Below are 57,671 nucleotides of genomic sequence, written 5' to 3' on the forward strand. Positions count from 1 at the left end.
CTCAATGGCCGGGTGACACTGCATCATCGCCGGATCATTCAGCGTTCCCTGGAGCACCTGAAGTTCCTTGAGCAATCCATCGCTGACCTGGAGGCGGACATGGAGCAATACTTTGCCCCCTATCAGCAACAGGAAGAACTGCTCCAAACGATTCCAGGCGTGGGGCCGAACGTAGCCAAAGTGATCTTGGCAGAAATCGGCACCGATATGTCCGTATTTCCTTCGGCATCCCATCTTTCATCGTGGGCGGGGCTCAGCCCCGGAAATCACGAAAGTGCGGGTAAAAAAAACGGGCAAGAACGACGCAGGGCAACCAAGCGCTGAAATCTGCCCTCCTGGAAGCTGCTTGGGCGGCAGGAAAAACCCGAACTTTCCTCGGATCAAAATTTGGGTCAGTAGCCGGCCGCAAGGGAAAGAAACGGGCGACGGTCGTGATTGCACACAAGATCCTGGTGATCGCTTACTTTGTACTCAAAACTGGGGAACCTTACAACGAACTCGGCGCTGATTACTTGGAGAAGCGAAAGAGCATCTCGACCGAAGAATTGATGATTCGCCGCCTTCAGAAGAAAGGCTATGTGGTGACAAAATCGACTGAAATCACAGCCTAATCAACTTAATTAATCCCCTTAATATGGAAGACGAATGGGCGTCCCGGGCATCCTATTGCCCAAAAACCGAGGCAGCCGATCCCCTACTGCCTCAACGATACTCTATTTTCTCATCAAAACTTCAAAGTATGTCGAGGTTGTATCGAAGAACAACAGATCAACTTCCAGGTTCAGCAAATCCGCTACCGAATGGAACACTTTCTCGCTGGATGCTTTCTTCTGACTCCAGCAGGAAATCCATCGCCCGGTAGCCATGCTGCACGTCAAACGCTGGGAGATCGGGAATCACCACTTCTCGCGCCACCCAATCCTCTATCACCAGCTTACTGCTTGGCGCAAGCGCTCGATTGGCCACCATGGCAAAGATGGCACGTTCAACCGGCATGCGATAGTCTCGATTGGTCAGTCGTCTTATGATCGCTTCATCGATGCCAAGCTTCTTCCAAAGTTGATCGAGAAGCCATACGCCACCAAGCGAACGACTGCTAAGGAGCGTAACCGAAGCGGGTTTCGCTGAAGATGGAGAAGGCGCCTGCGGCTCTTGTATAGCGATTTTTTCCCCGGGCAACAATGTGTTGGTAGGGGGGGATCGCATGAATCCGGATGTGTCCAATTTGCTGACGATGCTCGTACTGGCGATTTTGTTCGCCACCGACTGGGGTACGCGATATGTGCGGGGCTCCCGGTTGCAGGTTGCCCATTGGGTGGTGCTGTTCGTCTGCATCGGTATTTTCGGCTTTTTCGAGGTGCGGATACACCGCGTGCCGATTCATCTCGGCTCCGTCTTGGTACTGCTGGCCGTTTTTGCATATGCCGCGACGATTGGAAAAATGGGCCGCAAGCTGCATTTTCTCTGTGCTGCTGTGACAGCGGCCGCCTGCTGTTTTGTGCTGATGACTTTATTCCCGTATGATCCCGCGTTTTATCTGCTGGATGAGCGGTATTTGCATCCGGCTGTGGCGGTGGCATCCGCCTATCTGTTTTCGCGGGAACCGCTGTTTTCCCTGAACGCCTCGGCAGCCGGAATTTTATTGGCGGGGATCGCGCATGACAGCCGGTTGGCGGCCGTTACCGGTGTCATCCGGGTGGGCGGATCGGATTTGCTGGATCTGGTCTGCACAACAGTGATTCTGTCGTTTCTGGTTGACCTACTGGTTGTGCTGGCGGAGTTTCTGTTGGCCAAGATGAACCGGCGGTCGGCGGGGAGGCTGGAAGGAGACGCGACATGAATCTGTATACGAAAATGATTCTGGTCGGCACGATCCTGGGGGTGATCGCCCGCCTGTACATGCTGCGGACCGATTACCGTCAGTATCCCACCTATCCGCACGGCAGGGTGATTCACATCGCGCTGGGCGTGATTGCGTCCGGGTTGGGGGCGGTTGCGGTGCCGGCCCTGATTCAGAAAAATTACACGGCCGTTACGTTTTTGGCGATGGCCGCCCAACAGTTTCGTGATGTTCGCAACATGGAACGGCAAATGCTGTCGAATGTCGACCAGAACGAACTGGTGCCGCGGGGCGTAACCTACATCGAAGGAATCGCGATGGTGTTCGAGGGCCGCAATTATCTCGCCATCTTTACCGCGTTTGTCACTTCGCTGGCCACCTATTTTTTCAATTGGTACGGCGGCATTGCTGCCGGGTTGGCGGGGATCGCGATCAGCGTCCGCTTTATGTCGGGCAATGTGGTAGGGGACATCGCCGACATCCGGGAGGGACGCTTGCATTTTGACGGTCCCAACCTGTACGTCGATGACATCCACATCATGAACATCGGGCTGGAAGATTCGAAACAGCACATTTTGCAACAGGGAATCGGCATCATTCTCACACCGAAAAATGCAAACGCGAAAACGACGCTCGCCCATCTCGGCCAGCGGCAGGCGATCATCCACGATGTATCGACCATCCTCGGCATCTACCGCGACAGCGGCACCCCGTCGTTCGTTCCCTTGTCCAAACGGGATCTGGCGACGGGTCGGCTGGCGTTTTTTCTGCTGCCGCTGGAGCGGGATATGGAAACGGCCAAATTTATCATTTCCCGCTCGCCGGTTCTGGAAAATTCGATCCGCAAACCGCTCAAATCGGAAGCGATGAAACGATTGAGGTGAATTTCGTGGGAACGACTCTGGAGAACATGATTTTGGCGATCATCACCACATCGCCTGACACGGTCGGCGGCGGCAGCCCGATTTTTTATGCGAAAGACCGGCAAGAGCTGCAGGCGACCGCGTTTACGCTGGAGAAAATTTTGGACGGGATGGCGCACGAGGTCAATCCGCAGATCATGATCATTGTCCGGCATTGAGGAAGGAACGGTTGACGACAGGCCTATTTTTATACGATAATGTTCATTCGAGGGTTAACAAACCGGCTTCCGGCGAATGGAGAAAGCAGGTGAGAAGATGCCGAAGATTCAATCGGTTCGCCCCGGTTCGCTGGCGGAAGAATTGGAACTGGAACCGGGTGACGAGATCCGGACGATTAACGGACAGCCGATCAAGGATATTATAGATTACCAGTTTGCGATTACAGATGAGGCCATCGAGCTGGAAGTGATCAAGGCAAACGGCGAAGAATGGCTACTCGAAGTGGAAAAAGAGTACGACGAGTCGCTCGGGGTGGAATGGGAACACCCGACGGTCGACCGGATCAAGCTCTGCCACAACAAGTGCGTCTTTTGCTTTGTCGACCAGATCCCCGGCAATATGCGGCAAACGCTGAACATGCGGGACGATGATTATCGCCTGTCGTTCCTGCATGGAAATTTTGTGACGCTGACAAACTTAAAGCAATCCGATCTGGAACGGATCGCCAAGCTGAAAATGTCGCCGCTCAACATTTCGGTGCACACGACCAACCCGGAACTTCGCAATTTTATGGTGGGGCACAAAAAAGCGGGCGAGATTCTCAACCAGATTGCGTATCTGGCCGAGCACGAAATCGAGATGAACACGCAGGTGGTGCTGTGCCCCGGTATGAATGACGGGGCGGAGCTGGATCGCACGATCCGGGAACTCGCTGTGTTCTGGCCGCATGTTCGCACGCTGTCGGTGGTGCCTGTGGGATTGACGAAGCATCGCCGCGGGCTTGCCGAGCTGCGGAGCGTGACTCCGGAGGAAGCGGCTGCCGTGATCGATCAGGTGGAAGCCTGGCAGGACAAGTTTCTGCGGGAAAAAGGAGCTACTTTCGTGCATGCGGCCGATGAGTTCTATGTACTGGCGGGGCGCGAGGTGCCGCCGGCCGAACGGTATGACGAGTTTGCCCAGACGGAAAACGGTGTCGGCTTGATTCGCAACTTCCTCGACGAGTTGGAGGATCTGAAGGGAGACATTCCGTCCTCGCTCAGCGAGCGGCGGCATGTGGCGGTGGTGACCGGCGTGTCGGCCGCCGACACGATCCGGCGGGGGATTCGTCTGCTGCAGGACGTGCAAAATCTGCGGGTCGATCTGCATGTGATTCAAAATGATTTTTACGGCCATATGGTGACGGTCGCCGGTTTGATCACCGGATCGGACATCGTCGCCCAGTTGAAAGACTCTTGCCGGGCGGATCTCGTGATGATTCCGGATATCATGCTAAAAGACGATGCCGATGTGTTCCTCGATGATTACACGCTGGAACAGGTGTCGCAGGAGTTAGGCAAGCCGGTGCTCGTGCTGCCGGCCAACGCGACGGGCCTGGTGAAAGGTTCGCTCGGTATGACGGAGAAGCTCCCGCCGCGCCGGCGTTATGAAGCCACATTGGCGAACGGGGGCATGTTCGGCTGTGCAGGCATCAGGTGACGCCTGCAAGCCATTTTTTTCGGCTTCTCAGTCGATCATCCTGATCTGAAAGGCGGTATTCATAACATGCCAAAACCGGTTGTGGCAATCGTTGGACGTCCGAATGTGGGAAAATCTACACTTTTCAACCGTTTGGCAGGAGAACGGATCGCGATTGTCGAAGACAAGCCTGGGATCACCCGCGACCGCATTTATGCCAGCGCTGAGTGGCTCGATCGCAAGTTTCACATCATCGACACGGGCGGCATTGAAATCGGCAGCGAAGATGAAATCATGCTGCGCATCCGGGAGCAGGCGGAACTGGCGATCAACGAAGCGAACGTGATCATTTTTCTGGTCGATGGGCAGACCGGCTTGACGACGACTGACCGCGATGTTGCGGAAATCCTCTTCCGTTCCAAAAAACCGGTCGTCCTTGCGGTCAACAAACTGGACAATCCGAAAATGCTGGACAACCGGTATGAATTTTATGAATTGGGGCTTGGCGAACCGATCCCGATAGCAGCCGGCCACGGGATCGGTATCGGCGATTTGCTGGATGAGGTGGTCAAGCATTTTCCTGCTGAGGAGGAAGAGGAGTACAGCCCCGAGACGATCAAGTTTGCGATGATCGGGCGGCCGAATGTCGGAAAATCATCGCTGGTCAACGCGATCCTCGGGGAAGAACGGGTGCTCGTGTCGGAAGTGGCAGGCACCACCCGCGACGCAATTGACACGCCGTTTTCCAGAGAAGGGCAGGATTTTGTCATCATTGACACGGCGGGCATGCGCAAACGCGGGAAGATTTACGAAACGACGGAAAAATATTCGGTGATGCGGGCGCTGCGGGCGATCGAACGGTGTGACGTGGCGGTGCTCGTGATTGACGGTGAAGAGGGGATTATCGAACAGGACAAGCGGATCGCCGGCTACGCGCTGGAAGAGGGCCGGGCCATGATTATCGTCGTCAACAAATGGGATCTCGTAGAGAAAGATGACAAAACCGCCCACCGGTTCGAACAGGAAATCCGCAAAGAGTTTCCGTTCATGCCGTGGGCGCCGGTGTTGTTCGTGTCGGCCAAAACGAAGCAGCGGGTCACCAAGATTCTCGATGCGGTTGTCAAAGCGGCGGAAAATCATGCCATGCGGATCCAAACCTCGACGGTCAATGCGGTGATCGAAGATGCCGTGGCGATGACCGCTCCCCCCACCGACAAAGGGCGGAAACTGCGGATATACTATGCGACCCAAGTGGCGGTCAAACCGCCTTCATTTGCGCTGTTTGTAAACGATCCGGAACTGGTGCATTTTTCCTATGAACGGTTTTTGGAGAACAAACTGCGGGACGCGTTCGGCTTTGAAGGGACCCCGATCCGCTTGCTAATTCGGCAAAAATCGTAAAGGGATCGTTTGGCTTAAATGATTTTTCGGGTCCCCGCCAAATCAATCGGAAAATTCTACAGAGCTTTGCGTCACTTTGGCGGGTGATGTTCTGGAGGAGATATGGGTGCAACTATTCTTCTCGGCCTTGATAGGCTACTTGCTCGGATCGATTTCGTTCAGTTACCTGGTCGGACGGTACAAGGCGGGGATCGACATCCGGGAGCACGGTTCGGGCAACGCCGGTGCGACCAACACGCTGCGGGTGCTTGGCAAACAGGCTGCCTTGATCGTGTTTGTGGCTGATGCGTTAAAAGGGGTCTTCTCTGTCTTCATCGGGTATCTTGTTACGAAATCGGACGCTGGTATGGCGGTCGGCGGATTGGCGGCGATCGTCGGTCACAACTGGCCTGTTTTCTTCGGCTTTCGCGGCGGAAAAGGAGTCGCCACGACGATTGGAGTGGTGATCAGCGTCGTCTTTCTGCCCGGTCTGTATGCCGGCGCCATCGCCATCCTGCTGCTGCTTGCCACGCGCATCGTTTCGCTGGCGTCACTTGTCTTTTTGACCATCTTGCCGGTGACGGTGCTCCTGTCCGGTCGGCCCGCCGTCTATTTCTGGATGTCGATCGTGATGGCGGCGATGTCCTATTGGCGGCACCGCTCCAACATCGTGCGGCTTGTCCAAGGCAAGGAAAATCGGCTGGGACGTTAAGCGAGTCGGGACAGGAGGGACATTATGAGCAATTCTGTAGCAGTGATCGGGGCAGGCAGTTGGGGGACCGCCCTGGCGATGGTGCTCGCCGACAACGGCTGCAACGTGTCGCTCTGGGCGAGAAGGCAGGAATTGGTCGAAGAAATTCGTGCGCAGCGAACCAACTCCCGCTATTTGCCCGGCGTAACGTTACCGGAGTCGATTGCTCCGACTGCCGATCTGGAACAGGCGGTTGCGGGGAAAAAGCATGTATTGGTGGTTGTGCCGTCGCTGGCTTTTCGCGATACCATGAAGCAGCTGGCCCATGTGCTCGGGCCGAATACAAAACTGGTTCATGCAACGAAAGGGTTTGACACGGAAAATTTGGCCCGCATGAGCGAAGTGATTTTGCAAGAAGTTACGGCGTTGGATCCGTCCAATCTGGCCGTGCTGTCGGGCCCCAGCCACGCGGAAGAGGTATCGCGCAGGTGCCCGACCACCGTCGTAATCGCCAGTAAAAAACGGAGCACGGCGGAGTGTTTTCAGGATCTGTTGATGAATTCCTATTTTCGCGTCTATACCAATCCGGATGTGGTGGGAACGGAACTCGGCGGAGCGCTGAAAAATATCATCGCGCTGGGAGTTGGTTTGTCGGATGGGCTCGGGTTTGGCGACAATGCGAAAGCGGCGCTGATGACCCGCGGCCTGACGGAGATTTCCCGGCTGGGGGTGGAACTGGGGGCAGCGCAAATGACCTTTGCCGGACTGGCGGGAATCGGCGATTTGATCGTCACCTGCACGTCCAAACACAGCCGCAACTGGCGGGCCGGATACCAGTTGGGACAGGGGCGCAAGCTGGATGAGGTGCTGTCTTCCATGAACATGGTGGTGGAAGGAGTCCGGGCGACGCAAGCAGCATTTCGCCTGGCGGAGAAACACCGGGTGGAGATGCCGATTACGTCCGAAATCTATCAGGTCCTGTTCCAGGGCAAAAGCCCACGCACCGCTGTCGAAGATCTGATGGGACGCGGAAAAACACATGAAATGGAAGAGGTGGCCCGCATCTCGATGACGTGGGATTCGTAGCGCTAAGAGGAAATATCTGCTACAATGAATCTGGATCAATCGAACAAGGAGGTACCAGCATGAGCAATCTGCCGCAAGAGTTAAAGTATTCGAAAGAACATGAATGGGTTCGCGTGGAAGGCGACAAAGCGTACATAGGAATTACCGATTTTGCCCAGTCGGAACTGGGTGACATCGTGTTTGTCGAGCTGCCGGAGGTCGGCGACGAAGTGGTGCAAAACTCCACGTTCGGAACCGTCGAGTCCGTTAAAACCGTGTCAGACCTGTATGCCCCCGTCAGCGGCAAAATCATCGAGGTCAACACGGCGCTGGCCGATTCGCCGGAAAAAGTGAACGAATCTCCTTACGGTGATGGCTGGATGCTGGTCGTCGAGATGAAAGATCCCGGAGAACTCGATCATCTGCTGACCGCGGAGCAATACGCGGAGATTATCAAGGGGTAAGCGGATTGCGTTGGAAACGTGGCGGTTGTTGCCGACAGGCCGATTTTCGCCGGCGGAAAATATGGCGCTTGACGAAGCGATCCTGATTGCCCACAGCCAGGGGCTGGTTCCTCCGACGGTCCGGTTTTACGGCTGGGATCCGCCCACTTTGTCGATCGGCTATTTTCAACGGATCGCGGAGGTCGACCGGGCGGCGCTCCAGGCGAATGGGCTGGGATTGGTGCGCCGTCCCACCGGCGGACGGGCCGTGCTGCATGACCGGGAAGTCACCTATTCGATCGTCGTGTCCGAATCGCATCCGATGATGCCGCGATCGGTCAATGAGTCCTACCGCGTCTTGTCGATGGGGCTGGTGGAAGGGTTCCGCAATTTGGGACTGGAAGCCCGGATGGTATCGCTGGCGTCGGCAGAGGAACGGCAAAAACATGAGTCGCCCGGATCGGCCGCCTGTTTTGATTCGCCCTCCTGGTATGAACTGGTCGTGGAGGGCAGAAAGGTGACGGGCAGCGCCCAGACCCGGCAGCGCGGCGTGATTTTGCAGCACGGTTCGATTTTATTGGATCTGGATGCGGATTTGCTGTTCTCCGTTCTCTATTTTTCATCCGACCGGCTGCGGGAACGGCTGAAAGCCCAATTTTTGCAAAAGGCCGTGTCGATCAAACAGGTGAGCGGGCGGGACGTCTCATTCGAGGAAGCGGAAGCCGCGTTTCGTTCCGGTTTTGCGAAAGGGTTGGGTGTTGAGTTGGTCGACGGCCGGTTGACGCCGCAAGAAAACCGCATCATGCGGGAACTGGTCGCAACGAAGTACGGGAACCCGGAATGGAATGAAAAGCGGTAACCAACATATACATAGCACTCGGAAGCGTTTTCCGGGTGCTCTTTTGTTTGGGCTTGTTCTAAACCGGCGGCTTTCGCATATCCATAGAGAAGGAAACCTGAATGTGCCCCTGAAAAGCCACCTTGGAATAAAACTCCTGGCGTCTCATATACATGTACAAACATCCAGGAGCTTCCGAGGGAGGGGTGCCTTTCGGGGGAGCGGTAACTTTCTACGCCGAACATTATGCAGGGAGGGAACAGCGTGGAGAAGGTGGATATTTTCAAAGACATTGCCGAACGGACAGGGGGGGATATTTATCTCGGCGTAGTAGGCCCTGTTCGGACCGGTAAATCGACTTTTATCAAAAAATTTATGGAACTGATCGTGCTTCCGAACATTACGGATGAAGCGGACCGGGTACGGGCGACCGATGAATTGCCGCAAAGCGCGGCCGGGCGGACGATCATGACGACCGAACCGAAGTTTATCCCCAACCAGGCTGTTGAGATTCATGTGGCGGAAGGATTGAACATCAATGTAAGGGTCGTCGATTGTGTCGGATATGCGGTGCAGGGCGCCCGTGGGTATGAAGACGAAAATGGGCCGCGTATGGTAACCACCCCCTGGTTTGATGACCCGATTCCGTTCCAGGAAGCGGCCGAGATCGGGACCCGGAAAGTGATTACCGACCACTCCACCATCGGCTTGGTGATCACGACCGACGGAACGATCGCGGAAATCCCGCGAGAATCGTACCTGGAAGCGGAAGAGCGCGTGGTCACCGAGTTGAAAGAGCTTGGCAAACCGTTTGTCATGGTGATCAATTCGACCCATCCGCAGCATCCGGAGACGGAAGCGTTACGCGCCGAACTGGCGGAAAAATATGATATCCCGGTTGTTGCATTGTCTGTCGCCACGATGCGGCAGGACGACATCATGGTGGTGCTGCGGGAAGCCCTCTACGAATTCCCGGTGCACGAAGTGAATGTCAACCTGCCCTCCTGGGTGATGGTGCTCGATCAGGATCATTGGCTGCGCTCCAATTTCGAGGAATGCGTGCGCAACACCGTACAGGATATCCGCAGGCTGCGCGATATCGATCGCGTGGTCGGCGTTTTCAACGAGTACGAGTTCATCTCCCGTGCCGCTTTGGCTCGGATGGACATGGGGCAGGGGATTGCCGACATTGATCTGGCGGCTCCCGACGAGCTGTATGATCGGGTATTGACCGAGATCGTCGGGGTGGAAATCCGCGGCAAAGACCATTTGTTGCAATTGATGAAAGATTTTACCACCGCCAAGCGGGAATATGACAAAGTGGCGGAAGCGCTGCGCATGGTGAAGTTGACCGGTTACGGAATCGCGCCGCCGGTGTTGGAAGAGATGACGCTGGACGAACCGGAGTTGATCCGGCAAGGTTCCCGTTTCGGAGTTCGCTTGCGAGCAACCGCACCTTCGATTCACATGATCCGCGTCGATGTGGAATCGGAATTCGCGCCGATCGTCGGAACCGAGAAGCAAAGCGAAGAATTGGTCCGCTACCTGATGCAGGATTTTGAAGAAGATCCGCTGAAAATCTGGGATTCCGACATTTTCGGCAAATCGCTGTCGGCGATCGTGCGGGAAGGAATCTCAGCGAAACTGGCGATGATGCCGGAGAACGCCCAGTACAAATTGAAAGAAACGCTGGAGCGGATTATCAACGAAGGCAGCGGCGGATTGATTGCGATCATCCTGTAATGCGGACATGCAACAGATCGGATTGATTGAGAAAGGCTGAACAGGCCTTTCTTTTGTTTTTTCCAGGGGGGCATGTATATTTGGATGAATTCTGGATACAAAGGTAATACTGCGGAAAAATAAATAGAGAGCTCCGGAGAGGGGGTGTCAATCGTGAACAAAGCTGACCTTGTCAACTCGGTCGCGGAACGATCCGAACTGACAAAAAAGGATGCTGCCAGAGCGGTGGACGCGGTGTTCGAAAGCATAACGGAAGCGCTGGCGAACGGAGATAAAGTGCAGTTGATCGGTTTCGGCAATTTTGAAACCAGAGAGCGCGCAGCCCGCAAGGGCCGCAATCCTCAGACCGGACAGGAAATCGAGATTCCCGCCACCAAGGTGCCGACATTCAGGCCGGGAAAGGCGCTGAAAGAGGCAATCAAATAGGATTTGCAGAAAGGGTCCCGGAAGGCGCAGGATGACTGCCGTTCGTCGGGCTCTTTTCGTTTTTTTTTTACCAGAATTTCATCTTCTCCTGAATTCGTGATCGTCCATTGGGCCCAAAGCACTAGCGTTGCAAAAAACGTCAACGTTATATTAACTGAATATTCTGAACATATCTTGTGACGGATTTTCCGAAACGAGAGAACAATCAACAAAAGGTAGGTCTCTATCCATTTGGTAAATATATCCTGTTAACAAGCAATCCACATCCTGACTGGCAAATACAATGCGCAGATGCATTTTGATGCCTGCTTTGGTTTCCCGGAAGACCGCCTACTTGTATTTCTGCAAGCACAGACTGATGGTTGAGGAATCCACGATGTTGAAGCGACGACACAGGCCGAAAGGGTACGACCGAGCATGTACCAACGCTGTCAGATCATAGAAAATTCCAGCTAGCAGTCCAGGATCCACTTGCCTGTGTTTCCGGGAGAGTTGGGCGGCGCTCCTTCCCGTTTTTGCAGCACCGCATGCAGAAACAACAGGATGTAGGCATTGGTTGTCAATTTCTTCACGTACTTGTCTTGCTTGGCTGCATCAATTTTTTCTTGCAGTTTGATTCGATTAAGAGGTTCGACTCATTTAGAGGTTCGACCCATTTACCAAATGCCGAAAATAAGGTATCCTTGGCCATATTCGAATCCTTTTAATTTGGACAGGATCTACCTGTACACTCCATTGTAAAGGATTTTTTGGTTCGATCGACGAAAAGAATAGCTATCGAAATAGACCGTCAAAATTTATGCAACGCTAGTGATTGACGATAAAATTTTTTTCATTTAGTGAACCAAGCGACCGAAAAATTCGATAAAAATAATATAGAGAGACGGTTCAACCAATCCAGGATCTTCGAGGGGAATGTAGCGATGAATAAAGAACCTGTTATCGATTCTTTGGCCGATGCCGCGGATTATATTTTGAATGTGCTCAGCCGCTTCATAGGGGCGAACACCGTATTCGTCGCCCGTAACGACAGCGTGACGAATACGATTTTGAAAGTGTTTAACCGCTCGGAAGTGCTGATTGAAGAAGGTGCCGAGCTTCCGCTGTACGAGACGTACTGCTACCTGGTGTGCCAGAATACGGACCAGCCGGTGGTCATCCGCAACACGGAGGAGGATCCGCTTACCTCGCACCTTAAGGTAACGAGACAGATGGGCGCCTGTTCCTTTATCGGCGTGCCAATAATGAGCAATGACAATCATTCGGTTGGTACGATTTGCGCGATGGATCGCAAGCCTTATATTTTCGACCAGAACGAAATTTCGCTGCTGAAGGCGATGGCGAAGTTTCTGTCGTATACGGTGCAACTCGAGGAGGCGCTGTTCATCGACAGTCTGACTGGCGTCTATAACCGCAATTACCTCAAACGGTATATGTCAGCCATGGCCGAAGGTGAAAAAGGCATTGTCATGTTTCTCGATCTGGACGACTTTAAGCACGTTAACGATAAGTACGGGCACAATACGGGAGATATGTTGCTTCAGAAGTTGGCTGACCGGCTGAAACAAAACATGAGCCGACATGATGCGCTCATTCGCTTGGGTGGCGATGAGTTTATTTTACTGCTACGCGCAGATGGCGCAATCGGCATGGACGGCGATATTGATCGTTTCACCACAGACGTATTAAGCTGTATTAGACGTCCTTTTCAGATCGGGGATCGTTCCATCTGCGTTACTGCTAGCGTAGGAGTGAGTCGTTTTGTCGGCGGCGCCGATTGGGAAGAGCTGATTCAAAGCGCGGATCGGGCCATGTATAAAGTTAAGCAGAGCGGTAAGGACAATTACCTCACTGCGTCGAACTAAAACCCGCGCTTTCACTCAAGGAAGGAGGGACGTCATTTGGAAATCTATCGAAAGTTCCTGAAGCATTTGCTGCGCAATTATTTCGTAGGCTCGACGATTGCCGTTCTGGGAGTGGGTAGTATTTTTATTTTTACGACGCTGCAATTATCACCGGCGGAATGCGTATACGTGTCCGTCATTCTCATCATCTCGTTGCTTGTCATGTTCGGAGCGGAGTTTCTCGCATTCTCACGTCATATTCGCCCTATTCGGGTTTTGTACCGGCAGAGGCGGCCTTCTCCGGAGACGCTTCGTAAAGGCTATTTGCAGACGCACAAGTTTCCGATGTTTGCCACGCAACGAATACTGGGCCCCCATCTGTTCGGTCTTGCTTTGCCGGCAATTAGTCTGGTCATCTACTCGATTCGGAGCGGGCTCATTGCGATACCATACTACTACGTCGGACTGGCCGCCATTGGCATGCTGCTGGTCGCAGGCATGCACGCCCTGATCGAGTTTTTCCTGACAAATCACGCTATCCGTCCCGTGCTCATACACATCCGCCAGCAATCGATCGCCCTCTATGAGAGCGATCTGACGCTGGACGGCCAGGTGCTTGTGTCGATTCAACGAAAGTTCCAATGGAGTGCCTTTCTCATCGGAACGTTCCCGCTCTTTTTGTTCAGCCTGGCTACGCAAATCCGCCTCGGCGAAATGGCGCTGCAGCAGTCGACGCAATACTGGAAATGGGCCGGTATTATTTTAATGATCGGGACGATGTTCTCGTCGCTTGGCGCATGGTTGCTGTCGCGCGATATTGTGCATCCGATCCGCAATTTGTTTGCGTCCATTAACGAAGTGAGGAATGGCAATTTCGACGTGAAGGCGGAGGACATTTATGCCGACGAATTCTCGAAGCTGGTGTCCGGCTTCAACCATATGGTGGAAGGGCTGAAGACCCGCGAGAATCGAAACAATCAGCTTGTTCAGAGCTATTTTACGACGCTGGCCGCCGCCCTGGACGCGAGAGACCCTTATACAGCGGGGCATTCCTTGCGCGTAGCCGATTATTCGCTGCGGATCGGACGGCTTGCCTGCCTGTCTAAGGCGGAGCTATCCGTTTTGGAGAAGGCGGCGCTGCTACACGACATAGGCAAAATCGGCATCAGGGATGCCGTGCTGCTGAAGGAAGGGCGACTGACGGACGAGGAGTTTGCCGCCATCAAATTGCATCCGGTATTGGGCGAAAACATTTTGCGGCAAATTGAGCCGGCCGATGCGCTGGCGGACATTTTGCCAGGGGTCCGATCGCATCACGAGCACTATAACGGCACGGGCTATCCGGATGGACTGGCCGGAAAGCGCATCCCACTTCTGGGACGGATTATCGCGATCGCCGATGCGTTTGACGCGATGACGAGCGACCGCCCGTACCGGAAAGGGATGCCTGTGGCCAAAGCGCTGTCCATTCTGGAGGAGGGGAGCGGCGTTCAATGGGATCCCGATCTTACTCCGCTTTTCGTTCGCGCCATGAGGGAGGAGCATCTTCAGGCGCAGCAGGAGCGGGAGAGAGACGCGCAGGCCCATATCGCTGCCACGTGCAACATATGAACATCTTGCAGGACGCCTCTCGGATACAATTCGGGCGAATTTTTTGTCAAATTCGGTATTTAACCGGCCATTCGCCCCGTTTTTCTATCCCGAAAATATTAGCTCTTGAAAAGACAAAAAAAAGGCCACAACTCATCTATCGTCCAAATGGTAATTTCTGGACGTACCTGTTGCTTACGCAGTCTGTTTACCGGCGCTGTCATGGTTACCTGGAGCCTGCTCCGCCCACGAACACAGATGGGCGGCGTAGGGAAATCGGTTCATGACGATGCCCGATTTTCATCATCTGATGGTGCCGCCGTAGCGGCATGGGATCTAGCAGGAATTTTTGTAATCCAAACAGAATATGTAACGTTGGAGACACCAACACACAGGGATGAGGTGACGGGTATGGGAAGCGAAGAGAAGCAATCGGAGAAAGCGTTTTCATTTGAGATGCCGGAATATTACAATTTTGCGGGGGAGGTCAGCGCCTACGCGGAACGGAATCCGGACAAACCGGCGATCATCGCGGTGAGCGAAACGGGTGACACAAAGCGGGTCACCTATCGGGAACTGATTTCCTATACGAACCGGATCGGCAACAGCCTGCTGTCACTTGGCATTCAGCGGGGAGACAAGGTGATCGTGCTGGTGCCGAGAGGGGTGGACGCGTACGCGATCTACCTGGCGTTGAACAAAATCGGGGCGGTGATTATGCCCTGCTCCGAAATGCTTCGCGGCAAGGATATCGAATACCGGGCGAACCATGCGGGAGCGAAAGCAGTCATCTCCTTCGCGGGCGGTGTGGATGAGGTCAATCAGATCCGGGACAATTGTCCGACGATTGCGCATTACATTCAGCTTGGCGAGCCGCAAACCGGCTGGCTCTCATTGGAAGATCTGGCGAATCATTCAAACGACCGGTTGGAAGCGGTCGACAGCAGGTCGGACGAACTGGCGTTTCTGTCCTACACATCCGGCACCACCGGCGGACCGAAAGGCGTCATGCATGTGCACGGGTGGCCCTGTGCCCATCTCGCCGTTGCCGCCACCTATTGGCTGGATGTACGGGAGGACGATCTCGTATGGGCAACGGCCGGCCCCGGTTGGGCGAAATGGGTGTGGAGCCCGTTTGTCTCCACACTGGGAAAAGGAGCCACCGCGTTTGTCTACCAGGGCAGATTTTCTCCGGAAAAGTACCTGCAGCTGCTGGAACAGCACCCGATTTCCGTGCTTTGCGCGACGCCGACCGAATACCGCCTGATGGCGAAAGTATCCGGCATCGAAAACTTCTCTTTGCAGTCGCTTCGCTCCGCTTGCTCGGCGGGTGAGCCGCTCAACCGGGAAGTGATTGATACGTTCCGGCGCGTATTCAACATCACCGTCAGGGACGGTTATGGACAGACGGAAAATACGCTGCTGGTGGGAACGTTTGTCGGCATGGAACCACGGCCCGGTTCGATGGGACGCCCGTCGCCTGTTGTGAAAGTGGCGATCATCGACGAGTCGGGCGAGGAGTTGCCGGTTGGAGAAGTCGGAGATATTGCTGTGGATCGCAATATGGTGGCGCTGTTCAAAGGCTACCTGAACGACCCGGAACGGACCGCCCGGGCGTTTCGCGGCAACTGGTATGTAACGGGCGATCAGGGCCGCATGGATGAAGACGGGTACATCTGGTTTGAAGGGCGGGCGGATGATATCATTATCTCGGCAGGGTATACGATCGGTCCGTTTGAAGTGGAAGACGCGCTGGTCAAACATCCTGCTGTGGCGGAGTGTGCCGCGGTAGCCAGCCCCGATCCGGATCGCGGCCATGTGGTGAAAGCGTTTGTCGTGTTGAAGAAAGGATATGAAGGTACGGAAGAGTTGATCAGGGAGTTGCAGGAGCATACAAAGAATTTGACCGCTCCTTACAAATACCCGCGCAAGATCGAATTTGTGGAGGACTTGCCGAAGACGACATCTGGCAAAATTCGTCGGGTGGAGCTCCGGATGCGGGAACGACAATTGGCATCGCAACAGGGGTGAAGGGGTGTCGAAAGACATCCCTTTGATTTTCGTCCATCCGCCTTACAGGCTTCGGTTCGGTGTTCGATATCGGCCGAATTCTGTTGATTTTGGTATGAGGTGAAGTATGAAGATTCCATTGGTCGAAAAATTATTGGCCGGATTGGGAATGGTCGTCGCAGCCGGTTGGGTTGGGACGCAACCAGCGGCCGCCGCGACCGTCTACGCGTCGCCGGAGGGCATTCGCATTGTAAGCGAATCGGCCGCCTGGGATTCCGAAGACAAACTGCGTCAATTGTATCAAGAGCTGAAAAACAACACGCACGGGGAAGAGTTCAAGCTGTTGTCAGAGGTGAAAGTGCAGGACGGGTACCCGAAAGGGAAAGGGATTGCAGGAGAGTACCGGCTGCGGACTTCGGTCGACTTGCTTGGCCGGAGCAAGATGCTCCCCGGCAGAATTGACCTGTACGGCGGGGGCGAACACAGGACGGTCGAATCGTTCGCCAGGACGTTGGCGCATGAGTATGGTCATCATGTGACCCATTATTATTCGATTCAACAGGACGGATTTCCGCTTACCGATAACGAGCATTGGCGGCAATCGACCTATGCGAAAATCCGCGGGCTGTCGGGCGATCCCCGCGTCAACCGATCGCAGGAGCACCGCTGGCTACTGGCGGAAATTGCGGCAGAAGATTACGTGCAGCTGTTTGGTTCGCCAAACGCCAAAAAGCCGCATCCATTCCTGTCGCGCTTCGATCTGCTGCAAACGGGCAAAGAGATCGGGACATTGCGCTGGGATGCGTCGATGTTTAACGTCGTCCCGCAAGAAAATCCGGAGCTGCCATTGGCCAGCAAAGTGCCGGGGTTGTACGACTGGTTGGCGCAGCGTTTGGGCTTGCAGGCGCCGCCCGCTTTTCCGGGCGAACCGGAGCTGCACATCAAAGAAGTGAGCCAGTTGTGACGAGAACTGGAAAAGAGCCTTTGGAAGCCAGGTATGGCACGTTGGTGATGAAAACCAACACTGCGATCCTCACCTACAAGGACCCCAATGCGACAGGGCGGCGCCATTTCCGGGTATACACGCAAAACGCGGTAGGATTTGTCGCTTCTTCCGCGATCCTGACAGTCGATATGAACAAACCGGATCAAGTGACCGTTACGACCCTGACAGTGAACCAGGCCCAATCGGTGAACAGCAAGAACGTCCAGGTGAACGAAAATCGCACCTACGCGGCCAATTTCCTGTCGGAAATCGAATCCCTGTTTCGTCGGCTCAAAACCTTGATCGAAGCGATTTTACGTATGGGGGAGCAAGTCATCAAACTGGTCAGCTAACTTCCGTTTTTGTCAACTTTATACCGCGAATTCCCTTGCATCATCCGGAAAGAATCGTGTATAATCAACTTCGTCATTGCTAATTGATGTTCGGAATGTGGCGCAGCTTGGTAGCGCGCACCCTTGGGGTGGGTGAGGTCCCGGGTTCAAATCCCGGCATTCCGACCATTTTAATCGGAATTAAGAAAGGAGCCCGGGATGGCTCCTTTTTGCTTTCAGAAATACAGTGTGCCTCCGATGTTTCGCACCGCTTGCATAAATTCCTGGGCTCCAAACGGAAATACCGACATTTCGCAATCGGTAGTTCACGATCCGGGAGCAGAATCAAACAACAATTACAGACTTTAGCGGCAAATGTTTTATTCACCCTTCATACGCGGGTTATTTCTGAACGGTCTCCAATATCCGCAGAACCTTTTCTTTGATTTCTGTTCGCTTTTCTGCATACTCCATAAACGCTTCTTCGAGTAATTCAGCCTGTGCTTTTTCAGTTACAAAGGCCCATGTCTGGAGGAGTTCCAAGAACTCATCAGAAAACCGAAAGGACGTTGGCTTTGCCACATCTGTCACCTCCGGAGCGCCCGGCTCAGTGCAACAAGGGAAAGAACCAAGGCAGCAATACTAATAACCAGCGTGAGTGTTTGCATATGGCTGCCTCCTTTGACAGTACAGTATAAAGAGGGTATGATATACATAAGATGGAGTTGTAGGGGAGGGCTTTTGCCCTCGCGCCTACTGTGAGGTGAGACTCTGACCGTGGCACCGGTTCAGGGTCTCTTGCTTTTCCGGAAGTTGATCTTTCGGACAAGATCCGATGCAGTGACTTTGGAATCCGATCGGGGAAATTCTTCCCTCCCCTGTAGCACCGTCTACTTGCGAAAACCAAGTTTATATTGACACCCCGTTTGTTGGTTTTTTATTATTTTAACATACTCATTGGTACGAGTATAAAGTTCCTTTTGGTATACGTTGGGGTGGTGAGATGAGTATTCGTGAGAAAATCTTTCAGGCGGCTTTGGAACTGGCTGCCGAACGACCGGTCGATCAGATCACTTTTACTGATATTGCGCAAGCTGCCGGCGTGCATTGGACTACGGTTCGGAGACATTTGGGAAGCAAACAGGATATGAGGGCATTCTTGGCTGAAAAGCAAGCGGAGCTTGGACAGTCCAATGCGGACACCCGGACGCGTCTATTGGATGCTGCGACCCGTGTGTTTGCAAAATATGGATATGCTGAAGCCACATTGGACCAAGTAGCGGCTGAAGCAGGGATGACAAAAGGTGCGGTGTATTGGCATTTTTCCGGTAAGAGTGATTTGTTTTTGGCGCTTTGCGAAAGAAGCCTTGTCCAACAGTTGCAGGTGTTGCCAAATCAAGCGGAAAGCGTCGTGAGTTCGTCAAATCGGGTAGATGCTTTGTCATCCTGGCTGCTTTCACAGTTTGAGCAGTGTCTGGAGAAGCCAGAGAAACCGATGCTATTCTTCGAGTTCCTTACTTGCAGCCGCGATCCGGCCATCCGGGAAAAGCTCAGCCAGACTTACAACAAAATGTTTGATGTGACAGGGGCTATTTTGCAAGGACTGCAAGCGAGAGGTCTGGTGGCAGATGATGTTGACCCAAGAGCGCTGGCTATTATTTTCCATTCTCTTGTAAATGGCATGATCCAGACGTGGCTGGTTGATCCGGCAAGTGTGCAGTTTGACAAACTGGTGCATGACGTGTCACGTGTTTTGTGGTTTGGTCTGGAACCAAACAGGAAATGATCGTCTGCCAGCGGCAAATTGGGGGATCCGTCAGATCATGAAGCCGGGCGACAGATTGCGATTGCGGTTCAGCCAAGAACAAAGGGAGCTACATTGGTTTGCAAAACGGGAGGGGTAAGCGATGACGAAGTGGATTCGATTTTCAATGAAAAATGCGGGTGTGATTTTCCTTGCGATGATCATGATTGTCGCAGGCGGCCTGTACTCCATTTTTTCCATGAAGCTGGAACAGTTCCCGAATGTGGACGTTCCCTATTTGAATGTTGTGGTGGTGTATCCGGGCGCCACACCGGAACAAGCGCTCGACGGCATCGGGAAACCGCTCGAACAGGCGTTGTCCGGATTAAAGAAATTGAAGAATCTGTATGTAGAAGCGGGCACCAACTATGTGTCAGCCACGATGGAGTTTGAATTGAGCCATTCGATGGATGAAGCGACCAAAGATGTAAACAGTGTACTGGCGAACCTCAAGCTGCCGGAAGGGGCGGAGAAACCGCGAATCAGACAGGAAGGGCCAACAGCTGCCCCGATCTATTCGTTTGGTGTGACGGCCAACCAAGATCCGGCCACGATCAAGCAATATGTCAACGAGCATATCCAGCCTCTATTGGCTTCCATTCAGGGGATCTCTTCCCTGGATGTGCAAGGCGTCCCGGAAAAGAAGCTGTACATACGAGTGGATCCGGAAAAATTGAGAAAAGAGAATCTGTCGATCGACAAGGTCAAACAGGCGCTACTTGCCAACAATGTGTCGTTTCCAGCCGGCGAGGTGACGATTGACGGAAAAAGTCTGAATGTGGAAGCCGGCAAAAAAATCCGCTCGGCAGAGGAACTGAAAAATGTCAATCTGATCGTTATCGACCAGGACACCAGCCAACTCACAAACGCGTTTCAGACGCTGGGGGAAGGAGTGGGGACGGTCGGCTCTTCGGTCGGCCAACTAGGGAAGGGAGTCGGCGACTTAACCAAAGGGCAGATGCTTCTGCAGGCGGAAATTCAGGTCATGCAGGCGATCAACGGACTGTCCGCCAGCCTGTTTGACGATCAGGCAAATTTGGCCGCCTTGAAACAGCAGTTGCAAGCCCGCCCGGAACAAAAACCGCAATTGGAACCGCAGATCAACCAACTGCAACAGAAGATCCAGGCGGAGCAGGCGCAGATTGCGTCGTTGCAAAACAAGCTGGCCGATCTGCAGGCTCAGGTGAACGCATCCAACACGGACGTCGCCAATTCGCTCAAAAGCATGTCGGGCAAATCGGCGCCTGCAAACCGCAACCAGGAGGTTTCCGCCAAGCCGTCTCTCAGTCTGCGCACGATCAAGCTGTCTGACATCGCGGATGTGACCTACGCGTCGGACAAAGACAGGATTTTGTCCCGCTTAAACGGCATACCGGCGGTCCTTGTGGATATCAAGACGGAACCCGGTTCAAACACGGTTGACATTGTCAAGCAGATCAATCAAAAACTGGATAAGTTATCGTTGCCGGATGGCTACCGGTTGACCAAACTTCGCGACAATTCCGTCCAGATTCAAAAATCGGTGAACGGGATGCTGCGGGAAGTTGTGCTTGGGTCTTTGCTTGCTGTGGTGGTGACGCTTCTTTTCCTGCGGAATGTACGCGCCACGCTGGTGGCGATCATTTCCATCCCGCTGTCGATCCTCGCGTCGATGATCGTTCTGTACTGGATGGATTACAGCTTCAATATCATGACACTAGCCGGAATCGCAGTGGCGGTGGGCAGAGTGGTGGACGATTCGATCGTGGTGATCGAGAACATCTACCGGCGCGTGGGAGCCAGCGCCCTTCGCAGTTGGGAACTGGTGCTGGAAGCTACCAAAGAAGTGGGGCAGGCGATCACATCTTCCACGTTTACCACGATTGCCGTGTTTGGACCTCTGTCGTTTGTGCCGGGAATCGTCGGAAGGTTTTTTGCTCCGTTCGGAATCACGGTGGTGATTGCGCTTGCTTTCTCTTTGCTCGTGGCGATCACGGTGGTTCCGCTGGCCGCCAGACTCTTTTTGCTGAATATCAAGCATCAGGAGCATCGGGAAAACGCCCTGCAGAGAATGTATCGCAGCGTCTTGGGCTGGTCGCTGCAGCACAAATTGGTGGTGGTGCTTGTCGCGGTGCTCCTGTTCGGCGGATCGTTGGCCCTTTTGCCGCGGATCCCGAAAAACTTTCTGCCATCCGAAAAAACGGTCTCCTACGGATTGCGCGTTACGCTGCCCGTCGGCACTTCGCTGCAGACGGCCGACCAGGTGGCGAACCGGATTGAATCGTTTCTTAGCGGCCGTTCGGACATTAAGAGCTACCAGACGACCCTCAACGGGGAAACCATTCGGATGCAGATCGAACTGAAGGACGACGTTTCGCCAGAGGACACGAAAAAATTCGAGCAAGCGGTGAGGGAACATACGACCGACCTCGGCCCCGGTATCCGGGCGGCACTGACGCCACAGGGAATCACGGGCGGCGGCGGGCTGTTCATCGTGGTGAACGGAACCGATCTGACCGCGCTTAAGCAGGCGGGAGAGATGATGGCAAACGCGATTCGGGATGTGCCTGGCCTGGCCAATGTGGAGACCAATTTATCGGCTGTCAGACCGCAACTGTTTGTCGATATCCACACGGACGAAGCGGCGCGCAAAGGGCTGAATCCGGCGATGATCGCCTCCGCCATCCGGCAGATGATCAACGGTGACAGTGTGATGAATGTGACGCTGGACGGCCGCACAACCGAAGTGAACCTCGGACTGAAAGTGGATGACCTAAAAACAATCGATGCGATTCGGAATCAGGTGATCCTCAATATGACGGGGGAACAGGTGAAATTGGGCGATGTTGTCAACATCAGTGAAAAACCCGGTCCCACCGCCATACAACGGTTGAACCAGCAGGAGTATGTGTCTGTTCGGGGAAGTTTTACTTCCGATAATTCCTCGGGCATCCAAACCGAAGTGGAGAACCGGATCAAAAAGCTGAACCTGCCAAAAGGTGTCACGTACTATTTTGAGGGGGAGTCCAAAGCGATGAGCGACGGCTTCCGCAACATGGCGATCGCGATGGCGGCCGGTGTTTTGCTTGTCTATATGGTGATGATGATCGCGTTTGGCGAAACAGTGGCGCCGTTTTCGATCCTGTTCTCGCTGCCGTTTATTTTCACAGGGGGATTGCTGGGGTTGTATGCATTCAACGAGTCCCTGGGAATGCCCGCTTTGGTTGGATTTCTGATGCTGATCGGGATCGTTGTGACGAACGCGATCGTTCTGGTGGACCGGGTTCAGCAGAACCGTCTGGCTGGAATGGACATCGGGCAAGCGCTGATCGAAGCAGGTGTGACCCGGATCCGGCCGATTTTGATGACGGCGGTGGCGACGATTGGCGCGCTGCTGCCACTGGCCATTTCCGATGAAGGCGGCCTGATCTCGAAATCGCTCGCGATTGTGGTGATCTCGGGTCTTACCACTTCGACCCTTATGACCCTTGTCATCGTTCCGGTGGCCTATCAGGCGTTGAATTCAATCCGCAATCGCATTTGGCAAAAAAAGAGGAGCGAACACAACCGGTATGCCATCACCCCGCTGGAAGAAGCATAAAACCAGAACATGAAATCCAAGGCCTGTTATGAAAGTGTGCTGGAAACCTTTTTTTCAAATGTAACGGATTCGAAAAGAAAGTGACCCCGGGATCCACTCCCGGGGAAAAATGGGCGAAAAAGCCGCCCGCGAAAGGGCTACTTTTTGTAATGAGGAGCTGGAAGATAATCTCGTTGGGTTGGCTGTCTTCCTGCTTCCTTACGCATATGAATCTTCGCCAAAAAAAGTGCGGTTAAGCTTTCCGCTGTTGCTGATCGATGCAAGCAATCCAGCAAAAATAGACGGGTTTCCGATGATACTTGTCCGTTGCACCTTCGCTTTGGGAAGAATTAACTATAGTAGCCAAAGAGGAAGGAGGGAAGCGCAATGGATGGGGTATTCGGCGGCTTCACACGATGGGCGGTGGTGTTTTTGATCATCTTCGTGCTGTTCATTCTTTTGATTCCCACTACAACCACGGTTTGCACCACAGTTCCGGTGTATTAATGGCGGAAACTTAGAATTGCTTGGAAAGGAGGAAGAACCGATGCCAGATGGATGTTTCGGCATCTTCACCCGTTGGGCGGTCGTGTTTCTGATCATCTTCGTGTTGTTTATTTTGCTGGTACCTCCGATTTCACCTACAGTCACGGCGGCACCTCGTCCTGTGTACTGAATTGGTGTTTTCCCTGAATGGGGATCCATATGGAGGCAGTCCTTTTAGAAAGGGGGGGACATAATGTACGGAGTATTTGGTGGCTTCACCCGTTGGGCTGTGGTGTTTCTGATCATTTTCGTGCTGTTTATCCTGCTCATTCCCGGAACCTATTAAGCTGATCAGCACACAAGCCGTCGCCGCGCCCTCGGGCGCGGCTGTTCGTTATCTGCGTATTTCGCCGTCATCATTCGTATGCCGTTCAAATTCAAATGTGGCACAACGGGTTCCTTTTGTCGTCCCGACGATTTCGTTGCCGTTTGACAGGACTTCGATCGATTCCGCAGTGCAATTCCGGTTGAGATCATTGTAGATGCATTCCTCCACGCCGCATTTCACGCCATTTGGCATACGGATCACCTCCTGATTCATACTGTTCCCGCATCGGACGGCAAATATTTTGCCTGATCCTGCCTTTGAATGGTATAATCAATTGCGTCACATCACTGACCAAGGGAGGGTCGACAATGGACATCGGACAGGAATATTTTTTGGTGAAAGCGAAAGAAAACGGGGTTCACGTGATCGGTTTGACCCGCGGTGCCGATACCCGGTTTCATCATACGGAAAAATTGGACAAAGGGGAGATCATGATCGCCCAGTTTACGGAACATACGTCTGCCATTAAGGTGCGGGGAAAAGCGGTCGTTTGGACCAAGTTCGGGCGAGTCGATACATATTCGGAAGACGACTAAGACGGCGGCGTTCCGTCGCATTGGCGAAAATCGCTGAGCGGGTCTACTAGGCTTTGCCTGCAGGTCGGGAGAAAGCGAGAGATTCTCGCTTTTTTGTTTTTGCCGATATTTTTTATAGTCCGCAACGGTTCTTGTTATGCTATACTGAAATATAGCTTGTTGGATTGTACGATGTGGCTTGCACGAAGGGAGTTGGAGGCACTGATTATCGAACAAACGGAACGGGAATACGCGTCCCTTCGTATGCGCGGACAAGTTCTGGCGGAAATGAATCACGCCTTTCTGACCGACCGGATCGGGCTGCCCGAACTGGAACGGTTCCAACTGACAACAGCCGCGGCGATCCTGCAAACGGCAGGCTGCTCGCAGGACGAAACCGAACTTGTCTCAACCGTTTTGTTGTTGGTCTATCACGGGCTGTCGGTACACGAACAGATCGATCAACCGCACTCGGATGTCCAATCCCGCCAACTGAAAGTGTTGGCCGGCGATTACTACTCCAGCAAGTTTTTTTATTTGCTGGCAGCAGACGGAAAGATCGAACTGATCGGACTGTTTGCGGAAGCGATCGCCCGGGTGAACGAAGCGAAAGCAGAGAAGCTGTCACTGTTCAAGCAACCGGTCAGTACAGACAAATATTTAAGCCTGAGCGAACGGATCGAAGGCGAACTGTTGTATGTCCTGTGTTCGCACTATCTGCACAGCCGGCCGGAGATCAACGATATCGTTCGCCTGCTTGTGCGCACACATGTACTGGGCATCGAATATAACCGGTTTTTGTCGGGCCATTATGCTGGCAATCTGTCCGAGGTGTACATTCGTAACCAGGCAACGGAAGACGAACTGCGTTTGCTTTCCTCGAACCCTTCCTATCTGCAGGATGCCAAAATCATGCCAATTCATGTGAAATATGGAACATCCGCTTTCCTTTATGAGCGGTTGGAGGTCGGCCTGATGACGGCCAGGTCGTTGTTGAAGCTGCAAGATTCGCAAACCGTGGCCGAACGATTTTTCGGCATCTGTGATGATCTCGGCCAATTGTACCTGCAACCGCGGCGGATCGTGGAAGAAAGGTGAGAGGAAATGTCTCGCTTTGAAACAAAAGAAGCGAAAGTCCATTATATTTTTTCAAGAATTGCGAAGCGTTATGACCTGATGAACACTGTTCTCAGTTTTCGTCAGCACAAAATTTGGCGTACCGCCGTGATGAAGCGAATGAACGTGCAGCCGGGAACTAGCGCGATCGATGTATGCACCGGGACGGGCGATTGGGCGATCGCGTTGGCGAAGGCGGTGGGCGAGGACGGACGGGTTGTCGGACTTGATTTTTGCGAGCCGATGCTAGAAGAGGCGGAGCGAAAGGTCGTCCGGCAAGGGGTGGCGAAACAGGTGCAGATGGTTCACGGCAATGCGATGGCGCTGCCGTTTGACGATAACACGTTCGATTATGCAACGATCGGCTTTGCGCTGCGCAACGTGCCGGATGTGGAGTATGTGATCGGCGAGATGGCCCGCGTGGTGAAACCGGGCGGCATGGTGGTGTCATTGGAGTTGTCCAAGCCCGAATGGCCTCTGTTTCGGGCGTTGTACTATTTTTATTTTGAGAACATCTTGCCGAGGATCGGGAATTTGGCGGCCAAAGACGGTGTCTCCTACAGCTGGTTGCCGGAATCGCTCCGATCGTTTCCGGATCGGCGCGGACTGGAGGAGATTTTCCAGCGAGCGGGTCTCGTCCGCGTCGAGTCAAAGCCGTTTACCGGCGGCATTGCGGCGATGCATCTTGGTTACAAGCCACAACCGTAATTCTGCGGCTGGTGGGTGAAGGAGTTATTTATGGGATACAGAGATTTGCGGCATTTCATCGAGGTGCTGGAAGCGAAAGGCATGCTGGTTCGGGTGCAGGAAGAAGTCGACCCGCATCTGGAGATCACCGAGATCACCGATCGCGTTTGCAAGGCGGGAGGACCCGCCCTGCTGTTTGAGAATGTGAAAGGCTCCGAGGTTCCGGTGCTGATCAATGCGTTCGGTTCGTTTGACCGGACAAAACTGGCGTTTGAAGTGAACGATTTGGACGACATTGCGAAAGAAATCATGCGTTTTGTGGAAATGCCGAGTGGATCGTCATCCCTGCTCGGCAAGTTGAAGCAGTTGCCGAAACTGGCAGAACTCGGCTCGTTCCTGCCGAAAATGGTGACGAAAGCGCCCTGTCAGGAAGTGGTGCTGACCGGTGATCAGGTGGATTTGGACAAATTCCCGATTCTGACCTGTTGGCCGCAGGACGGCGGCCGCTTTATCACGCTCCCGCTCGTTTTCACGAAAGACCCGGTTACTGGTAGGCGCAACTGCGGCATGTACCGGATGCAAGTGTTTGACAAGCGGACGACCGGCATGCACTGGCAACTGCATAAAGTCGGGGCCGAACACCATCGCCGCTCACAGGAACTGAGGCGGGAGAAGCTGGAAGTGGCGGTCGCCATCGGTTCCGATCCGGCGGTGATGTATTCGGCGATCGCACCGGTCCCGCCCGATATCGATGAAATGATCCTGGCCGGGTTTTTGCGCAAGGAAGGCGTCGAAATGGTCAAGTGCAAGACGGTCGATCTGGAAGTTCCGGCCAACGCGGAGATCGTGCTGGAAGGGTATGTGCTCCCCGGCGAATTGCGGGAGGAAGGACCGTTTGGCGATCACAACGGGTATTATACCCCGGTGGAACCGTATCCCGTGTTTCACATCACGGCGATTACGCATCGCAGGAACCCGATTTATGCGACGACGATTGTCGGTAAGCCACCGATGGAAGACTGTTATTTGGGCAAACTGACGGAGCGGATTTTTTTGGCTCCGTTAAAAATGATGCTGCCCGAGATTGTAGACATCAGCCTGCCGTGGGAAGGGGTGTTCCACAACTGCGCGATCGTGTCAATCCGCAAACGGTTTCCCGGTCACGCAAAAAAGGTGATGAGTGCACTCTGGGGGCTCGGGCAGATGACCTGGACGAAATGCATCATCGTCGTCGATGAGGATGTCGATGTGCAGGATCATTCCTACGTGGCATGGCGCGTGTTCGGCAACGTGGACGCCAAGCGGGACATCATGATCGTTGAGGGGCCGGTCGACTCGCTTGACCATGCGTCGCCGCTGCCGAACCTTGGCTCGAAGATCGGGATTGACGGCACAAGAAAATGGAAGGAAGAAGGCTACACCCGAGTATGGCCGGATGAGATCTGGATGAGCGAGGAAACGAAGCAGTTGGTTGATCGCAAGTGGAGCCGGTACGGCATCAAGCTCTAATCGAGTGACAGGCAAGGGGATTCCGGGTATGGCGAAAGAATTTGTGGTGGGCATGACGGGTGCCAGTGGGGCCGTCTACGGCGTGCGGTTGGTGCAGGAATTGATCCGCGGCGGGCACTTGGTGCATCTGCTGTTGACCAACGCTTGCTGGCAGGTGTTTCAGGAAGAGCTGGGGTGGAACATCGAGACGGGGGATCGCGCCTCGATTCCTGGGCGATTCGCGGTGCTGCCGGAGCGCCTGCAAGTGCACGATCTGCACGATTATCGGGCACCGGTTGCCAGCGGGTCGCATCCGATCGACGGGATGATCATCATTCCCTGTTCAATGGGCACCTTAGCGGCGATTGCCCACGGCGCTTCCGACAATCTGCTGGAACGGGCGGCTGACACTGTGTTGAAGGAGGGTCGGCCATTGGTGATCGTACCACGGGAAACGCCGTTAAACGTGATCCACTTGCGAAATATGCTCGCTTTGGCGGAAGCGGGAGCCCGCATCCTGCCGGCCATGCCGGGATTTTACCACCTGCCGCGGACGATCGACGATCTGGTCGATTTTGTTGTGGGGAAAGCGCTGGACGCTCTACGGGTGGAACATCATCTGTTCCGGCGTTGGGGCGAATAAACGAGCTGACAGGGAGGAGAACCCGATGGAAGTGATTGGGAAAACCCATCCACTGGCCGACATTTGGGAGAAGGTGCAGGCCGGCGTTCGTTTGAGCAAAGAAGACGGGCTGCGCCTGATGCGGTCGAATGACCTGATCGCGCTCGGTCGCATGGCGAATTACGTGCGGGAGAAAAAGCATGGCGACTACGTATTTTTCAATACGAACCGGCATATCAATCCGACCAATATTTGCCAGACGCTGTGCGCTTTTTGCGCGTTTGGGGTGCGGATGAAGGATCCGAAAGCGTACACGATGTCGATGGAAGAGATCGAGCACCGGGCCGACATGGTGCCGTCGGGCGTCACCGAAATTCACATCGTCGGCGGCAACAATCCGGCGCTGAAACTGGATTATTACGAAGAGTTGCTGCGCCGCTTGAAAAAGAAGCTGCCGCACGTGCATCTGAAAGCGTTCACGGCGGTCGAACTGGACCACTTTTCGCGCATCAACAAAATGCCGGTGGAAGAAGTGCTGCGCCGGCTGATCGCGGCTGGTCTTGACTCGCTGCCGGGAGGGGGGGCGGAAATCTTTGCGGAAAAACCACGCTCAATCATTGCCGATCACAAAACGTCCGGCGAGCGGTGGCTGGAAATCCACGAAATCGCCCATAAACTGGGGCTTCGCTCGAACTGCACGATGCTCTACAACCACATCGAAACGGAAGAAGACCGGATCGATCACCTGATCGCCTTGCGGGACCTGCAGGACAAAACGGGCGGTTTCCAGACGTTTATTCCGTTGTCCTGGCACCCCGAAAATACGGAACTGATCAAACAGTATCCGCACCTGAACTGGTCGACCGGATTTTTAGATCTGAAAGTGCTGGCCGTGTCCCGGTTGATGCTCGACAACATCGATCATATCAAAACATACTGGGTGCAGGTGGGTACCAAGCTGGCACAAACGGCTCTCTGGTTCGGAGCGGATGATCTCGACGGCACCGTGGTGGAAGAAAAAATCTACCACGCGGCCGGAGCGGAAACGGAGCAGGGCATGGCGAAGACGGAACTTGTGCGGTTGATTCGGGAGGCCGGCCGGATTCCGGTGGAACGGGATACATTATACAATATTGTCAATACGGAGTTTGCGGCAGTATGAGCGAGCGGCTTCGGATAGGTCGGATTGGTTACAGCAACGTTCTTCCTGTGTACCATTTTTTGGACGCGGCAGCCGAAGCGCACGGCATCGAGTTTGTACCGGCAGTTCCGACCGAATTGAATCGGATGCTGGCGGCGGGCGAGGTGGTGGCCGGGCCGATTTCCGCTTTTTCCTATGCGGAGCATGCGGACGACTATTACGCGTTGGCCGATTTGTCCGTCTCGTCACGAGGGCCGGTCGGTTCGATTTTTCTGTTTACCAAACGGCCGATGGACGATCTGGACGGACGCGTGGTCGCGTTGACATCCTCATCCGCAACATCGGTCAACCTGTTGAAGATTCTGCTGCAAAAATATTGCAAGTGCACCCCGTCCTATGTGACGCTACCGCCGCATCTGGACGACATGATGGAACAGGCGGACGCTGCGCTGCTGATCGGCGATGACGCGCTGTCCTGGTCGTTGCAGGATCATCCTTATCAGGTGTATGATCTGGGGGCGGAGTGGCACCGCCGCACGGGGCTGCCGATAACGTTTGCGATCTGGGCGATCCGGCGCGATTTTGTCGAATCCCGGTCGGAAGAAGCAAGGCGGCTGCACCGGTTGTTCCTGGACAGCAAGCGCAAGGGGCTTGCCAACCTCGATCGGGTGATCGCGGCAGCGATTCGCCTGCACGGGCAGGATCACGATTTCTGGGAGTCGTATTATGCCAAATTGGTCTATGACTTGACGGGAGACTTGGTGACAGGCGCCGAATTTTATTTTGCGGCTGCCTATGAATTGGGACTTTTGCCGCGACCGGTGAAGGTCGAAATGTGGGGTGTCGAACAATGAGCGTTGCCAATGCAAGTCCGCAGCAAATCGACGCGATTCTGGAGAAAGCGGTAGCCGGCGAGCGTTTGACTCTGGAAGACGGATTGGCGCTGTATCAGACGAATGACCTGATCAAGCTGGGCGCGGCCGCGAAACAGGTGATGCAGCGGTTTCATCCTGACAACATCGTGACTTTTACGGTCAACCGGAACATCAACTACACAAACGTGTGCGACACGTATTGCCGGTTTTGCGCGTTTTACCGGCCGGAAGGCCACCCGGAAGCGTATGTGCTGCCGGATGAAGCGATTCTCGAAAAAATCCGGGAAACGGTGGAAATCGGCGGCGACGAGTCGGAGATCCTGATGCAGGGCGGCACGCATCCCGGATTGCCGTTCTCTTACTATACGAATCTGTTGCGGAAAATCAAGGCCCATTTTCCGACGGTGATCATGCATTCGTTCTCGGCGGCTGAAATCTGGAAAATGGTTGAAGTGTCCGGCTTGCCGCTGGAGGAAGTGATCCGCCGGTTGCGGGAAGCGGGACTCGATTCGATCCCCGGCGGCGGTGCGGAAATTCTCGATGACAGGACGCGCATGCGCATTTCCCGCTTGAAAGAGTCGTGGGTCAAATGGATGGAAGTTCACGACACCGCCCATCGGCTCGGCATGCACACGACCGCGACGATGGTGATCGGCTTCGGCGAGTCGTACGAGGAACGGATCCTGCATATGCTGCGGGTTCGCGAACAGCAGGACAAGACGGGCGGATTTACCGCGTTTATCTCGTGGACCTACCAGCCGGACAACACCGCATTAAAAGGCACCCGGGCGACGGCGGTCGAATATTTGAAAAACGTGGCGATCTCGCGGCTGATGATCGACAACATCAAAAACTTCCAGTCGTCGTGGGTGACGATGGGACCGAAAATCGGCCAGTTGGCGCTCGAGTTCGGCTGCAATGATATGGGATCGACGATGATCGAGGAGAACGTGGTGAGCGCCGCCGGCGCCACCCACTCGATGACCAAGCAGGACCTGATCCGTTTGATCCGCGACGCGGGACGCACCCCGGCCCGCCGCAACACGTACTATAAAATCCTTGAAGTCTATTGATTCACTGCGAAGATAAGGTGGAACCTGAATGAAGTTGATGGATATGTATTTGCATCTGCAATCGGACCTGAACTACGTCGAATCGCTGCTTGAGCAGGAGGTCCGCTCCAGGCAAAAAGACCTGGAAAACGCTGCTTCACACCTGTTGAAAGCGGGCGGGAAACGGATCCGCCCCGTTTTCGTGTTGCTCAGCGGGAAGTTGGGCCATTATGACGTGGAAAAGCTGGCGCGGGTGGCAGTGGCGCTGGAACTGATCCATATGGCCACACTCGTGCACGATGACGTGATCGACGATGCGGCCACGCGCCGGGGAATTCCCACAGTCCGTTCGGAGTGGGGCAACCGGATGGCGATGTATACTGGCGATTTTATTTTTGCGCGGGCGCTGATGCTGTTGTCCGAACTGCCAAACGTGCAGATCCATCAACTTCTCTCGAAGGCCATCGTTCGCATGTGCGAAGGGGAAATTGAGCAGATTCGCGATTTTTACCGGCTCAACCAGACGTTTCGCCATTATCTGCGGCGGATCGAGCGAAAGACGGCGATTTTGATTGAAGTCTCCTGCAGGCTGGGGGGGCTCGTGGCGCAAGCGGACCCCCGGTATGTCAGAGCGCTCGGGCGGTACGGCCATTTTTTGGGGATGGCGTTTCAGATTGTCGATGATATTCTGGATTTTACGTCCACCAGGGAAAAATTGGGCAAGCCGGTCGGTGCCGATCTGCTACAGGGAAACATCACGCTGCCGGTGCTGTATGCATTGCACTGCTCTCCGGCGGGACAGGCCCTGAAACAGATGATCCGTCCGCATATGCCGCCCTCGGAAGCGGAACAGGCGATTCAGCTGGTCAAAGAGTCAGGCGGAATCGAATACGCGAAAAAAGTGGCGGAACTGTATCTGAGCAAGTGCTTGCGGGAACTGTCCGCGCTGCCACAGGGGCAAACGCGCGACTCGCTGGAAGCGATCGCTGTGTTCACGACGTCGCGGGACTATTAAGCGCTTGCAGATGACCCGCCCGATTGGGTAAAATGGTCAGGGTGCCGGAAAACTTTGAAGTAGGAGTGAATGGCTGATGGAACGTACATTCTTAATGGTCAAACCGGACGGAGTTCAGCGCGGGCTGATCGGTGAAATCGTGTCCCGCTTTGAGAAAAAGGGTTTCAAACTGGTGAATGCGAAGCTGATGACCGTCTCGCGAGAACTGGCGGAAAAGCATTATGAAGAGTTGAAGGACAAACCGTTTTTTGGCGAACTGGTTGATTTTATCACATCCGGACCGGTGTTTGCGATGATCTGGGAAGGCCCGAACGTGATCAGCGTCGCCCGCGCAATGATGGGCAAAACCAACCCGGCGGAAGCAGCCCCCGGAACGATCCGCGCCGATTATGCCGTATCGGTCGGCATGAACGTGATTCACGGGTCCGACTCGCCGGAAAACGCGGAGCGGGAAATCAACCTGTGGTTCAACGGCGAATTGATCGAATACGACAAAACGATTGCGAAGTGGATGTAATACATAAGCCCCTGCTCATGAGAGCCGGGGCTTTCGCTTTACCGGGCAGGAAATCCGGTCTGGCGATCGAATACTTGTTTACAGACGCAGCCATTTTGCGGATGGGAAGAGGTAGCAGGATGACGATGCAGGATTTTGATTGGTTTATGGAACAAGTGTATCGGAAAACGGGAATCGATCTGCGCAAATACAAGCGCCCGCAAATGGAACGGCGGTTGACCGCGCTCAGGGACAGGCACGGCTTTCGCGACTTTGCCGGCTATTTTCAGGCGCTCACGGAAAATCGGGAGATGTATGATGAATTTTTGGACCGGCTGACGATCAACGTGTCCGAATTTTTCCGAAACGCCAATCGCTGGGACGTGGTGATGAACCGGATCGTGCCGGAATTGCTCCAATCGAAACGCAAGCTGAAAATCTGGTCGGCCGCCTGCTCGACCGGTGAAGAACCGTATACGCTGGCGCTGATCCTGGCGAAATACCTCCCCTTGCCGGAGATTGAAGTGCTCGCAACCGACATTGACCAAAACGCGATTGCAAAAGCGAAACAAGGCATCTACCAGGCCCGTTCCCTGGAAGCGGTGCCTGAGGAGCTGCTGCAGAAATACTTTGCCGTAAGGGGCGGGGGAATGTACGAGATTTCACCGGACATCAAGCGGTGCGTCAAGTTTCAGCAGCAAAATCTGCTGGAAGACCCGTTTGGCCAGGAGTTTGATCTGATCGTCTGCCGGAATGTGATCATCTACTTCACCGAACAGGCGAAGGACCAGCTGTACCGCAAATTTGCGGCCGCGTTGCGACCGGGCGGGATCTTGTTCGTCGGCTCGACGGAACAGATTTTTCACCCGCAAACATACGGTTTTCGACCGTATGACACTTTTTTTTATCAGAAGGCGACGTGAAATGAATTCCAAAAAATATTTCACTTGTAAAAGCTGCATGTTTATGTATTCTTATTAATAAAGATTTTGCGGGAAAGAAAGAAGCATCAAAACATGACGGGAGTGAGGGAGATGAACAGTGAATCGGCCCTTCGCAGGGACATTCGCATCCTCGGGAATCTGTTGGGCAACGTCCTGATTTCGCAGTGCGGGGAAGAGGTTTTGCAATCGGTCGAGGAGATCCGAGCGGCTGCGAAAGAGTTTCGTGCCCAGGGGACTCCGGAAAGCCGCGACGCCTTGCTGCAAAAAATCATTCAGGTGCCGGTCGAACACCGGACGCATGTGATTCATGCGTTCGCCCTATATTTTCAGTTGGTGAACATAGCGGAACAAAACCACCGGATCCGCCGCAAGCGCGAGTATGAGCGCTCATCCGGCACCACCCCGCAACGCGGATCGCTGCGCAGCGCATTCCTGGAAATGAGGCAAAAAGGGGTGCAGGCGGACGAGATGGAATCCTTGATCCATAATCTGGGAGTGGAGCTGGTCCTGACCGCCCATCCGACGGAAGCGATGCGCCGCACCGTGCTTGACAAGCATCATCAAATCGCCATGATACTGGAAAAATTTGATGATCCGCTGTTGAGTTCGCGCGAGATGCAGCATCTCGAAAAACAGTTGAAGGCGGAGATCACGGGGCTGTGGCAGACGCGGCCGGTCCGCAAGGAGCGGATCACCGTTCTCGATGAGGTGCGCAACGGACTCTATTTCCTCGACCAAATTTTGTTTGATGTGCTGCCTGCCATCCATCTCGAAATGGAGGAACAGTTGCAGGCGGCGTATCCGGAACGCACATGGTCGGTACCGAGCTTTCTGCGATTCGGTTCCTGGATGGGCGGCGACCGCGACGGCAACCCGTTTGTCACGGCCGAATTGACGTTTCAAACGTTGATTCTGCATTTTGACCTGGCGCTTCGCAAGTATGAGGACCGGGTGAAGGAACTGGGGGTTCATCTCAGCCAATCCTACGAAAAAACGGGGGCGAGCCGGGAGTTGATTGAATCGCTGCAACTCGATCATATTCCCGACGAACCGTACCGGGAAAAGGTAAACCAGATCCTGCGCCGGCTGGAAGGCACGAAAAACGTCTACCACGGGGAAAAAACGCCCGGTACCTACTACAACAGGCCGCAAGAGTTTCTGGCTGACATCCGGCTGATCGAACGGTCTCTGATCGAGCATAAGGGAAAAGAGATTGCCGAAGTAAAGGTCAGACCTTTGATCCGGCAAATCGAACTGTTCGGGTTTCACATGGCCGCGCTGGATATTCGCCAGCACAGCGAGGTGCATGAGAACGCGATCGAGGAGCTGGTACGCGTGGCCAGGATCGGCAGCTACAAATCGCTGCCGGAAGCGGAGAAAATTCGGTTCCTGACAGGATTGCTGGAAGATCCGCGGCCGCTCGTGAGTCCTTATGCACACGTGACGGACGAGACGCGGGAAACGGTCAACGTGTTCCATACGATCCGCAAGAGCCATCAATTGTTCGGGGAAGAATGCATCCAAAACTACCTGATTTCCTTGTCGCAAGGCGTCAGCGATCTGCTGGAAGTGCTGCTGTTGTGCAAAGAGGCGGGGCTGTTCGCTTGGAACGAGGACGGCAGTGTCACCAGCAAAATCAACATCGTGCCTTTGTTTGAGACGATCGAGGATCTGCGGGTGGCACCGGCGATCGTCGACGAGTTGTTCGCCAACCCGGTATACCGCAAACATCTGCAGGCACGCGGCAATCTGCAGGAGATTATGCTCGGATATTCGGACAGCAACAAGGACGGCGGCTACCTGACGGCAAACTGGGAATTGTACAAGTGCCAGAAGGCGATTTTTGAAGTAGCCAGCGAATACGACGTGCGGCTGAAGTTTTTTCATGGACGCGGCGGCGCGCTGGGACGCGGCGGCGGACCGCTCGAGCGAAGCATTTTGGCGCAGCCGCCGGAAGCATTGCACGGCAAGGTGAAAATCACCGAACAGGGGGAAGTGATCTCCCAGCGCTACAGCCACCCGGAGATTGCCAAGCGGTCGCTGGAATCGGCTGTGTCGGCGGTGCTGATCGGTTCGCTGAACGTGCAGACGGAACACATGAAAGATACGGAACGGAAATGGTCGCAGATCCTCGAGCGGTTGTCGCGTGATTCGTTCACCGCTTACCAGGAGATGGTCTACCGGAACGAACACTTTTTGCCGTATTTTCAGCAGGCGACGCCGATCGATCTGCTGGCCGAGCTGAACATCGGCTCGCGTCCGGCAAAACGCAAGAACTCTCCGCGAATTCAAGATTTGCGGGCGATCCCGTGGGTATTTTCCTGGACGCAAAACAGGCACCTGCTGCCGGCGTGGTACGGTTTTGGCACGGCTGTTGAAAATTACGTGGATGCCAATCCGGAATCCCGAGCTGAATTCCGGCGGATGTACCGGCACTGGCCGTTTTTCAAGGTGCTGGTCGACAATCTGCAGATGGCGCTCGGCAAGGCGGATATGGCGATCGCGGCCGAGTATGTGCAACTGGTGCAGGAGCAAGCGGCTGCCGAGCAGATTTTTGCCCGGATTCTGGAGGAGTATGAACGAACGAAACGGATGGTGCTGATGATCACGAACGAGAGCGAAATCCTCTCGAACAGCCCTGCCATCCGGGAATCGATCCGCTTGCGCAATCCGTACGTGGACCCGCTGTCCTATTTTCAGGTGCTGTTGTTGAAAGAACTGCGCTCCCGCAGCGGGCAAAGCGAAGATTCACAAGATCTGGTGCAGGATGTGCTGCTGACGATCAACGGGATCGCATCCGGCTTGCGAAACACGGGTTGATCGCCGTCGGTTGAGACATACTAGCCTCTAGATAAGACTGCCACACCTGAGTCAAGTTCCTTTCGGACCACAGGTTACTTCGGGTTCCCGTCAAGTGCTTGACACCTGACGGGGTGTTGCATTGCTTCTCGTCACTTTGCTGGGGGTGTCAGGAGGCTGATTGCTCCATGTCCAAACCGAAAAATCGGCAGCTGGAAGCGCGCTAGCGGGAGATCGAAGCGATGCCGCTGCAGGATCTGTATCTGTTGCGGGCCCGGTACACGCGCGAGCAGGGACTGCTCGGCAACGTGCCGTTGCTCGCATCGACCGTTCCGCTGATTTTTATGGTTTTCGGCAATCATCTTGCGTACTTCCTACCGAGCCACAATTCCTGGTGGCTGTTGGTGATGGGGATTTCCGTGGTCAGCATCGCCTGGTCGCTGACCCACCATTTTCGCGTAAAAGGCAACACCGCCTGCATGATTTATCTGATCGATCAGGCGATTCGACAGAGAGAGAGTACCGACCGGAGGAGATAGAAGATGAAAGTTTCCGTTCAATGGGAAGGCAAACGGCGCTTCGCGGCAAGAGGCGAGTCGAACCACCCGGTGGTAATGGATGCGAAGCCGGACGTCGGAGGAGAAGACCAGGGACCGCGCCCGATGGAACTCCTGCTGATGGGGCTGGGCGGCTGTACGGGGATCGACATTGTGATGATTTTGGAAAAAATGCGCCTGATGGTGGAAGAGTTCCGGATGGAGATTGAGGGCGTCCGGCGCGAGGAGTATCCGCAAAAATTTACCGAGATTCATGTGAAATATATTCTGAAAGGCGCCAATTTGACGCCCGACAAGGTGGAACGGGCGATCCGGCTGTCGGAGGACAAATACTGCTCCGCATCAGCGTCGCTCAATGCAAGAATCCGCACCAGCTATGAATTGAACGGCGTGGTTTACGAGATGGGCGAAAGGGTGGAAGTCGATGACGATCCGTTGCAATGACTGCTATGAGGAAAACGATCCGCGCAGTGAACGCTGCGCCCGATGCGGCAGGCTGCTGGAAGAGTCGCGGCAGCAGCGCACGCGAGACCAGTACGAATTCCAGCATTTCGACGCGCCCAACGTCGTGAGGAAGGACCGCTCCGCAAGGAAAGTATGGTAGACGATCGCTTGCAGGAAATCGCAGCGCTCTGCGTGCAGCCGGAAGATGACGGAAAAATGGTCAGGCAGCTGATCCGCGATCGGCTTGGCATTTCCCGCAGTCTGTTGCGCAAGATCGTAGCTGCGCAAGGGGTGAGGGTGAACGGGCAGCCGGTATACATCACTTGGCGTGTGCGGGCAGGCGACGAACTGCGTTTGCTCGGCTTGCCGGAGTGCTCCGAATTTATCTTGCCCGAGGAAATGCCGCTCGAGATCGTGTATGAGGACGCTGATCTGGCGGTCGTCAACAAACCGGCCGGGCTGGTCGTGCACCCGACCAAAGGGTATACCGCCGGAACGTTGGCGAACGGCATGGTGCACCATTGGCGGCAAGCGGGCGAGACTGCGCGCTTCCGACCGGTGCACCGACTCGACAAAAACACGACCGGTTTGCTGGTGATCGGCAAGAACCAGTTTGCTCACCAAAAATTGTCCGAACAGCTTCGGCAGCGGCTGTTTCGCCGCGAGTATCTGGCCGTTGTGCACGGCAATCTGCAACGGCAGAAGCTGACGATCGAAGCGCCGATCCTGAAAAAACAGGGAGATCCGCAACGGATCGTGGCGGAACAGGGGCAACCGGCAATCACGTTTGTGACAGTGGAACAACAGCTGGCCAACGCAACGGTGATCCGACTGCAGCTGGAAACGGGCAGGACCCATCAGATCCGGGTGCATATGAGACATATCGGTCATCCGCTGTTCGGCGATGATTTGTACGGAATCGGACAGCCGGACGGGATCGGCAGGCAGGCGCTGCACGCGGCGGTTTTGGGATTCCGGCATCCCCGCGACGGCCGCTGGGTGGAATGGGAAGCGGAGATGCCCGAGGATATGCGGCAGTTGATCGAACGGCTGCAAACCGGGTGATGTCCCGCTGATTGCCAGCGTACTGCAGGCTGGATGCTTCAGTCGGTTGTTTCCGTTGACGTTGCGATTTTGCCTGGAGTAGAATATCGGTAGTGCATATGGAAGCGGGAAAGGAGACTTGGCCTATGCCAAGTTTTCTTTGTCTTCTTTTTCTTTTCTTTCACTGCAAGGGAGCGGATAGTATGTTGGACTTTTTGCTTGTCGCAGGCAGTATGTATTTGATGTACCGATGGGGGATCCGGCAAATGGTCCGGTCCCAGATTGTGAAAAGCTGGATGTTGGATCGGGTAGCGTATTCGTTATTCATGGCAACCGGCTGCACGCTGTCGCTCTATTTGAGCGTCCTAGCGCTGTTTCCGCTGATCGCCGACTGGTCGGTACCGGCCAAAAGCCTGATCCCCACCGTGGCCGGCATCTGGCTGGGTGAGTTGCTCTATGCGCGCAATCTGGCGATGACAATGCGGATGCTGCAGAGAATTCGCCGCAAGGAGGAGCGGGCGAATGAGTAGGCTGGCCGATTACAAGCAGGCTTTGCTGGAACTGATGGAGGTTCCTGGCGTAACCGGCTATGAATCGGAGGTGGCCGGTCGGATCGCGTCCTATTTTTGCACTTATACGGATGAAATCCGGACAGACAAGCTGGGCAACCTGATCGCCCTGATCAGGGGAGAAGGCGCGGAGCCGCGGCCGCGTATTATGGTAGCCGCGCACATGGATGAGATCGGGCTGATCGTGACAAAGGTCGAGCCGGGCGGATTCCTGCGCTTCACGCAACTGGGCGGATTGGATCCGCGGACCTTGCTCGGGCAAGAGGTGATCGTGCACGGCCGGACGAAATGCCACGGGATTGTCGGATCGAAGCCGCCCCACCTGACGACGGCGGAAGAGCGGGACACGGCGATTCCGCTGCAGGACTTGTATATCGATTTGGGCATGCCGGAAGAACGGGTACGGGAGCAGATCCAGATCGGGGATGTGATTACGATCGTCCGCTCCAGCATGGAACTGCAGAACGGGTACATAGCGGGCAAGGCGTTGGACAATCGAGCGGGTATCGCCGCTTTGCTCGAATGCTTGCAGGAAATGAACCGGCTGTGGATCCAGGCGGATGTTTATGTGGTGGCCACCGTGCAGGAGGAATTGGGCAACCGTGGCGCCGCTGCTGTAGCAAATGCGATCCGTCCCGATTTGGGAATCGCGGTCGATGTCACCCACGCCGGCATGCCCGGCGTTGCGGCTGATTTGGGTATGAAAATGGACGGCGGGGCGGTGATCCATAACGGCCCGAACATTCATCGCGATATCTTCGCCCGGTTTGTGAAGACTGCGGATCAGCAGAACATCCCGTATCAGATCCGTTTGTCGCAAGCACCGACCGCGACAGACGGGAACGCGATCCAGATCACGCGGGAAGGAATTCCGACCGGGGTGCTCGCGATCCCGCTGCGGTATATGCATACTTCCGTGGAAACGGTCTGTTACCGGGATGTGCAGCGCGTCGGCAAGCTGCTCGCCCATTTTGTCGCATCGGTCGATCGTTCGTTCGTGGAGGGATTGGCTTGTTACTTAAAAAACTGACGGAAGCGATGGGCCCTTCCGGGTTCGAAGATGAGATCCGCCAGGTGATCTATGAAGAGGTGCGCGATTATGCGGACCGCGTGTATACGGACAGCCTCGGCAGCCTGATTGTCGAGAAAAACGGCTCGCAACCGGGTCCGAAAGTCCTACTCTGCGCCCACATGGACGAAGTCAGCCTGATGATCGTCCAGATTGAGGAAAACGGACTGCTCAGATTTCGCCCGATCGGCGGCGTCGATTCGCGGGTACTGCTGGCGAAGCCGGTGCGCATCGGCAAACGGAAAATGTTTGGCGTGATCGGGTCCAAACCGATTCATCTGCAATCTTCGGCGGAACGGGAAAAACCGGTCTCGATCGAGCAGATGTTCATCGACATCGGCGCGAAAACGAAAGAAGAAGCTGAAAAATGGGTGCAGCCCGGAGACTGCGCCGTTTTCGCAACGGACTATCAGGAAATCGGGCAGCGCTGCGCCAAGTCGAAATCGTTTGACGACCGGGTCGGCTGCGCGGTGCTGGTCGAAACGATCAAAAAATCGTTTGACATCCCCCTCGTGTTCGCTTTTACCGTGCAGGAAGAAATCGGTCTGCGCGGGGCCGGGCCGGTCGCCTACCGGGTGAATCCGGACATTGCGCTGATCCTGGAGGGAACCGTTTGCTTCGATGTGATGGGAGCGCCCGGGCACGGTCAGGGAACCGTTATGGGAAAAGGGCCCGCGTTGTCGGTGATCGACTCGTCAACAATTGCGAACCAATATTTTTTGCAGCACATGCTCCAGGTTGCCGAAGCGGCGGGCATTCCCTACCAGTTTCGGCGTGTCAGCGGGGGCGGCAATGATGCGGGACGGGTGCACATTGCCCGCGGCGGCATCCTGACGGGCGCGGTGTCGGTGCCCACGCGCTACATCCATGCGCCGGCCCAACTGATCAGCCTCGACGATTACGAAAACACGATCCGACTGGTGGAAGCGTTTTTGCGGAGCGTGGAAAAAGGGGGATTGCGTCTCGCATGAAGCAGTTGATTTTCCAATTGGCTGGCGCAGCAGGTCCGTCCGGATCGGAAACGGAAGTGCGCGACATCCTGTCGGGGCTGTTGCAACCGCATGTGGACGAACTGAAAGTCGACGTTTTGGGCAACCTGCTGGCGTGGAAAAAAGGAACCGCCAACAGCGGCAAAACCGTACTGCTGGCAGCGAACATGGATGAACCTGGCGTCATGGCCATCCATTGCGAAAAAAATGGATTCATTCGGATTGTACCGGTCGGTTCGTTGAATCCGCTGCATCTGATCGGGGAACGGGTGCGTTTTGCCAATGGAGTACTCGGAGTGATCGGAGCGGCTGCAAACACCTCACTTAAAGACATTACATTCGCCGATTTGTATGTGGATATCGGAGCGGAATCGCAGGCGGAAGCAGCGAAACGGCTGCCGATCGGAACGGCGGGGGCGATTGACAAGCCAGTGTTTCAGCTGACAGAGAACCGGCTGGCGGGCAAATCGCTGGACAATCGTGTGGGTTGTGCGGTGCTTGTTGAGGTGACGTCTAGGCTGGGAGCGTATCCGCATGATCTGGCGGTTCTGTTTGCTGCGCAAAAAGAGGTGGGCTCTCGCGGCGTCAAAGCGGCCTCATTCAAGATCAACGCCGATTTTGCGTTGACGGTTGGCGCCGCCAAGGCGGGAGACATGCCGAGTGCGGAACGCAGCGTCTTGTCCCTTGGGATAGGACCGGCGATCAAAGTGATGGACCGCGGCGTCGTCGTCCCGCCTGCCATCAAGCAGCGGCTGGTGGATGCGGCGGAACGGCTGCAAATTCCCTATCAGCTGGAGGTATCGCCGGACGGAAACAGCGATGCCGGCCAGATTTTGCTGTCCAAAGACGGGGTTCCCACCGGCGGGGTATCGATTCCGGTGCGGTACGGACAGGCTCTTTTGCAGGTGGCCGACCTGCGGGACATCGAGCTGGCATCCCGTCTGGTGCTGGAAACTTTACAAAACGAACGATGAACCGTCGAAACGCCCGGACAACCTGACGCTGCCGGGCGTTTTTTCATTGTTTTCTGTCGATATCTGCATTATAATGTTAAAAATATATAACACGGTACAGCGTGAAAGTAGTTCGTCAGGAGGACTTGAACATGTTGCGTTATTTGACAGCAGGCGAATCGCACGGTCCGCAGCTGACCGCGATCATTGAAGGCTTGCCGGCGAATCTGCCGTTGTCGATCGACAAAATCAACCACCAGCTGTGGCGGCGGCAGCAGGGATTCGGGCGGGGTGGCCGGATGCGGATCGAAACGGACCAGGTGACGATCACAAGCGGGGTTCGGTTCGGTAAGACGATGGGAACGCCCGTTACACTGGTCGTCATAAACCGCGACTGGAAAAATTGGGAACAGCGTATGGCGGTTACAGGCGAACCGCCGGCCGATCTGGAGATCGTCAGCAAGCCGCGGCCGGGCCATGCCGATCTGGCCGGTTCCCTGAAATACAACCAGCAGGATGTCCGGAACGTGCTGGAGCGGGCCAGTGCCCGCAACACGGCCACGTTGGTGGCTGTTGGCGCTGTTGCCCGCCAGCTTTTGGAAGAGTTCAACATTCATGTCTACAGCCACATCGTTGAACTTGGCCCGATCAAAGCGGGACCTGTCGCGGGCACGATCGAGGAAATCGCCGTACGGGCGGAACAGTCGCAAGTGCGGGTCGCCAATCCGGACAAGGAAGCGGAAATCATCGAGCTGATCAAGCAGGCCCGGAAAGAAGGCAACTCGCTGGGCGGCATCTTTGAGGTAGTCGTCACCGGCGTGCCGGTCGGGCTGGGCTCCTACTCGATGCCCGACCGCCGTCTGGACAGCCGCTTGGCGGGCGCGCTGATGGGCATCCAGGCGATCAAAGGGGTCGAGATCGGGCTCGGGTTTGACGCTGCGAGAAAGCCGGGGTCCGAGGTGCACGATGAGATTTTTTACACTGCGGAGCAAGGGTATTATCGGGAAACCAACGGGGCAGGCGGCATCGAAGGCGGCGTCTCGAATGGGCAGCCGATCGTCGTCCGCGCCGCCATGAAGCCGATTCCCACACTTTACAAGCCGCTGCGCAGCGTGGATATGGCGACCAAACAACCGTTTGCAGCGAGCATCGAACGGTCCGATGTATGTGCCGCGCCGGCAGCCGCGGTGGTCGGCGAAGCGGTGACCGCCTGGGTGATCGCCGCATCGTTCCTGGAAAAATTCGGCGGCGACTCGTTGGAAGAAACACGCGTCAACTACAACAATTACCTGAAGCTGGTGGCGGAACGATGATCCGGGAGAAACGAACGGTTCACGTCGATCTTGGCGACCGCGGATATGACATTGTGATCGGAGAGGGATTGCTCGACGAGCTCGGACAACTGGCGCAGCAGGCGGGGATTCCGGCAAGCTCCGCCTGCATGATCGTAACGGATGAAAACGTTGCGGCGTCCGGCCATTTGCAGCGATCGATCACCGCTTTGCAAACTGCCGGCTACCAGGTGGCGGAGGCGGTCGTTCCCGCGGGGGAAGGCTCCAAAACTCTCGCCCAGGCAGCGGAGCTGTTTGATCGTGCGTTTGCTGCGGGGCTGGATCGAAAATCGGCCATTTTCGCCCTCGGCGGCGGGGTGGTCGGCGATCTGGCCGGTTTTGTGGCCGCCACTTATATGCGGGGCATCCCGTTTGTACAAGTGCCAACTACCGTTCTTGCTCATGACAGTTCTGTCGGCGGAAAGGTGGCGGTCAACCATCCGAAAGGAAAAAACGTGATCGGCGCGTTTCACCAACCGAAACTGGTCGTCTATGACATCGCCACTTTGCGGACGCTGCCGCCGCGGGAAGTTCGCTCCGGTCTGGCGGAAGTGATCAAACACGGGGTGATCCGGGACGCCGGATTTTTCGAATGGATCGAATCCTCGATCGACAAGGTGAGCTCACTCGATCCGGAGATTGCGGCGGAAATGCTGGCGCGCTCCTGTTCCGTCAAAGCGGCCGTTGTCGCCCGCGATGAAAAAGAAGCGGATGTGCGGGCGATCCTCAATTTTGGCCACACGCTGGGCCATGCGATCGAAGCGGCGGCCCGTTACGGCACCTATATGCACGGCGAAGCGATTTCGATCGGCATGGTGTTTGCGGCAGAATTGTCGCTGCTTTACGGAAAAACGGATCGCGGGACGGTCGAACGGATTCGCACCTTGCTCCTGCGAGCCGGGTTGCCGACCGAACTACCCGCCGATTTGGATCCGGTTGAGCTGCTCACTTCCATGAAGCAGGACAAAAAAGCGGCCGGCGGCCGCCTCGCCTTCGTGCTGGTAACGCAAATCGGATCGGTTGAGATTTGCCGAAATGTGGACGAAGAGTCGGTGCTCGCCTTGCTTCGTCGGCTGGGGGGGAACGAACGATGATTCGCGGCATTCGCGGCGCCACGACGGTGGAAGAAAACACGGAAACGGCGATTTATGAAGCGACGAGAGAACTGTTGTCGGAAATCATATCGGCCAACCGGATCCAGCCGGAAGACATCGCGTCCGTGTTTGCCACGGTGACGGATGATTTGGATGCGGCGTTTCCGGCGATGGCGATCCGCACGATCCCCGGCTGGGAACTGGTGCCGATGATGTGTTCCAGGGAGATTCCGGTGCCCGGCAGCGTAAGTAAATGCATCCGGGTGATGATTCACGTCAATACCAACTTGTCGCAAGCGGAAATCAAACATATCTATCTGGGTAGGGCTGCCGGGCTGCGCCCCGATCTGACCGGGAAAAAGTAGTGCTTGACGATGCAAGCGCCTCCGGGTACACTGTTTGTAAGATTCGGAGTGCTTGAGTCAAGATTTGACGAGGGTTTGAGATGAGCAATTGAACGAGTGGAGCAGAGCCGAGACGAAACAGTAGAGATTTGCGAAGGGTGATGGAGTCTGTCACCTGTTCGTTCCCATTTTCGTCTTTCACAAGGTCAGAGCTGTGCTCTGGCCTTTTCTTTTAACGGCGGGACGGTCAAAAAAGGCTGTTCGGCATCAGCGGCTGCTGCTTCCTGGTGAGCTCTGACAAGAAGCTTTTTGAGCGAGTTCAGGCCAGTTGAGAGGAGAGCGGAGATTTATGAGAGCAGTGTTGGAGAAGTTGATCGCCGGCTGCGATTTGACGGACGCGGAAGCGGAGCAGGTGATGGATCAGATTATGCAGGGCCAGGCGACGCCGGTGCAGATCGCCAGTTTCTTGACGGCGATGCGGGTGAAAGGCGAAACGGTCGAGGAGATCACCGGCCTGGTCCGCAGCATGCGCAAGCACGCGACGCCTGTCATCACCGGTGTGGAAGGAATCCTCGACACCTGTGGAACCGGCGGGAGCGGGATTCCGAAGTTCAACATTTCTACAGCGGCGGCTATTGTGACGGCAGCGGCCGGCGTGCCGATCGCGAAACACGGGAACCGGGCGATGTCGGGCAAATCTGGCAGCGCGGACGTTTTGCAAGCGCTCGGCGTGAATATCGAGCTGAATCCGTATCAGGCCAGGATTTGTCTGGAACAGGCGGGCATCTGCTTTATGTTCGCCCCTCTCTATCACCAGTCGATGAAGCACGCGGTGGGGCCGCGGCGGGAACTGGGGTTCAAGACGGTGTTCAACATCCTCGGCCCGCTGACCAACCCGGCTGGCGCCAGGCGGCAGGTGATCGGCACGTTTTCCGGCGGGTTGCTGGAAAAAATGGCGCGGGTGCTGCACGCCTTGGGAGCGGAACATGTGATGGTCGTGCACGGTTCGGACGGCTTGGATGAAATTACGGTGACAGGACCTACCCAGGTTGCCGAACTGAAAAGCGGAAAGGTCGAATTGTACGAAATCCACCCGGAACAGTTTGGCTTGCCGGTGTATCCGCTGGAAGCGATCGTCGGCGGTGGCCCGGAAACGAACGCGTTGATCGTCCGCCGTGTGTTGAACGGCGAAACGGGAGCCACGCGGGACATCGTGGTGCTGAATGCGGCTGCCAGCCTCTATGTGGCGGGCAAAACAGCTTCCTTGCAGGAAGGGGTCCAGTTGGCGCAATCGCTGATCGATTCCGGCAGGGCCCGGTTGACATTCGAACGGCTGGTGGAGGTTTCCAACCGGTTTGTGAAGGAGTTGGCGTAGATGATTCTCGACCGGATCGTCGCTGTCAAGCGGCAAGAGGTGGCCGCGTTACAGCAAACTATCGATCTGCGGCAGGCGGAGCGGGCAATCTCGGAATTGCCGCCCGCTCGCGGCTTTGCGAACTCGCTTCGCGCCTGCCGGGACGCTGTCGCCCTGATCGCTGAGGTGAAAAAGGCGTCTCCCTCGAAAGGGGTGATTCGCCCGGACTTCCATCCGGTGCAAATCGCCAGGCAGTATGAGGCGGCGGGAGCCACTGCGATTTCCGTGCTGACCGATGTCCAATTTTTCCAGGGCAGCCCTTCGTATCTGGCAGAGATTCGCCAATCGGTGTCGCTGCCGCTCTTGCGGAAAGACTTTATCATCGATCAATATCAAATCTATGAGGCGCGCCTGCTGGGAGCCGATGCGATTTTGCTGATCGCTGCGATTCTAACCACGGAGCAGTTGCGGCGGTTTCGGGAACTGGCGGAGGCATTGGGGATGGACGCGCTGGTCGAAGTGCACGACCGGGCCGAATTGCAAGCGGCGCTCGCGTCAGGGGCGGGCTTGATCGGTGTCAACAACCGGGATCTGCGGACATTTGACGTCGATTTGCAAACGACCGCCGACGTGGCTGCCGATCTGCCCGCGGGCAGCTTCCTCGTTTCGGAAAGCGGAATTTTTACCTATCAGGATGTGCAGTTCGTGAAACAGGCGGGAGCCGGTGCGATCTTGGTCGGCGAGTCGCTGATGCGGTCGGACGATATCCTGTCCGCGGTCAACCGCTTGTTGGGCAGGAAGATTGAGGTATGACCCGGATCAAGATATGCGGGCTGCAGACGCGGGAAGCTGTGCGGGCGGCGGCAGAGGCCGGAGCCGATTTTATCGGCTTTGTGTTTGCCAGGAGCAAACGGCAAGTGCCACCGGAGCAAGTGGGGGAACTGACACACGGGCTAGCGGCTCCCAGACGGATTGGCGTGTTTGTCGACGAATCGCTCGAATCTTTGCTGGCAGCCGGGAAAGCGGCAGCATTGGATGGATTCCAGCTGCACGGCGCCGAATCGCCTGCGTTGTGCCGCGAACTGAAGGAACAGACCGGCAAGCTGGTGTGGAAAGCTTGGCCTGTGCGGTTCGATGAAGCAGATGCACAGATTCGGTACTATCGGGGAGCGGTGGACGCCGTCTTGCTGGACACCTATCATCCGGGGGCGGCGGGGGGCACCGGCAGGACGTTCCCGTGGCGCGGGATCGCCCGGTTTCGCGAATGGCTGCCGGATGTTCCGATTTTTGTGGCCGGCGGGCTGACGGTTGACAATGTCGGGGAACTCGTTGACGAATACCGTCCGGATGGAGTCGATGTATCATCCGGCGTGGAATCGAACGGCGCGAAAGATGCGGACAAGATCAAGCGGTTTATCGAAAGAGTGAGGGAGAGAGACGGATGCTACCGGATGAAAAAGGGCGTTTCGGAAAATACGGCGGGAAGTTCGTGCCTGAAACGCTGATGAATGCGCTCGACCAACTGGAGCAGGAGTATTGCCACTACCGCCAGGATCCGCAGTTCCAGCGGGAGCTGGCGCGGATGCTGACTGAATACTCGGGGCGCCCGACCCCGTTGTATTTTGCGGAACGTTTGACGAAGCAGCTGGGCGGTGCGAAGATCTATTTGAAACGGGAAGATTTGAACCATACGGGAGCGCACAAGATCAACAACGCGTTAGGGCAGGGACTGCTAGCGAAATATACCGGCAAAAAACGGGTGATCGCCGAGACGGGAGCCGGACAGCACGGCGTGGCAACAGCGACGGTCGCCGCCTTGCTGGGATTGGAATGCACCGTCTTCATGGGTGAAGAAGACATTCGGCGGCAAGAGTTGAACGTGTTTCGCATGAAGCTTCTGGGAGCGGAAGTGGTGCCCGCCACGTCAGGCACGCACACACTGAAGGACGCGACCAATGAGGCGATCCGCCATTGGGTGGAGCATGTAGAAGATACGTTTTATATCATCGGATCGGTGGTGGGACCGCATCCGTATCCGATGATGGTTCGCGATTTTCAACGGATTATCGGCGATGAAACGCGCGAGCAGTTTCTTGCGAAAGAAGGCCGCTTGCCGGACGAGATCGTCGCTTGTGTCGGCGGCGGTTCGAATGCGATGGGGATTTTTTATCCGTTTCTCGAGGATCCGGTCAAGCTGACGGGTGTCGAAGCGGCTGGTGAAGGGATTGACACGGAGCGGCATGCGGCAACAATCAGCAAGGGACGGCCCGGCGTGATCCACGGATCGTTGACCATGTTGCTGCAGGATGAGTACGGGCAGGTGCTGCCCGCCCATTCGATTTCGGCGGGGCTTGACTATCCGGGAATCGGACCGGAGCACGCCCATCTGGCGGATACAGGCCGCGCACAATACGTGTCGATCACCGACAGGGAGGCGCTCGCAGGGTTGCAGACGCTCGCCCGCGTCGAGGGGATCATTCCGGCGCTGGAGAGTGCCCATGCGGTCGCGCATGTGCTGAAGGTGGCCCCGAGCCTGCCAAGCGACTACAGCATCGTGATTTGCTTGTCGGGCCGCGGCGATAAAGACATGCAAAGCGTCATGGGGTATTTGGGGGTGGAACGATGAGCCGGATTCAAGCCGTTTTTGACAGATTAAAGGAAAAAGGGGAAACCGCCCTGATTCCGTTTGTCACCGTAGGCGATCCCAGTCTCGAGTGGACGGAGCGGATCGTCCGCGATCTCGAAGCGGCAGGGGCGGATCTGATCGAACTGGGCATCCCGTATTCGGATCCGCTGGCTGACGGACCGGTGATCCAGGCGGCCGCTTTGCGGTCGCTTAAGCAGGGCACGCGGATGGTCGACGCGTTTGCATTGGTGGCGCGATTGCGCCAATCGGGCGTCGGCGTACCGCTGATTTTGTTTACGTATGTGAATCCGGTGATCCAATGGGGAGTGGAACGATTTTTTGCAACGGCGAAAGAGGCGGGGGCGGACGGCGTGATTATTCCGGACCTGCCGTATGAAGAGAGTGGGGAAGCGCGTCTGGCGGCGGCCAAATACGGTGTCGATCTGATCCCGTTGGTGGCGCCGACCAGCCGGCAGCGAATCGAACGGATTGCGCAATCGGCGAGCGGCTTTGTGTACTGCGTTTCCTCGCTTGGCGTCACCGGCATGCGGGACCGGTTTTCCGCCGAGCTGCCGGAGTTTGTGTCCAGCGTGCGATCTGCCACAACGCTGCCGGTGGCAGTCGGATTTGGTGTCAGTACCCCCGAGCAAGCGGCCCACATCAAGCAATTTGCCGATGGGGTGATCGTCGGTTCCGCCATCGTCCGGAAAATCGAACGGCTGGCGGAAGCGATCGGCAGCGGCCATCAGGCGGAGATCGACGGAGCGTATGGCGAACTGGTGCAGTTTGCCGCTGCCTTGAAGGAGCCGTTGCGGGCATGATTTCCTACAACAAGATCGTGATCGTCGGCTGCGGGCTGATCGGAGGGTCGCTGGCGCTGGCCTTCCGTTCGCACGGCATGGTCAAGCGGATCGCAGGCGTCGATGTCGATGCGGCAGGATTGCAGAAAGCGTTCGCCCTGGGGGTTATTGACGAAGCGTTTGAAAATCTGGAGGACGCTGTAAGAGACGCTGACCTGATCGTGCTTGCGGTGCCCGTGCTGCAAACGATCCGCCAGTTGGAACGGCTGGCGGCGCTGCCGTTGCAAAAAGGCTGTATCATCACAGACGTATCCAGCACGAAACGGGAAATTTGCGAATACGCCCGGACGCATCTGCCGGAAGGGGTTACGTTTATTGGCGGCCATCCGATGGCCGGTTCGGAAAAATCGGGCGTCGCCGCCTCCACCCCCCGGCTGTTCGAGAATGCCGCCTACATTCTGACGCCCGATGCCGCTTGTGACCCGCTTGCGGTAGACAAGCTGCGCAGGACGTTCGAGCAGATTCGGGCACGCGTGCTGATGATGGATGCGGCGGAACATGACCGGATCGTGGCGGCAGTGAGCCACATTCCGCACGTCGTAGCTGCGCTGCTCGTCGATCAGGTGGCCGATCTGGGCCAGGACAACCCACTCTACAGCCGGCTGGCGGCGGGCGGATTCCGCGATGTGACGCGGATCGCGTCCGGCAGCCCGGTGATGTGGCGGGACATTCTGCTGACAAACCGGGAACCGGTGCTTGATTTGCTAAAGGACTGGCTGCGGCGGACCAGCCAGATTGTCGAGTTGCTGGAGGCGGGGGATGCTGGCGAAATCGAATCTTTTTTTGTCAGGACGCGCGATTGGCGTGACGCGCTGCCCGCGAAAGCGAAAGGCGTCGCCACCCATTATTACGAGATGACGATCGATGTGGAAGACAAACCGGGCATCATCGGCCATGTGGCTAGCCTGCTCGGCCAGCACCAGATCAATTTGCGCAACATCGGGATCCTGGAGAACCGGGAGGAAGTGAACGGCCAGCTGCTGCTGTCTTTTGCTTCTTACCAGGAGCAGGAGGAAGCGCTGCGTCTGCTGCAAGGTCACGGTTATAAGGTGCATGTGCGGGAATAGGAGGAACGAGCATGATCGAAATTCGCCCTGTAAATCGTCCGCTGAATGCGGTGGTGGAAGTGCCGGGTTCGAAAAGCATCTCCAACCGGGCGCTGCCAATCGCCGCATTGGCGAACGGGATCAGCACGTTGCGGAATATGCTGTTCAGCGATGACAGCCGCTACTTTATGAGCTGTCTGCAAAAATTGGGGTTTTGCCTGGAGATTGACGAACAGCGAAAAACGGTGCTGGTCGAAGGAAAAGGCGGACTGATTCCGGAGCAAAACGAGCCTGTCGACCTGTTTGTCGGCAACGCCGGGACGGCCGCCCGCTTTTTGACCGCGTTCGTTTCGCTTGGCAAGGGAACCTATCGAATCGACGGAATTCAGCGGATGCGCGAACGCCCCATCCAGGATTTGATCGAAGCACTGCAGACGCTTGGCGTCTCCGTTCGTTCCGAGTTGGGCACCGGCTGTCCGCCGGTGTTGGTGGAGGCCAACGGGATCAAAGGCGGCAACGTGTCGATCCCCGGCACCCGCAGCTCGCAATACCTGTCCGCTTTGCTGTTGGCCGCTCCCTACGCCGGGCAGGATGTGGACATCGAAGTGGCGGGCGAACTTCTATCGGCGCCTTATATCGAGATGACGATCCGCATGATGTCCCAATTCGGGGTCGGGGTGGAGCGCACGGGCGATGCTTCGTTCCGCGTCCGCTGCGGGCAACGCTATCAAGCACGAGAATATGTGATCGAACCGGACGCTTCCAGTGCTTCCTATTTTGTAGCCGCGCCGGCGATCGCTGGCGGCAGGGTGCGCGTTTTGCATCTGTCGCGCGAATCCCTGCAAGGGGATGCCCAGTTTGCCGACTTGCTGCAGCAGATGGGCTGCCGCGTTCGCTGGGGAGCCGATTTTATCGAGGTGGAACGGTCCCTTGATCATCCCTTGCGAGGCATCGATGTCGATTTGAACGAGATGTCCGATACGACGATGACGCTGGCGGTTGTCGCCCCGTTTGCGGCCACTCCGACGACGATCCGCAACATCGGTCACATACGGATTAAGGAAACGGACCGGATTCATGCGGTTGTCACCGAACTGCGCAAGCTTGGCGTACAGGTGGAAGAGTGGGAAGACGGCATGCGCATCCATCCGGCGGAACAAATCGTCCCGGCGGAGATCGATACCTACGATGACCACCGGATGGCGATGGCTTTCGCCTTGGTCGGATTGCGCGTCCGGGGTGTCAAAATCAAAGACCCCGGCTGCGTTTCCAAAACGTTCCCGACCTATTTTCAAGTATTTGAGCAGATGTGCAAGCAGACGACAGCCTGACACGAACCATTTGTCAGGCTGTATTTGTGAAAAATTTATCAACATTTATAATGGAGATAATCTTGACAAACCTACCAGTCGTTCGATATGATAAAAATGCAAGGCTTGAGTTCTGGTTTCTCTCCACTCCTATCATTTTTACCCGTCCGGTTGGACGGGTCTTTTTTTATTTTCATCGGGTCTTTCCACCGGACCTCGTTCATACAGATGATAGAAGAACTTGTCTTGTGCAGAAGAGGTGGGAGAACGTGGTCAGCCGCAAACTGATCCTGCACGCAGTGTTCGCACAGTTGTTGATCTGCTGCTGGATCTTCCTGAAAATCGTCTGCTTGCCGTATATCATCTGGAAATTTCTCGGCGCGTCCCCAGCCGCGGCCCGCATCGGTGACCTGTTGGCGCTGCTGCTCGGCACATTCGCCGCACTCAGCATGGGAGCCGTCGGGTATTGGCATGCAGCCGGTTATCCGGCCGATCGTTCCCGCTTGCAAATCGCTGTCGGGGCGATGGGGTTCATTCATCTTCCGCTGTTTCTGTTTGTGATCTACAAATGGGGGTTTGGCAGCGCCTGGGATACCTATTGGTCCGCCTATCTGTCCGGCTGGTTGTCGATCGTTACCCACCCAATGATTCTGGTCGGATTTTACGGAAAATGGGTCGATCTGATTGGGGCCGTCCTGTTGTGTGTGTGTTATCTAACGGGTGTCTGGATGTATTTTGACGAACTGAAAGATCTCAAAACCACCCGGATGCGAAGGGAATAACAAGCGATCGGATTGGAAGGACCGCCGTGCGGCGGTTCTTTTCTTGTTTGATCATGGACGATCAACTCGGCATTTTCCTTGATTAAAATTCCGTTCCGGACAAATACTAATTTTAGCCAATTTGCAGAAGGGTGAGGTACGCTTGGCAACCGGCAAACCGTTGATCGTGCAAAGCGACAGGACGCTGCTGCTGGAAGTGAACGACCCGACGTTCAAAACGGTGCGGGATGCGATTCTGCCGTTTTCCGAACTGATCAAAAGCCCCGAACATGTGCATTCCTACCGAATCAGCCGCGTTTCCCTCTGGAACGCGTCCACCTCGGGCCTGACGGCGGAATCGATTCTTGGCACGCTGCGGGCTTACAGCCGCTATCCGATTCCCTTGAACGTCCAGCAATTTATTGTGGAAGAAACGGAGAAGTACGGTCGTCTCGTGCTGAAAAAACGGAACCAAAAAGTGCTGTTGACGGGGGATCGGACGCTGCTAGCGGAACTCGGCCAGCATCCGGCAGTCAGTCAGATGATAGCGAAAGCGACCGGTGGAGGCTTGGAAGTGCCGGCCGCGATGCGGGGCGAAATCAAACGGGTGTTGGCGAAACTCGGCTACCCGGTGAAGGATCTGGTGGGCTACAGCGAGGGGGCGCCGCTGCCGATCCGGCTGGGTCAATCGGACCAGCCGCCAGGCGGCTTTCGTTTGCGGCCGTATCAGGAGGAGGCGGTTCGCGCTTTTTTGGCGTCCGGCTCCGGAGTGATCGTGCTGCCTTGCGGTGCCGGCAAGACGGTGGTGGGATTGGCGGCGATGGCCGCCATCCGGGCGAATACGCTGATTCTTACGCCGAATGTGGCGGCCGTCCAGCAATGGATGCGGGAGATCGCCGATAAGTGCGAGGTTCCCGACGGTGCGCTGGGCGAATATACCACTGACTGCAAGCAGGTGAAACCGATCACTGTCACCACCTACCAGATGCTGACCTACACGCGGAATGGCAGGTATCCGCATTACGAAAAATTGAACCAGGGCGGTTGGGGGCTAATCATCTACGACGAGGTGCACTTGCTGCCGGCCCCCGTGTTTCGGCTGACGGCGGAGCTGCAAAGCACGCGGCGGCTGGGCTTGACCGCGACATTGGTGCGGGAAGACGGAGCGGAGGCAGAAGTCTTTTCGATGATCGGCCCGCGTGTCTTTGACATACCGTGGAAGCAGTTGGAGCAGCAAGGCTGGATTGCGGAAACCGCCTGTTATGAAATCGGTGTGCCGGCGGATGAGGCGACGCGCATTCGCTACCTGTCCTCGCCAGATCGGCAAAAATACCGGATTGCGGCGGAAAATCCGCTGAAACTCCGGGTGATCCGATCGCTGTTGCGGTCGCATGCGGAGGATCGGGTACTGATCATCGGGCATTATGTGGAACAACTGAAACGGATTGCCCGCGACTTGAACGCCCCATTGATCACCGGGCAGACCGATTCGCGCAAGCGGGTAGCGTTGTTTCAACAATTTCGGGAAGGCGCCATCTCCGTATTGGTCGTGTCGAAAGTGGCGAACATCGCGATCGACCTGCCGAACGCAAACGTCGCGATCCAGGTGTCGGGATCGTTCGGCTCGCGGCAGGAAGAAGCGCAGCGGCTGGGAAGGCTGTTGCGCCCAAACGCCGATGGCCGACCCTCCCGCTTCTATTCGCTTGTCACCAAACAAACCTGCGAGCAGGAGCGGGCGCTGCACCGGCAGCTGTTCCTGGTGGAACAGGGCTACGAGTACAAAACGATTGACGCGGAAAAATGGTTGCGGCAAGGGGAGGATAACCGATGAGGTTAAGCGAATGCCTGAATTCATCCGATATTGATACGCTCAGAAACATCGCCGAACGACACGGCTTCGACTGCCATCGCAGTTCGAAAAACTCGCTGATGCAGACGATCATGGCCCATTTTCGCAACCGGACATTTATCCGTGAAACATTGGCCGGCCTAGACAGCCGCGCATACAGGGAAACGTTGCAGCAATTGACGTTGGACAGGCGGAAATCGTTCTCGCGGGAAGATCTGGCGGCCATCATCAAACGGGCGACGGGCGATGCGTCCGACCAGCATCAACGCCTGGTCAGCCAATTGCTGCGGGACGGTTGGCTCTACCGGCTGGGCAGCCAAGGGGGAAAAAGCGCTTACTACCTGCCGGAAGACCTGCTGCAGACAATGAAGGAGTACATCACAGAGGAGTTGCAGAAGCGGGTCGAGCAAATCGAGTCGCCGCCGGTTGTCTACCGGGACGACCAGTTGGCGATCGTCCGCGACGCGATGCAATTGATCGCTTTCATCAACAACCACGATGTGAAAATCACGCAGGATGGCGTCATTTACAAACGGCAGCTGCTGCTTTTGCTGGACAGCATGGAAATCCGGGAAGACCTGCTCAACACCGGCTGGCGGTTCGGGTACGGCAGGCGGTTTCACGACTATCCGGATCGGTTCGCCTTGATTTACGATTACTGTTACGGGCGTGGGCTGATCGAGGAGCTGGAAGAGGGATTGCTCGCGCTTACCGACAAGGTGGAACCGTGGTTGCGGCAGCCAGACAAGCAAAAATTGTACGATATGGTAAAATTTTGGCGATTGTTGTACAGGCGGCCGATTCCCCGCCTCGCTTTGGCCGTCAGTACGATTGCTTCCGCCACCCGGAACCGCTGGACGACGAAAGAATCGGTCAACCAACTGATCTCTCCGTATGTGAACTGTTACTATTACGACAGTCAGCAGCAGGTGATGGAAATGCGGATTTATCAAATGCTGGTCTACCTCGGCCTGCTCTGGTTCGGCAAATTGCCCGATGGCAGGGATGTCATGAGGCTGTCCGATCTGGGCCGGGAAATTTTGTTGGAAGAACTTCCGGCGGACGAACCGGAACCGGTTCTTGCCGATTCTGCACCGTTGATTGTACAGCCGAATTTTGACGTGTTGCTGCCGGCCTCCGAAGCGGGCAAACTGGCCTGGGAACTGAGCCAGTTCAGCGAACTGGTGCGGGCAGACATGATGCGGATTTACCGGCTGACGAAAGCGAGCGTCCGGCGTGGCCTGCAAAACGGCTGGTCCACAGACCGGATTCTCGGTTTTCTCGACCGCCATTCCGGCAATCTGCTTCCCCGCAATGTGAAACGGATGATCGAGCGGTGGAGCGAGGAGACAGTCCCCGGCCTCTAACTGCATACAGCCAATCACAAGACTACGGAACCGGCAGACTGGCACACTGCCCGGTTCCGTCGTTTTTTTCCTGCGTTCCCCTCTAGGTTTCCGGCAGGTCCTTCTGGTAAAATAAAGATACGCCCCGTTTATCTGTGCAAGTTGCGGCGTCAAAATCTAAAATTTTGCAAAAACTTTATGGCGGAAAAAAAGGAAATCATCAGCGCCGTGCCGAATATAATGTTGCAAAGAATATTCCTACGATTCGGGGCAGGATTGAAGTTGCGGTTGTTGTTGCTGTCTATCTCTCATGTATTATTCTGTAAAAGGAGGGAACGGCGGTGGGCGAAGTTATCAACGGTGCGGAAAAGAAGTATTTTATCAAATGGTTTTTGGAGAAATACGAACTGCAGAACAGGGAAGCGGAGTGGCTGTTGCAGTACATTGCGTCAAACGACCACATTCTGGAACGCGTCCATTTTATTGACAATTTCAAGAATCTGCCGAAGACGATCCTGATTTCCACCAAATGCGTGCAGATGACACCGTTCAAGTTTTATAAGAACCGGCGTGTTACCTCTGACGTGGAGAAAGCGTTTCTCGATATTCACAACAATCCGCATGAGGATATCTATATAGGACTTTTCTTCAAGGACAGGAGCGTTTCGCCCGAATATGCAGCGGTGTTGGAAACCAATCCGCAGGAAGAAGCGAAGGAAACGGACGCGCTGGTCAGCCTGCAAGCCGAGCTGATCCTCGATCAGGCGGTCAAAATCTATCGGCTGTCGAAGCTCTACGAACAGATCGACCGGGCGTTGGATGCACGAGATAAGGAGCAGTTTCTGAAACTGACAAACGAATTGAAGCAAATCGAAGAACTGGGCTAAGCCCGGTTCTTTTTTGTATAATAAGCGAAGCACAACGTACAGCCGGGAGGAAACGAGATGCGTTTGGTTGAATTGTCAGTCGAAAAATTTGCGGAACTGAAACCGTACGTAGACACGCTGCTGCTTCCTGTCTGCGCCGTCGGCAGCGAACAAGCAGGTGAGCCATTCGCGCGAGACCTGCTGTGGGTTCGCCAGATCGCTGCTGAGATCGAGCGGCGGCTCACCGGCAGGGTGTTTTTGTTGCCGGAAGCGGTTCACACAACCGGACAAGCCGGCGAGTCCGGCATGCCGCAGAATGTGTTGGCCGATTACTTGTATCACCTGCTGCTTCCCTACAAAGAGCGGGGACTGACCAAGCTTGTGCTGCTGCATTCAGCGGACACTTCCGGCGACGCAATCGCAAAAGCATGGGATCAACTGGAACAGCAGGGATTTCAGGTGCTGGCGTTGCTTGCAGAGCCGGACGAGGCGACCGCGGACGCGTTGGTCCAGCAGATTATCCCGCTCTGGAGCCGGTAAAATCGACA

Annotated in this window: 57 protein-coding genes, 1 tRNA gene and 1 pseudogene; 56 read left to right on the forward strand and 3 right to left on the reverse strand. The window is 55.6% G+C overall.

Translation table 11 applies throughout. From position 1 onward, the window contains the following. Both C230_RS21545 and C230_RS21550 read left to right on the forward strand, forming a co-directional pair. On the forward strand, positions 1-324 hold a 324-nt coding region (locus tag C230_RS21545), incomplete at its 5' end, for a transposase (RefSeq protein WP_156807500.1). Positions 325-431: 107 nt separating this feature from the next. Continuing rightward, positions 432-611, forward strand: coding sequence for a hypothetical protein (locus C230_RS21550; protein ID WP_018133203.1), 180 nt, complete (start codon positions 432-434; stop codon positions 609-611). Between the two features lie 120 nt (positions 612-731). Here the strand turns inward: C230_RS21550 and C230_RS24000 are convergent. Further along, positions 732-1,158 (reverse strand): annotated as a pseudogene (locus C230_RS24000) (IS1634 family transposase); the annotation flags it as partial. 46 nt (positions 1,159-1,204) lie between these two features. On the opposite strand from C230_RS24000, the gene C230_RS0116720 reads away from it, so the two are divergent. From C230_RS0116720 to C230_RS0116805, 17 genes are all read left to right on the forward strand, one after another. Continuing rightward, positions 1,205-1,840 carry a YphA family membrane protein gene (locus tag C230_RS0116720; RefSeq protein ID WP_018133205.1) on the forward strand — a complete coding sequence of 212 codons (636 nt, stop codon included), beginning with the start codon at positions 1,205-1,207 and terminating at the stop codon, positions 1,838-1,840. Further along, a complete protein-coding gene (locus C230_RS0116725; RefSeq protein ID WP_018133206.1) occupies positions 1,837-2,724 on the forward strand; it encodes a YIEGIA family protein in 888 nt (295 codons plus the stop codon). The genes C230_RS0116720 and C230_RS0116725 overlap by 4 nt, the downstream gene beginning before the upstream one ends. Before the next feature lie 5 nt (positions 2,725-2,729). After that, positions 2,730-2,921: a capping complex subunit for YIEGIA gene (locus C230_RS0116730; RefSeq protein WP_018133207.1), complete on the forward strand. Its 192-nt coding sequence runs from the start codon at positions 2,730-2,732 to the stop codon at positions 2,919-2,921. 97 nt (positions 2,922-3,018) lie between these two features. Then, positions 3,019-4,398 carry a DUF512 domain-containing protein gene (locus C230_RS20845; RefSeq protein WP_018133208.1) on the forward strand — a complete coding sequence of 460 codons (1,380 nt, stop codon included), beginning with the start codon at positions 3,019-3,021 and terminating at the stop codon, positions 4,396-4,398. Positions 4,399-4,464: 66 nt separating this feature from the next. Then, a complete protein-coding gene (gene der / locus C230_RS0116740) occupies positions 4,465-5,778 on the forward strand; it encodes a ribosome biogenesis GTPase Der (protein WP_018133209.1) in 1,314 nt (437 codons plus the stop codon). A 106-nt stretch (positions 5,779-5,884) separates the two neighbouring features. Next, on the forward strand, positions 5,885-6,469 hold the full coding sequence (plsY, locus tag C230_RS0116745) for a glycerol-3-phosphate 1-O-acyltransferase PlsY (protein ID WP_018133210.1): 585 nt from the start codon (positions 5,885-5,887) through the stop codon (positions 6,467-6,469). Positions 6,470-6,493: 24 nt separating this feature from the next. Continuing rightward, a complete protein-coding gene (locus C230_RS0116750) occupies positions 6,494-7,534 on the forward strand; it encodes an NAD(P)H-dependent glycerol-3-phosphate dehydrogenase (RefSeq protein ID WP_018133211.1) in 1,041 nt (346 codons plus the stop codon). A gap of 59 nt (positions 7,535-7,593) precedes the next feature. Next, a complete protein-coding gene (gene gcvH / locus C230_RS0116755; RefSeq protein ID WP_018133212.1) occupies positions 7,594-7,977 on the forward strand; it encodes a glycine cleavage system protein GcvH in 384 nt (127 codons plus the stop codon). Between the two features lie 10 nt (positions 7,978-7,987). Further along, positions 7,988-8,815: a lipoate--protein ligase family protein gene (locus C230_RS0116760; RefSeq protein ID WP_018133213.1), complete on the forward strand. Its 828-nt coding sequence runs from the start codon at positions 7,988-7,990 to the stop codon at positions 8,813-8,815. Positions 8,816-9,058: 243 nt separating this feature from the next. After that, positions 9,059-10,537 (forward strand): stage IV sporulation protein A, encoded by a 1,479-nt coding sequence (spoIVA, locus tag C230_RS0116765; RefSeq protein WP_018133214.1) that lies wholly within the window; start codon positions 9,059-9,061, stop codon positions 10,535-10,537. 153 nt (positions 10,538-10,690) lie between these two features. Then, a complete protein-coding gene (locus C230_RS0116770; RefSeq protein ID WP_018133215.1) occupies positions 10,691-10,963 on the forward strand; it encodes an HU family DNA-binding protein in 273 nt (90 codons plus the stop codon). Between the two features lie 923 nt (positions 10,964-11,886). After that, the gene (locus C230_RS0116780) at positions 11,887-12,828 is read left to right on the forward strand and encodes a sensor domain-containing diguanylate cyclase (RefSeq protein WP_018133217.1); all 942 of its coding nucleotides are present in this window, start codon (positions 11,887-11,889) and stop codon (positions 12,826-12,828) included. A 36-nt stretch (positions 12,829-12,864) separates the two neighbouring features. Next, positions 12,865-14,418, forward strand: coding sequence for an HD domain-containing phosphohydrolase (locus C230_RS0116785; RefSeq protein WP_018133218.1), 1,554 nt, complete (start codon positions 12,865-12,867; stop codon positions 14,416-14,418). Positions 14,419-14,808: 390 nt separating this feature from the next. After that, positions 14,809-16,428 (forward strand): acyl-CoA synthetase, encoded by a 1,620-nt coding sequence (locus tag C230_RS0116790; protein ID WP_018133219.1) that lies wholly within the window; start codon positions 14,809-14,811, stop codon positions 16,426-16,428. A gap of 106 nt (positions 16,429-16,534) precedes the next feature. Further along, on the forward strand, positions 16,535-17,371 hold the full coding sequence (locus C230_RS21555; protein ID WP_018133220.1) for a hypothetical protein: 837 nt from the start codon (positions 16,535-16,537) through the stop codon (positions 17,369-17,371). Continuing rightward, positions 17,368-17,745 (forward strand): hypothetical protein, encoded by a 378-nt coding sequence (locus tag C230_RS0116800; RefSeq protein WP_018133221.1) that lies wholly within the window; start codon positions 17,368-17,370, stop codon positions 17,743-17,745. The genes C230_RS21555 and C230_RS0116800 overlap by 4 nt, the downstream gene beginning before the upstream one ends. Positions 17,746-17,836: 91 nt before the next feature. Beyond that, positions 17,837-17,913 (forward strand) — tRNA-Pro (locus tag C230_RS0116805). 213 nt (positions 17,914-18,126) lie between these two features. On the opposite strand, the gene C230_RS0116810 is transcribed toward C230_RS0116805, so the two are convergent. Further along, on the reverse strand, positions 18,127-18,306 hold the full coding sequence (locus C230_RS0116810; RefSeq protein ID WP_018133222.1) for a hypothetical protein: 180 nt from the start codon (positions 18,304-18,306) through the stop codon (positions 18,127-18,129). A 421-nt stretch (positions 18,307-18,727) separates the two neighbouring features. Between C230_RS0116810 and C230_RS0116820 the strand changes: the two genes are divergently transcribed. The 3 genes from C230_RS0116820 to C230_RS23670 all read left to right on the forward strand — a co-directional run bounded on the left by C230_RS0116820 (position 18,728) and on the right by C230_RS23670 (position 23,763). Beyond that, the gene (locus tag C230_RS0116820; RefSeq protein ID WP_018133223.1) at positions 18,728-19,510 is read left to right on the forward strand and encodes a TetR family transcriptional regulator; all 783 of its coding nucleotides are present in this window, start codon (positions 18,728-18,730) and stop codon (positions 19,508-19,510) included. A gap of 121 nt (positions 19,511-19,631) precedes the next feature. Next, complete coding sequence (locus C230_RS21560) at positions 19,632-23,108, forward strand: efflux RND transporter permease subunit (protein ID WP_018133224.1); 3,477 nt, start codon at positions 19,632-19,634, stop codon at positions 23,106-23,108. Between the two features lie 526 nt (positions 23,109-23,634). Continuing rightward, entirely contained in the window at positions 23,635-23,763 is a 129-nt protein-coding gene (locus tag C230_RS23670; protein WP_018133226.1) for a hypothetical protein, read from the forward strand. A 204-nt stretch (positions 23,764-23,967) separates the two neighbouring features. Here C230_RS23670 and C230_RS0116845 read toward each other — a convergent pair whose 3' ends face one another. Continuing rightward, positions 23,968-24,153: a DUF1540 domain-containing protein gene (locus tag C230_RS0116845; RefSeq protein WP_018133228.1), complete on the reverse strand. Its 186-nt coding sequence runs from the start codon at positions 24,151-24,153 to the stop codon at positions 23,968-23,970. 116 nt (positions 24,154-24,269) lie between these two features. On the opposite strand from C230_RS0116845, the gene mtrB reads away from it, so the two are divergent. The 34 genes from mtrB to C230_RS0117020 all read left to right on the forward strand — a co-directional run bounded on the left by mtrB (position 24,270) and on the right by C230_RS0117020 (position 57,663). After that, on the forward strand, positions 24,270-24,497 hold the full coding sequence (gene mtrB / locus C230_RS0116850) for a trp RNA-binding attenuation protein MtrB (RefSeq protein ID WP_018133229.1): 228 nt from the start codon (positions 24,270-24,272) through the stop codon (positions 24,495-24,497). 171 nt (positions 24,498-24,668) lie between these two features. Next, the gene (locus C230_RS21565; RefSeq protein WP_083910637.1) at positions 24,669-25,574 is read left to right on the forward strand and encodes a heptaprenyl diphosphate synthase component 1; all 906 of its coding nucleotides are present in this window, start codon (positions 24,669-24,671) and stop codon (positions 25,572-25,574) included. 6 nt (positions 25,575-25,580) lie between these two features. Then, on the forward strand, positions 25,581-26,300 hold the full coding sequence (locus C230_RS0116860) for a demethylmenaquinone methyltransferase (protein ID WP_018133231.1): 720 nt from the start codon (positions 25,581-25,583) through the stop codon (positions 26,298-26,300). A gap of 30 nt (positions 26,301-26,330) precedes the next feature. Next, positions 26,331-27,788: a menaquinone biosynthesis decarboxylase gene (locus C230_RS0116865; protein WP_018133232.1), complete on the forward strand. Its 1,458-nt coding sequence runs from the start codon at positions 26,331-26,333 to the stop codon at positions 27,786-27,788. Positions 27,789-27,816: 28 nt separating this feature from the next. After that, positions 27,817-28,410 (forward strand): UbiX family flavin prenyltransferase, encoded by a 594-nt coding sequence (locus tag C230_RS0116870; RefSeq protein WP_018133233.1) that lies wholly within the window; start codon positions 27,817-27,819, stop codon positions 28,408-28,410. A gap of 25 nt (positions 28,411-28,435) precedes the next feature. Continuing rightward, positions 28,436-29,551 (forward strand): aminofutalosine synthase MqnE, encoded by a 1,116-nt coding sequence (gene mqnE / locus C230_RS0116875; RefSeq protein WP_018133234.1) that lies wholly within the window; start codon positions 28,436-28,438, stop codon positions 29,549-29,551. After that, positions 29,548-30,384 (forward strand): menaquinone biosynthetic enzyme MqnA/MqnD family protein, encoded by an 837-nt coding sequence (locus C230_RS0116880; protein WP_018133235.1) that lies wholly within the window; start codon positions 29,548-29,550, stop codon positions 30,382-30,384. The genes mqnE and C230_RS0116880 overlap by 4 nt, the downstream gene beginning before the upstream one ends. Further along, positions 30,381-31,478 carry a cyclic dehypoxanthinyl futalosine synthase gene (mqnC, locus tag C230_RS0116885; RefSeq protein ID WP_018133236.1) on the forward strand — a complete coding sequence of 366 codons (1,098 nt, stop codon included), beginning with the start codon at positions 30,381-30,383 and terminating at the stop codon, positions 31,476-31,478. The genes C230_RS0116880 and mqnC overlap by 4 nt, the downstream gene beginning before the upstream one ends. Positions 31,479-31,506: 28 nt before the next feature. Beyond that, positions 31,507-32,472: a polyprenyl synthetase family protein gene (locus C230_RS0116890; protein WP_018133237.1), complete on the forward strand. Its 966-nt coding sequence runs from the start codon at positions 31,507-31,509 to the stop codon at positions 32,470-32,472. Positions 32,473-32,548: 76 nt separating this feature from the next. Continuing rightward, positions 32,549-32,989, forward strand: a complete 441-nt coding sequence (gene ndk, locus C230_RS0116895; protein ID WP_018133238.1) for a nucleoside-diphosphate kinase — start codon at positions 32,549-32,551, stop codon at positions 32,987-32,989. A gap of 125 nt (positions 32,990-33,114) precedes the next feature. Continuing rightward, positions 33,115-33,891 (forward strand): CheR family methyltransferase, encoded by a 777-nt coding sequence (locus C230_RS0116900; RefSeq protein ID WP_026174390.1) that lies wholly within the window; start codon positions 33,115-33,117, stop codon positions 33,889-33,891. 111 nt (positions 33,892-34,002) lie between these two features. After that, positions 34,003-36,732, forward strand: coding sequence for a phosphoenolpyruvate carboxylase (gene ppc, locus C230_RS0116905; protein WP_018133240.1), 2,730 nt, complete (start codon positions 34,003-34,005; stop codon positions 36,730-36,732). Positions 36,733-36,953: 221 nt separating this feature from the next. Beyond that, on the forward strand, positions 36,954-37,250 hold the full coding sequence (locus C230_RS0116910) for a hypothetical protein (protein ID WP_018133241.1): 297 nt from the start codon (positions 36,954-36,956) through the stop codon (positions 37,248-37,250). Positions 37,251-37,253: 3 nt separating this feature from the next. After that, on the forward strand, positions 37,254-37,712 hold the full coding sequence (locus C230_RS0116915) for an OsmC family protein (protein WP_018133242.1): 459 nt from the start codon (positions 37,254-37,256) through the stop codon (positions 37,710-37,712). A 153-nt stretch (positions 37,713-37,865) separates the two neighbouring features. Beyond that, the gene (locus tag C230_RS0116925; protein WP_018133244.1) at positions 37,866-38,777 is read left to right on the forward strand and encodes an RluA family pseudouridine synthase; all 912 of its coding nucleotides are present in this window, start codon (positions 37,866-37,868) and stop codon (positions 38,775-38,777) included. A 182-nt stretch (positions 38,778-38,959) separates the two neighbouring features. Beyond that, a complete protein-coding gene (locus tag C230_RS0116930; protein WP_018133245.1) occupies positions 38,960-39,286 on the forward strand; it encodes a hypothetical protein in 327 nt (108 codons plus the stop codon). Next, a complete protein-coding gene (locus tag C230_RS0116935; protein ID WP_018133246.1) occupies positions 39,279-40,355 on the forward strand; it encodes a M42 family metallopeptidase in 1,077 nt (358 codons plus the stop codon). Before C230_RS0116930 ends, C230_RS0116935 begins: the two co-directional genes overlap by 8 nt. Further along, positions 40,337-41,365, forward strand: a complete 1,029-nt coding sequence (locus C230_RS0116940; RefSeq protein ID WP_026174410.1) for a M42 family metallopeptidase — start codon at positions 40,337-40,339, stop codon at positions 41,363-41,365. Before C230_RS0116935 ends, C230_RS0116940 begins: the two co-directional genes overlap by 19 nt. Then, on the forward strand, positions 41,362-42,357 hold the full coding sequence (locus C230_RS0116945) for a zinc-binding metallopeptidase family protein (protein WP_018133248.1): 996 nt from the start codon (positions 41,362-41,364) through the stop codon (positions 42,355-42,357). The genes C230_RS0116940 and C230_RS0116945 overlap by 4 nt, the downstream gene beginning before the upstream one ends. A 131-nt stretch (positions 42,358-42,488) precedes the next feature. After that, complete coding sequence (aroC, locus tag C230_RS0116950; protein WP_018133249.1) at positions 42,489-43,649, forward strand: chorismate synthase; 1,161 nt, start codon at positions 42,489-42,491, stop codon at positions 43,647-43,649. Further along, the gene (gene aroB / locus C230_RS0116955) at positions 43,646-44,761 is read left to right on the forward strand and encodes a 3-dehydroquinate synthase (protein ID WP_018133250.1); all 1,116 of its coding nucleotides are present in this window, start codon (positions 43,646-43,648) and stop codon (positions 44,759-44,761) included. The genes aroC and aroB overlap by 4 nt, the downstream gene beginning before the upstream one ends. Next, positions 44,758-45,126 (forward strand): chorismate mutase, encoded by a 369-nt coding sequence (gene aroH, locus C230_RS0116960; RefSeq protein WP_018133251.1) that lies wholly within the window; start codon positions 44,758-44,760, stop codon positions 45,124-45,126. Before aroB ends, aroH begins: the two co-directional genes overlap by 4 nt. A gap of 328 nt (positions 45,127-45,454) precedes the next feature. Beyond that, positions 45,455-46,480 carry an anthranilate phosphoribosyltransferase gene (gene trpD, locus C230_RS0116965; protein WP_018133252.1) on the forward strand — a complete coding sequence of 342 codons (1,026 nt, stop codon included), beginning with the start codon at positions 45,455-45,457 and terminating at the stop codon, positions 46,478-46,480. Continuing rightward, entirely contained in the window at positions 46,481-47,272 is a 792-nt protein-coding gene (trpC, locus tag C230_RS0116970; protein WP_018133253.1) for an indole-3-glycerol phosphate synthase TrpC, read from the forward strand. After that, positions 47,269-47,964, forward strand: coding sequence for a phosphoribosylanthranilate isomerase (locus C230_RS20865; protein WP_018133254.1), 696 nt, complete (start codon positions 47,269-47,271; stop codon positions 47,962-47,964). The genes trpC and C230_RS20865 overlap by 4 nt, the downstream gene beginning before the upstream one ends. Further along, the gene (trpB, locus tag C230_RS0116980) at positions 47,901-49,085 is read left to right on the forward strand and encodes a tryptophan synthase subunit beta (protein ID WP_018133255.1); all 1,185 of its coding nucleotides are present in this window, start codon (positions 47,901-47,903) and stop codon (positions 49,083-49,085) included. The genes C230_RS20865 and trpB overlap by 64 nt, the downstream gene beginning before the upstream one ends. After that, on the forward strand, positions 49,082-49,906 hold the full coding sequence (trpA, locus tag C230_RS20870; protein WP_018133256.1) for a tryptophan synthase subunit alpha: 825 nt from the start codon (positions 49,082-49,084) through the stop codon (positions 49,904-49,906). Before trpB ends, trpA begins: the two co-directional genes overlap by 4 nt. Continuing rightward, a complete protein-coding gene (locus C230_RS0116990) occupies positions 49,903-51,012 on the forward strand; it encodes a prephenate dehydrogenase (protein WP_018133257.1) in 1,110 nt (369 codons plus the stop codon). The genes trpA and C230_RS0116990 overlap by 4 nt, the downstream gene beginning before the upstream one ends. Before the next feature lie 11 nt (positions 51,013-51,023). Continuing rightward, positions 51,024-52,322, forward strand: a complete 1,299-nt coding sequence (gene aroA / locus C230_RS0116995) for a 3-phosphoshikimate 1-carboxyvinyltransferase (RefSeq protein ID WP_018133258.1) — start codon at positions 51,024-51,026, stop codon at positions 52,320-52,322. A 227-nt stretch (positions 52,323-52,549) separates the two neighbouring features. Beyond that, positions 52,550-53,083 (forward strand): hypothetical protein, encoded by a 534-nt coding sequence (locus tag C230_RS0117000; RefSeq protein ID WP_156807501.1) that lies wholly within the window; start codon positions 52,550-52,552, stop codon positions 53,081-53,083. Positions 53,084-53,225: 142 nt separating this feature from the next. Then, entirely contained in the window at positions 53,226-54,893 is a 1,668-nt protein-coding gene (locus tag C230_RS0117005) for a DNA repair helicase XPB (RefSeq protein WP_018133260.1), read from the forward strand. Beyond that, positions 54,890-56,278, forward strand: a complete 1,389-nt coding sequence (locus C230_RS0117010) for a helicase-associated domain-containing protein (RefSeq protein WP_018133261.1) — start codon at positions 54,890-54,892, stop codon at positions 56,276-56,278. Before C230_RS0117005 ends, C230_RS0117010 begins: the two co-directional genes overlap by 4 nt. Positions 56,279-56,598: 320 nt before the next feature. Beyond that, positions 56,599-57,144, forward strand: a complete 546-nt coding sequence (locus tag C230_RS0117015; RefSeq protein WP_018133262.1) for a ReoY family proteolytic degradation factor — start codon at positions 56,599-56,601, stop codon at positions 57,142-57,144. A 57-nt stretch (positions 57,145-57,201) separates the two neighbouring features. Beyond that, positions 57,202-57,663 carry a DUF2487 family protein gene (locus C230_RS0117020; RefSeq protein ID WP_018133263.1) on the forward strand — a complete coding sequence of 154 codons (462 nt, stop codon included), beginning with the start codon at positions 57,202-57,204 and terminating at the stop codon, positions 57,661-57,663. Positions 57,664-57,671: the final 8 nt, after the last annotated feature.

Origin of the sequence: Effusibacillus pohliae DSM 22757, from assembly GCF_000376225.1 — a bacterium.
Taxonomy (GTDB): Bacteria; Bacillota; Bacilli; order Tumebacillales; family Effusibacillaceae; genus Effusibacillus; species Effusibacillus pohliae.

Coding starts and splice junctions, on each gene's coding strand:
- C230_RS0116720 (WP_018133205.1), top strand. CDS start 1,205: ATGAATCCGGATGTGTCCAATTTGCTGACGATGCTCGTACTGGCGATT.
- C230_RS0116725 (WP_018133206.1), top strand. CDS start 1,837: ATGAATCTGTATACGAAAATGATTCTGGTCGGCACGATCCTGGGGGTG.
- C230_RS20845 (WP_018133208.1), top strand. CDS start 3,019: ATGCCGAAGATTCAATCGGTTCGCCCCGGTTCGCTGGCGGAAGAATTG.
- der (WP_018133209.1), top strand. CDS start 4,465: ATGCCAAAACCGGTTGTGGCAATCGTTGGACGTCCGAATGTGGGAAAA.
- C230_RS0116750 (WP_018133211.1), top strand. CDS start 6,494: ATGAGCAATTCTGTAGCAGTGATCGGGGCAGGCAGTTGGGGGACCGCC.
- gcvH (WP_018133212.1), top strand. CDS start 7,594: ATGAGCAATCTGCCGCAAGAGTTAAAGTATTCGAAAGAACATGAATGG.
- C230_RS0116780 (WP_018133217.1), top strand. CDS start 11,887: ATGAATAAAGAACCTGTTATCGATTCTTTGGCCGATGCCGCGGATTAT.
- C230_RS0116790 (WP_018133219.1), top strand. CDS start 14,809: ATGGGAAGCGAAGAGAAGCAATCGGAGAAAGCGTTTTCATTTGAGATG.
- C230_RS21555 (WP_018133220.1), top strand. CDS start 16,535: ATGAAGATTCCATTGGTCGAAAAATTATTGGCCGGATTGGGAATGGTC.
- C230_RS0116820 (WP_018133223.1), top strand. CDS start 18,728: ATGAGTATTCGTGAGAAAATCTTTCAGGCGGCTTTGGAACTGGCTGCC.
- C230_RS21560 (WP_018133224.1), top strand. CDS start 19,632: ATGACGAAGTGGATTCGATTTTCAATGAAAAATGCGGGTGTGATTTTC.
- C230_RS23670 (WP_018133226.1), top strand. CDS start 23,635: ATGCCAGATGGATGTTTCGGCATCTTCACCCGTTGGGCGGTCGTGTTT.
- C230_RS0116845 (WP_018133228.1), bottom strand. CDS start 24,153: ATGCCAAATGGCGTGAAATGCGGCGTGGAGGAATGCATCTACAATGAT.
- mtrB (WP_018133229.1), top strand. CDS start 24,270: ATGGACATCGGACAGGAATATTTTTTGGTGAAAGCGAAAGAAAACGGG.
- C230_RS21565 (WP_083910637.1), top strand. CDS start 24,669: ATGTGGCTTGCACGAAGGGAGTTGGAGGCACTGATTATCGAACAAACG.
- C230_RS0116860 (WP_018133231.1), top strand. CDS start 25,581: ATGTCTCGCTTTGAAACAAAAGAAGCGAAAGTCCATTATATTTTTTCA.
- C230_RS0116865 (WP_018133232.1), top strand. CDS start 26,331: ATGGGATACAGAGATTTGCGGCATTTCATCGAGGTGCTGGAAGCGAAA.
- C230_RS0116870 (WP_018133233.1), top strand. CDS start 27,817: ATGGCGAAAGAATTTGTGGTGGGCATGACGGGTGCCAGTGGGGCCGTC.
- mqnE (WP_018133234.1), top strand. CDS start 28,436: ATGGAAGTGATTGGGAAAACCCATCCACTGGCCGACATTTGGGAGAAG.
- C230_RS0116880 (WP_018133235.1), top strand. CDS start 29,548: ATGAGCGAGCGGCTTCGGATAGGTCGGATTGGTTACAGCAACGTTCTT.
- mqnC (WP_018133236.1), top strand. CDS start 30,381: ATGAGCGTTGCCAATGCAAGTCCGCAGCAAATCGACGCGATTCTGGAG.
- C230_RS0116890 (WP_018133237.1), top strand. CDS start 31,507: ATGAAGTTGATGGATATGTATTTGCATCTGCAATCGGACCTGAACTAC.
- ndk (WP_018133238.1), top strand. CDS start 32,549: ATGGAACGTACATTCTTAATGGTCAAACCGGACGGAGTTCAGCGCGGG.
- C230_RS0116900 (WP_026174390.1), top strand. CDS start 33,115: ATGCAGGATTTTGATTGGTTTATGGAACAAGTGTATCGGAAAACGGGA.
- ppc (WP_018133240.1), top strand. CDS start 34,003: ATGAACAGTGAATCGGCCCTTCGCAGGGACATTCGCATCCTCGGGAAT.
- C230_RS0116910 (WP_018133241.1), top strand. CDS start 36,954: ATGCCGCTGCAGGATCTGTATCTGTTGCGGGCCCGGTACACGCGCGAG.
- C230_RS0116915 (WP_018133242.1), top strand. CDS start 37,254: ATGAAAGTTTCCGTTCAATGGGAAGGCAAACGGCGCTTCGCGGCAAGA.
- C230_RS0116925 (WP_018133244.1), top strand. CDS start 37,866: ATGGTAGACGATCGCTTGCAGGAAATCGCAGCGCTCTGCGTGCAGCCG.
- C230_RS0116930 (WP_018133245.1), top strand. CDS start 38,960: ATGTTGGACTTTTTGCTTGTCGCAGGCAGTATGTATTTGATGTACCGA.
- C230_RS0116935 (WP_018133246.1), top strand. CDS start 39,279: ATGAGTAGGCTGGCCGATTACAAGCAGGCTTTGCTGGAACTGATGGAG.
- C230_RS0116945 (WP_018133248.1), top strand. CDS start 41,362: ATGAAGCAGTTGATTTTCCAATTGGCTGGCGCAGCAGGTCCGTCCGGA.
- aroC (WP_018133249.1), top strand. CDS start 42,489: ATGTTGCGTTATTTGACAGCAGGCGAATCGCACGGTCCGCAGCTGACC.
- aroB (WP_018133250.1), top strand. CDS start 43,646: ATGATCCGGGAGAAACGAACGGTTCACGTCGATCTTGGCGACCGCGGA.
- aroH (WP_018133251.1), top strand. CDS start 44,758: ATGATTCGCGGCATTCGCGGCGCCACGACGGTGGAAGAAAACACGGAA.
- trpD (WP_018133252.1), top strand. CDS start 45,455: ATGAGAGCAGTGTTGGAGAAGTTGATCGCCGGCTGCGATTTGACGGAC.
- trpC (WP_018133253.1), top strand. CDS start 46,481: ATGATTCTCGACCGGATCGTCGCTGTCAAGCGGCAAGAGGTGGCCGCG.
- C230_RS20865 (WP_018133254.1), top strand. CDS start 47,269: ATGACCCGGATCAAGATATGCGGGCTGCAGACGCGGGAAGCTGTGCGG.
- trpB (WP_018133255.1), top strand. CDS start 47,901: ATGCTACCGGATGAAAAAGGGCGTTTCGGAAAATACGGCGGGAAGTTC.
- trpA (WP_018133256.1), top strand. CDS start 49,082: ATGAGCCGGATTCAAGCCGTTTTTGACAGATTAAAGGAAAAAGGGGAA.
- C230_RS0116990 (WP_018133257.1), top strand. CDS start 49,903: ATGATTTCCTACAACAAGATCGTGATCGTCGGCTGCGGGCTGATCGGA.
- aroA (WP_018133258.1), top strand. CDS start 51,024: ATGATCGAAATTCGCCCTGTAAATCGTCCGCTGAATGCGGTGGTGGAA.
- C230_RS0117010 (WP_018133261.1), top strand. CDS start 54,890: ATGAGGTTAAGCGAATGCCTGAATTCATCCGATATTGATACGCTCAGA.
- C230_RS0117020 (WP_018133263.1), top strand. CDS start 57,202: ATGCGTTTGGTTGAATTGTCAGTCGAAAAATTTGCGGAACTGAAACCG.